The organism is Streptomyces sp. NPDC002619, from assembly GCF_042889305.1.
Classification (GTDB): domain Bacteria; phylum Actinomycetota; class Actinomycetes; order Streptomycetales; family Streptomycetaceae; genus Streptomyces.
This window is the reverse complement of sequence record NZ_JBIAQV010000010.1, coordinates 154,095-211,765: the sequence shown is the minus strand read 5'-3', so window position 1 is coordinate 211,765 and position 57,671 is coordinate 154,095. Positions and strand designations below refer to the sequence as shown.

The following is a 57,671-nucleotide window of genomic DNA, read 5'->3' as shown; positions in this document are numbered from 1 at the left end:
CGAACCACAAACACAACGACGGCGCCTTCAGCTCGCTGTCCGGTTCTTCGCTGCGGGGCTGGATCTGACAGGCATGGGCAACGGCTACCGGGCCGCGAACAGGGACGGCGGCACCACGGCTCTGGTCATCCCGGACTTCTACATCCTGCGCCGCGAGCCAACCGAACTCGACGAGTCGTACCCCAAAGCCCACAAGGGCTGGTACCCCATCGACATGCTCGCTCTCGTCGGAGAGGTCACCTCCACCAACCACGAGACCGACACCGGCCCCAAGCTCCGCGCGTACGCCGCCGCCGGCATCCCCATCCACGTCCTCATCGACCGCCACTCCAAGACGGCCCACTGCTACACGGACCCCGTCCTCCCCGGCGACGACCCCACCGAGGCGTACTACGGCACCGACAAGAAGGTCGACCTGTGCAGCTCCCTCCCCCTCCCGGCCCCCTACCCCACCCTCGACACCACCCCCTTCCTCCACGACTGACAGTGCGCACCCCGCCCTCGAGGTAACGACTCAGTCGCCCCGGGGGCGTTGTCTATTGACGCCCCCTTCACCTTGGGCTTACGTTCCTCCCAACCCAATAGGAAACTTTCCTAACAGTGATCATCGGGTGGACGAAATGCCCATGTCGCTGGAAGGCTGGGCAGCCGGAGAGGCAGGTGGGGGGACGCATGGCAGGATCCGCCAGTACACCGGGCACCCCGCGCGTCCTGCGCGCCATGAACGACCGCGCCGCACTGGACCTCCTCCTGGAGCACGGGCCGCTGTCGCGTACCCGGATCGGGAAGCTCACCGGCCTGTCCAAGCCGACCGCCTCACAGTTGCTCGCCCGGCTGGAAGCTGCGGGGCTGGTGCTGGTCACCGGGACCAGCGAGGGGCGGCCGGGGCCCAACGCCCAGTTGTACGCGGTCAATCCGGCCGCCGCCCACGCCGCCGCCCTCGACGTCACGCCCGGCCGCATCCGCGCCGCCGTCGCCGACATCACCGGCCACACGGTCGGTGAGTTCGAGCTGCCTACGCCCGGGAGACGGCCCGCCCATCCCGTCGTACGACAGGTCGGCGACGCCCTCGACGGTGCCGTGAAGGCTGCCGGGCTGGCCAGGGACGACATCCATCGGCTCGTCATCGGCACGCCCGGCGCCTTCGATCCGAACACCGGGCGATTGCGGTACGCCTCGCACCTGCCCGGCTGGCACTCGCCCTCGCTGCTCGACGAACTCGCCGCCGCGCTGCCGATGCCCGTCGAGTACGAGAACGACGTCAACCTCGTCGCCCTCGCCGAACAGCGCCTCGGTGCGGCCCGCGGCCACGACGACTTCGTGCTGCTGTGGAACCAGGAGGGCCTCGGCGCCGCCCTGGTCCTCGGCGGCCGGCTGCACCGCGGCTGGACCGGCGGAGCCGGTGAGGTCGGCTTCCTGCCGGTGCCGGGCACGCCCCTCGTGCGCCAAGTGACCAAGGCCAACAGCGGCGGCTACCAGGAACTCGCCGGTTCGCAGGCCGTGCCCCGGCTGGCCCGGGAACTCGGCATCGCGGACATCCCGGCGGGGCCGTACACCGACGTCGCCGCCGAACTCGTGGCCCGCGCCGCCGATCACGCCTCCGGTCCGTACCGCGAGCTGCTGCGGACGTACGCGACCCGGCTCGCCACCGGTCTCGCCTCGCTCGTCTCCGTCCTCGATCCCGAGCTCGTCGTCCTCAGCGGCACCGCCCTCACCGCCGGCGGCGAGGTGCTGCGCGCCCTCGTCCAGGCCGAGTTGGAGGAGCTGGCGGCGCCCCGCCCCCGGCTCGTCGTCGGCGACGTACGTGAACACCCGGTGCTGCGCGGCGCGTTGGAGCGCGCGCTGGCCACCACCCGTGACGAGGTCTTCGACACCTCGCGCTGAGCCCCCGCACGGCCTCATCCCCCTTCCCGACACCGCCCGCCCTTGGGAGACCCCGCCATGCCCGAAGTCATACCCTCCGTGGCCCGCAAGACGGCTTTCGCCCTCACCACCCTCACCGCCTCGCTGGCCCTGCTCACCACCGCCTGTACCGGTCAGTCCGACTCCGGCGCGTCCGACGACGCCTCCAAGGAGACGACCATCAACTTCTGGCACGCCTGGAGCGCGCCGAACGAGGTGGCGGCCGTCAAGTCGCTGGTCGCGGGCTTCGAGAAGGCCCACCCCAAGATCCATGTGAACGTGGTCGGCAACATGACCGACGACAAGATCAACCAGGCGCTGCGCACGGGCGGCGAGAAGGCCCCCGACGTCATCTCCTCCTTCACCACCAACAACGTGGGCAAGTTCTGCTCGTCGGGCGCGCTGGTCGACCTCAACCCCTTCTTCAAGAAGGCGGGCATCGACCCGGAGACGACCTTCCCGAAGGCGATGAACGAGTACACCCAGTTCGACGGCGACCGCTGCTCGGTGCCGCTGCTCGGTGACGCGTACGGCCTCTACTACAACAAGACGGCGTTCGAGAAGGCCGGCATCGCCGCCCCGCCCAGGACCTGGTCCGAATTCGAGGCCGACGCCAAGAAGTTGACCGTCCCCGACGGCGACAGCTACAAGCAGCTGGGCTTCATGCCGAACTACCACGGCTGGGAATCCACCACCGAGCACTACTTCGCGCAGTTCTCGCCGACGTACTTCGACTCCAGCGGCAAGTCGAACCTCGCCAAGGACCCCGCCTTCCAGGCCGGTTTCACCCTCCAGAAGAAGCTCGTCGACGAACTCGGCGGCTACCAGAAGCTGGAGAAGTTCCGCGCCACGCTCGGCGACGAGTGGGGCGCCAAGCACCCCTTCCACACCGGTCAGGTCGCCATGCAGCTCGACGGCGAGTGGCGGCTCGGCATGGCGGAGGAGGCCAAGCCGAAGTTCGAGATCGGCGTCGCCCCGCTGCCCGTGCCCGACGACCAGGTGGCGCAGTACGGCAAGGGCTACATCACCGGCACCATCGCCGGCATCGCCGCGACCAGCAAGAAGCAGAACGCGGCCTGGGAGCTGGTGAAGTACATGACCACGGACACGGACGCGGTGGTCGGCTTCTCCAACGCGATCCACAACGTGCCGTCCACGCTGGCCGCGCTCAAGTCGCCCAAGCTGAAGTACGACCCGCGCTTCAAGACGTTCCTGGACATCGCCGCGAACCCGAACTCGACCACCACGCCCGCCTCGGTCAACGGCGGCGTCTACCTGGTGACGATCCAGCAGTTCGGCTACGACTACGAGAGCGGCAAGGCCAAGGACCTCAAGTCCGGCCTGGCGAGCACGGCCAAGCAGATCGACACGGACATCGCACAGGCCCAGTAATGAGCACGATCACCCTCGCGTCGAAGCGCCGCCGGGCGGCGCTTCGTACGGTCGCCTTCATGTCACCGTGGCTGATCGGCTTCGCGGTCTTCTTCGCGTACCCGCTGATCTCGACGGTCTACTTCTCGTTCATGCACTACGACGGCTTCAAGCCGCCGACGTGGAGCGGCGCGAAGAACTGGACGTACGTCTTCGAGCACTACCCACTCTTCTGGCCGGCCCTGCGCAACACCCTCTGGCTGGTCCTGATCATGGTGAGCCTGCGGGTCGTATTCGGGCTCGGCGTCGGGATGCTCATCACGAAGATCAAGACGGGTACGGGTGTCTTCCGCACCCTCTTCTATCTGCCCTACCTCGCCCCACCGGTCGCCGCGACGATGGCCTTCGCCTTCCTCCTCAACCCCGGTACGGGCCCCGTCAACTCGATCCTGGAGAAAGTCGGCATCCCCGCGCCCGGCTGGTTCAACGACCCCACCTGGTCCAAGCCGGCCCTGACCCTGCTGGCCCTGTGGGGCGTCGGCGACCTGATGGTCATCTTCATGGCCGCGCTGCTCGACGTACCCACGGAGCAGTACGAGGCGGCGGAGCTGGACGGCGCCTCGGCCTGGCAGCGCTTCCGGTACGTCACGCTGCCGAACATCTCCCCCATCGTGATGTTCGCGGTCGTCACCGGCGTGATCCAGACCATGCAGTACTACACCCAGCCGCTGATCGCCGGGAAGGTCGCCTCGGGCGTGATCCAGGGCGCGGGCACGCAGTTCGAGCCCGGGTACCCGGACAAGTCCACGCTCACCCTCCCCCAGCTCGTCTACAACCTCGGCTTCCAGCGCTTCGACTACGGCTCCGCGTGTGTCGTCGCCCTCGTCCTCTTCGCCCTGTCGATGGTGTTCACCGCGTTCCTGATGCGGCGCCGGGGCGGTCTCATCCAGGCAGGTGACTGATCATGGCCCAAGTACTGGACAAACCGGTGGAGTTGAGGACTCCCGTATCGCCCGCCGCGCGCACCGCCCGCCGCAGGGCGCTGCTGGAGTGGATCGCGGTCCACGCCCTCGGGGTCGCCGCCGCGCTGTTCTTCGTCCTGCCCTTCGTGTTCGTCTTCCTGACCTCCCTGATGAGCGACTCCCAGGCGCTGAGCCGGGACCTGATCCCGCACACCTGGGAGTGGGGCAACTACCGGAAGGTCTTCGACACCCCCGGCTTCCTCACCTGGTGGAAGAACACGCTGATCTACGCCGGTCTCGGCACCGTCCTGACCGTCGTGTCGTCGATCCCGGTGGCGTACGCGCTCGCCAAGTTCCGCTTCCGGGGCCGGAACCTGTCACTCATGCTGGTGATCTCGATGATGATGCTGCCGCCTCAGGTGATCATCATCCCGATGTATCTGTTCTGGGCGAAACAGCTGGATCTGTCGGGCACGCTGTGGCCGCTGATCATCCCGATGGCGTTCGGCGACGCGTTCTCCATCTTCCTGCTGCGCCAGTTCCTGATGACGATTCCCAACGAGTACCTGGACGCGGCGAAGGTCGACGGCTGTGGTGATCTGCGCACCCTGCTGAAGGTCGTGCTGCCGATGGCCCGGCCCGGCATCGCCGCCGTCGCGCTCTTCCAGTTCTTCTACGCCTGGAACGACTACTTCGGCCCGCAGATCTACGCGTCCGAGAACCCCGGCGCCTGGACCCTGAGTTACGGCCTGGAGTCCTTCAAGGGCGCCCACCACACCGACTGGAACCTCACCATGGCCGCGACCGTACTGGTCATGGCCCCTGTGATCCTCGTGTTCTTCTTCGCCCAGAAGGCGTTCGTCGAGGGCGTCACGCTCACCGGAGTGAAGGGTTGAACCACATATGAAACTCACCGTGGTCGGCGGAGGGTCGACCTACACACCCGAACTCATCGACGGGTTCGCCCGGTTGCGGGACACCCTGCCCGTCGAGGAGCTGGTCCTCGTCGACCCGGCCGCCGAGCGCCTGGAGCTGGTGGGGGGCCTCGCCCGCCGTATCTTCGCCAAACAGGGGCACGACGGCCGGATCGTCACCACCTCCGACCTGGACGCCGGCGTCGAGGGCGCCGACGCGGTGCTGCTCCAGCTGCGCGTCGGCGGGCAGGCGGCCCGGCAGCAGGACGAGACCTGGCCCCTGGAGTGCGGCTGCATCGGCCAGGAGACCACCGGCGCGGGCGGCCTCGCCAAGGCACTGCGGACCGTACCGGTCGTGCTGGACATCGCCGAACGGGTCCGCCGCACCAACCCGGACGCCTGGATCATCGACTTCACCAACCCCGTCGGCATCGTCACCCGCGCCCTGCTCCAGGCCGGGCACCGGGCCGTCGGGCTGTGCAACGTGGCGATCGGCTTCCAGCGGAAGTTCGCCGCCATGCTCGGCACCTCCCCGCACGACATCCACCTTGACCACGTGGGGCTCAACCACCTCACCTGGGAGACGGGCGTGCGCCTGGGCGGCCCCGAGGGCGAGAACGTCCTGCCCGAACTGCTCGCGGAGCACGGCGACACCATCGCCGACGACCTGCATCTGCCCCGGACCCTCCTCGACCGCCTCGGCGTGGTCCCGTCGTACTACCTGCGCTACTTCTACGCGCACGACGAGGTCGTACGAGACCTGCGCACCAGGCCCAGCAGGGCGGCCGAAGTCGCGCAAATGGAGCGGCAATTGCTCGAGATGTACGGCGATCCGGCCCTGGACGGGAAGCCGGCCCTGCTCGCCAAGCGCGGCGGCGCCTTCTACTCGGAGGCGGCGGTGGACCTCGCGGCGTCCCTGCTGCGCGGTGCCGGGAGCCCGTACCAGGTGGTGAACACGTACAACAAGGGCACGCTGCCCTTCCTCCCGGACGACGCGGTGATCGAGGTCCCGGCGGCGGTCGGTCCCAAGGGCGCCGTGCCGCTGCCGGTGGCCGAGCTCGATCCGCTGTTCGCGGGGCTGGTGGCGAACGTGACGGCGTACGAGGACCTGGCCCTGGAGGCGGCGCTGCGCGGCGGCCGGGACCGCGTGTTCAAGGCGCTGCTGGCCCATCCCCTGATCGGCCAGTACGAGTACGCCGAAGCCCTCACCGACCGACTGATCGCGCACAACCGGGAGCACCTGGCGTGGGCCTGAGAGCAAGTGTCCTCGCCATCGACGCGGGCAACAGCAAGACCGACGTCGCGGTGCTGACGGCCGAGGGGCACGTCCTCGCCACGGCCCGCGGGGGCGGCTTCCGGCCGCCCGCGGTGGGTGTGCAGGAGGCGGTGGACGAGCTGGCGTCGGCGGTCACGCGCGCGTACGCCGCCGCCGGCGTCACCTCCGTCGCGCACGTCTCGGCGTGTCTGGCCAACGCCGACCTGCCCGTCGAGGAGGAGCAGCTGGCCGCTGCGCTGCACGCGCGCGCGTGGGGCGAGTCGGTGGAGGTGCGCAACGACACCTTCGCGATCCTGCGCGCCGGTGTGGCCGAACCCCTCGGCGTCGCCGTGGTGTGCGGGGCCGGCATCAACTGCGTCGGCATGCGCCCCGACGGCCGCACCGCCCGCTTCCCGGCCATCGGCCGCATCTCCGGTGACTGGGGCGGCGGCTGGGGCCTGGCCGAGGAGGCGTTGTGGTTCGCGGCGCGGGCGGAGGACGGCCGGGGGGAGGCGACGGAGCTGGTGCGCACCCTCCCGGCCCACTTCGGCCTGGACTCCATGTACGCCCTCATCGAGGCGCTGCACCTGGAACACGTCGAGACGGCCCGCCGCCACGAGTTGACGCCGGTGCTGTTCGCGACGGCCGCGCAGGGCGACGTGGTGGCCCGCGCGCTGGTCGACCGTCTCGCCGAGGAGGTGGTGGCCATGGCAGGCGTCGCCCTGACCCGCCTCGACCTGCTGGACGAGGAGACGCCGGTGCTGCTGGGCGGCGGCGTTCTGACGGCCGGCCATCCCCAACTGGACGACGGCATACGGGGCCTGCTCGCGGCCCGCGCGCCCAAGGCGGTGGCCCGGGTGGTGACGGCGAGCCCGGTGCTGGGCGCGGCGCTGCTGGGCCTTGACCGGATGGGCGCGGGGGCCGACGCGCAGGAGCGGGCGCGGGCCCACTGGGAATCCTGATCAGCCCGCGCGAACAGCGGGGAACCGAACAGATTCCCGCCGCGTATTCATGAGCAGGGGCGGTGAAGAAATCCGGCTCTCCGCCGGAGGCAACTGGTGCGGATGTCGGTGCCGGCGGCGATACTTGGCGGCGACAGGATGACCATGGGGGAGGTCGACGTGACACATCCGCCGAAGAGCAGCGCGGCACCGCCAGGACCGGGGCCGGCCTCCGGCGTGCCCACCATGCCCGCGATCCCGCCGCAGTCCGGGGTCGCCGCCGGGTCCCGGGCACCGGCACCCGCGCCTGCCCGACGCACGGCGCTCGCCGAGGGTGCCGACCGGCTGCGCGCCGCCGCGACCACCGAGCCGGGCCGGCTGCGCCTCATCGGTGCCGTCCTCGCCCTGCTGGTCGTCGCGTTCGGCGCGGTCACCGCCTGGCAGACGACCGACCGCGCGGCCGCCGCCGACGACGTGCTGCACCGCAGCCAGCCGCTCAGCTCGGACGCCGCCGACATCTACCGCTCGCTGGCCGACGCCAACACGGCCGCTTCCAGCGGTTTCCTCGCCGGCGGCCAGGAGACCGCCGCCTCCCGCGACCGGTACGAGAAGGACATCCGTACGGCCGCCGCCAAGCTGGTCACGGCCGCCGCCAACTCGGAGCCGAACTCGCCGTCCGCGGAGGCCATCTCCAAGATCAACACGCTGCTCCCGCGGTACAAGGGCCTGGTCGAGCGGGCCCGCACCTACAACCGGCAGGGTTATCCGGTGGGCGGCGCGTATCTGCGGTACGCGAACAACGTGATGCAGAAGCAGATGCTCCCGGCGGCCGAGGATCTCTACAAGAAGGAGAACCAGCGGCTGCGGGACGACTACGGGGACGCGACGCCGTACCCGTGGGCCGCGATCGCCCTGGGTGTCGTCGCGCTCGCCGCGCTGGCCTGGGCGCAGCGCCGCAACTACCGGCACACCAACCGGGTCCTCAACCACGGTCTGGTCGCGGCCACCGCGACCGCCGCGGTGGTCCTGCTGTGGCTGGTCGTCGGCCACACCGTCGCCCGCGCAGGCCTCAACGGCTCGTACGACCACGGCGTCCGCTCGCTGAACGTGCTGCACGACGCCCGCATCGCCTCCCTCAAGGCCCGGGGCAACGAGAACCTGAGCCTGGTGGCGCGCGGCGCCGACACGGTCAAGGTGGGCGAGGAGACGTACGACGCCTACTACTACGACTTCGACAAGGACATGACCGTCCTCGGTAAGGGCCTGGCCCAGGCGATGAAGCTCGCCGACGACACCGCGGGCAGCAGGCCGGTGGTGGCCGCCGAGGGCAACATGAAGGTGTGGAAGGAGCGCCACGCCTCCGCACGCACCGAGGACGAGAACGGCAACTACCAGACGGCCCTCGACAAGGTCATCGGCGCCAAGGGCGCGACCGGCGAGTGCTTCGACAGCGTGGACGCCAACCTGGCGAGCGCGCTCAGGCACGAACAGAACGAGTTCAGGCAGTCGGCCGGCAACGGCCTGGACGCGATGACCGGGCTGCCCGTCGGCGCCGCCGTCCTCGGCGTCCTCGGCGCGGCGGGCGCGGTGCTCGGCATCGGGCGCCGGCTTTCGGAGTACCGGTGAGAGGGGGCGCGACGACGATGCTCGCACGCGGTGACGAGGGGCGCCCACACGGCGCCGGACACCTGTACCGGCGGCTGCGGGCCTCCCTGCGGGGCTGGGGCGGGGTCGGCGCCATGGCGGCCCTGTGCGCGCTGGCACTGGCGTTCGTCCTGCTGCTGCCGCTGACCCAGGCGCACGAGGAGGAGCCGGGCATCGGCGGCCCCGGCGTCGCCACCGGCAGCCCGGCGCGGGCCGACTCCTGCAAGGACCCGGAGAAGCAGACGCTGTCCCCGTCGGGGGCGGACGGCGCCACCATCGACGCCATCAAGTCCCGTACGGGCGCGAAGCGCAAACTCGTCGTCGGCGTCGACCAGAACAGCTACCGCTGGGGCTACCGCAACCCGAACAACAAGGACGCGGAGCTCGAGGGCTTCGACATCGACCTGGTCCACCGGATCGCCCAGGACATCCTCGGCGACCCGGACGCGGTCCAGTTCAAGGCCATCCCCACCAGCCAGCGCATCCCGGCGATCCAGGAGGGCCGGGTCGACATGGTGGTGCGCACGATGACCATCACCTGCGACCGCATCGGCCAAGTCGCGTTCTCCGCCCCGTACTTCAAGACGGGCCAGCAGGTGCTTGCGCCCAAGTCGTCGCCGATCACCGGGTACGACAAGTCGCTGGCGCACCAGCGGATCTGCACGGCGACCAGTTCGACGGCGTACACCAAGCTCGACGAGGACAAGAAGGCGGGCAGGCTGCCGGCCTCCGCCGACATCTCGCTCACGGTGCCCAACCAGCTTGACTGCCTGGTGCGTTTGCAGCTCGGCGAGGCCGACGCGGTCGTCACCGACGGCGCGCTCGCCGCGAGCCAGGCCGCGCAGGACCCGACGGTCGAACTGAAGGGCGCCGCGTTCACCACCGAGTACTACGGCGTGGCGATGAAACAGGACGCGACCGATCTGGTACGCCGGGTCAATCAGATCCTGGTGGACTACCGCGCGAGCGGCTGGCAGAAGTCGTACGACGACTGGCTGTCGGCGACACTGGGGAAGGACTCGACTCCGTCGAAGCCTCCCGCGCCTCAGTACCTGCGCAAGAGCTGACGGCGTCGAATGAGCGATCTTGGGGCAGAACTTCAACCGACAAGACCCCGACAGGAACACCACAGCAGCGAGAGGTGATCGATGGGCGCCACGGACCCCGCCGGGCCGGTGCTGGACCGGGACGAGGTGGACCGTGCGCTGGCGCGGCTCGGCGCGGAGCACGAGGCGATCGAGAGCTCGCTCCTCGCCCTGCTGGACCACGCGGGCCGCCGGCTTCTCGAAGGCGCCGAGCTGACCGGCACGACCAAGGAGCGCTGGACGGCCGCGGAGGCGTCGATCACGCTGCTGTGGGCGTACTTCGACGCGTACACGGACGCGCTGCGCCACGCCCGCGAGATCCGCGCCCGCCGCCGCTGGTCCAGCCGCGAGGACCTGCTGGAGCTGACCGAACTGCTGCGCGGCGAGGCGGTGACGGTCGCGGGCAGCGCCACGGCGACGGCGAACGCGCCGACGCTGCTGTCCGCCGGGGGCCGGCTCAGCGAGCGGTTCTCACTGGCCGGTCTGGTGGACCGGATGAACGAGCTGTACGCGTCCTCGCTGAGCATGGTCGTCGCCGCCGACGCGGTGTGGTCGGCGCTGCCCGCCCGGATCGATTTACTCGCCGCCGAACTCCAGCGCACCCGCACCCTCGCGCACTCGGTCGGCGTGCGCCCCGGCGAGCACCCGGCCGGCGACGACCTGGAGCGCATCACCCGCACCCTGACGAAGCTGCGCGAGGAGGTCGTCTCCGACCCGCTGGCCTACTGGGTGGCGGCGCAGGGCAGTTCGGCGCCGGGTGGCGGCCGGCCCGACACGACGGTGTACGACCGTGAGGCGCGCGCCCTGGAGGACGTGCGCCGGGAGATCGACGCCGTGCTGGCGGTACGCCAGGACGCGGAGAACCGGCTGATCAAGCTCAGGGACGTGCTCTCGCGCGCGGACCGCACGCTCGCCGAGGCCCGCACGGCACGCGGCGAGGTCCTGGCGAAGATCGCCGCGACGGAGGTGCCGGTCGTCAGCGGACCGCCGACGGTGCTCCAGGAGCAGCTGGCGACGGCCGCCGAGTACCGCAGATCGGCCCAGTGGCACCGGCTGTCCCCGCTCCTGGAATCCCTGGAGGAGAAGGCGGAGGACGAACTGCTGCGCGCCCGCGAGTCGTTGACGGCGGTCACCGCGCCGCTGGCCGTCCGCGCGGAGCTGCGCGGCCGGCTCGACGCGTACAAGGCAAAGGTGGCCCGGCACGGGCTCGCGGAGGACCCGTTCCTCGTCGAGCGGTACGACGCGGCGCGCCGCATGCTGTGGAGCGCGCCCTGTGATCTGCGGGTCGCCGAACAGGCCGTGCTGCGCTACCAGCAGGCGGCGGCCGAACAGCTCGCCGCCCCACGGGTGCCGCATCAGGGCGGGCCTCAGGACCGGAGGGGGAGTGGCCAGCCATGAGTCAGGCAGGACAGCCGTGCCAGCGGCCGGGCTGCGACGGGACCTACGAGGACGTGGGCGGCGGTGAGCTGTACTGCGACACCTGCGGTCTCGCCCCGGTCGTCTCGGCTGGGGGTCCCCCCTCTGGGGGAGGCATGGTGGGCTCGCCGCCCACCGGGATCACGGGCGGCGGCAAGGGCTCGTCGGGCAGCGGGAGTTCGCGCACCAGCAGCCGCAGTTCGCGTACGTCGTCGCAGTCGTCGAAGTCGCGGCGCTCTGTGTCGGGCAGGCTGTCGCGCGCGCTGTCGGGCAGCTCGACCGGCCGCTCGGTGTCGGTGCGCAGCTCAGGATCCACCGCAGGTTCCTCGGGGCGCGGTCGGCTCGGGGCCGGCCTGGTCACGGTCCCGCAGGTGCCCAAGCCCGACCCGCGCGCGATGGTCCTGGACAACCCCGAGGTGCCGGAGCGCAAGCGGTTCTGCTCACGCTCCGACTGCGGGGCGCCGGTGGGGCGTTCACGCGGGGAGCGGACGGGGCGTACGGAGGGCTTCTGTACCAAGTGCGGGCACCCGTACTCGTTCGTGCCGAAGCTGAAGGCCGGGGACGTCGTGCACGGCCAGTACGAGGTCGTGGGCTGCCTGGCGCACGGCGGGCTGGGCTGGATCTACCTCGCGGTGGACCGTGCGGTGTCGGACCGCTGGGTGGTGATGAAGGGCCTGCTGGACACCGGCGACCAGGACGCGATGGCCGCGGCGATCTCGGAGCGGCGCTTCCTCGCGGAGATCGAGCACGCCAACATCGTGCGGATCTACAACTTCGTCGAGCACCTCGACCAGCGCACCGGCTCCCTCGACGGCTACATCGTCATGGAGTACGTCGGCGGCAAGTCGCTGAAGGAGATCGCCAACGCCCGTCGCACGCAGGACGGCAAGCGGGACCCGCTGCCGGTGGAGCAGGCGTGCGCGTACGGCATCGAGGCCCTCGAGGCGCTCGGCCATCTGCACAGCCGCAACCTGCTGTACTGCGACTTCAAGGTCGACAACGCGATCCAGACCGAGGACCAGCTCAAGCTGATCGACATGGGCGCGGTGCGCCGCATGGACGACGACGAGTCGGCCATCTACGGCACGGTCGGCTACCAGGCGCCGGAGGTCGCCGAGGTCGGCCCGTCGGTCGCCTCCGACCTCTACACGGTGGGCCGTACGCTCGCGGTCCTGACGTTCGACTTCCAGGGCTACACGAACGTCTTCGTGGACTCCCTGCCCGACCCGGACAACATCGAGGTCTTCCGGCAGTACGAGTCCTTCTACCGGCTCCTCGTCCGCGCCACCGACCCCGACCCGGCCCGCCGGTTCGCCTCCGCACAGGAGATGGCCGAACAGCTGACGGGCGTCCTGCGCGAGGTCGTGTCCGTCCAGACGGGGCGGCCCCGGCCGGCGCTGTCGACCTTGTTCGGCCCTGAACTGAAGGTCACGGACACGGAGTTGTTCCCGAGGCTGGACGGGGATGTGTCACGGCTGGGGGCGCGGGTGACGCCGGACGGCCGGAAGCCCGCGCCCGCGCTCGAGTCCGCGAACGGCACCCCCGGCATCGTGAAGCCCCTCGCCACCCCCGGCGCCTCCCTCGCCCTGCCCGTCCCGCTCGTCGACCCGGCCGACCCCAACGCCGGGTTCCTGGCCGGTCTGATGACGTCCGCGCCCGGCGAGTTGATCGGGGCGCTCGCCGCGGCGCCGGCGCAGACCGTCGAGACCCGGCTCAGGCAGATCCGCGCCCGGCTGGAGATCGGCGACTCCGAGGCCGCGCTGATGTCGCTGGCCGAGCTGGAGGAGGAACGGCCCGACGACTGGCGGGTGGTGTGGTACCGGGGCGTGGCCGCCCTGGTCACCGGCGACTTCGAGGGCGCCGCGCTGGCCTTCGACGCGATCTACGACGCCTTCCCCGGCGAGGCCGCGCCCAAGCTGGCGCTCGGTCTGTGCGCCGAGGTGCTCGGCCAGCTGGACAACGCCGCCGAGTACTACCGCCTGGTGTGGTCGACCGACCCGAGCTTCGTGAGCGCCGCGTTCGGCCTCGCGCGCGTCCAGCTCGCGGCCGGCGACCGGCGGGGGGCCGTACGGACGCTGGAGTCGGTGCCGGAGTCGTCCATCCACTACACGGCCGCCCGCGTGGCCGCCGTACGGGCACGCCTGAGACAGCGGACGGCGGTCGCCGGGGACGTACCGTTCCTGGACGACCTGACCGCGGCCGCGGGACAGGTCGAGGCCCTGGACGCGTACGGTCTGGACCCGGCGCGGCGCGAGCAGTTGTCGGCGGAGGTCCTCGGCTGCGCGCTCGACTGGATACTCTCCGGGGGCCAGGGCGCACAGCCCGCCGCCGGCGGACGGGTGCTTCTGGGCAGCGGTCTGGACGAGCGGGGACTCCGCTTCGGCCTGGAACGCTCGTACCGCACGCTGGCCCGGCTCGCGCCCGGCGGCGAGGAGAGGATCGACCTGGTGGAGCGGGCCAACCGTTACCGCCCCCGGACGTGGGTGTAGTTGATGTCGCAGATGCCCCAGCAGACCGCACTGTCGAAGTGCCCGAGCTGCGCGGAGCCGCTCGAGTCGGGTGACCGTTTCTGCGGCGCGTGCGGGTACGACCTTTCGGTGGTGCCCGCCCCGCCGCATGACCACCCGACGCTCACCATGAGCGGTTCCGACGCGCCGGGGGAGGGCGTGGACTGGCCCGTCGCCTCCGAGCCGGACAGCTCCGGCACACCTCCGGCGGTGCATCTGCCGACCGACCTGCCGGGCACCGACTCGGCCGGCACCCCGCTGCCGGCGCCGTCGGGTTCCCCGGTGTCCCCGGCTTCGGGCGTACGGTTCGACCGGCCGCCGGAGCCCGACGACTACCCGCTGCAGGCGCCGGACCCACGGGTGCCCGCCGCCGAGGAGGCCAAGATGTGCGTGGCCTGCCGGTCCGGGCGCGTCGACAGCGACGGCTACTGCGAGAACTGCGGACACGCGCAGCCCCGCGAACGCGACCACATGGAGCAGGAGTCGGGCCCGGTCGCCGCGGTCAGCGACCGCGGACTGCGCCACCACCGCAACGAGGACGCCTTCGCCGTCGGCCACACCACGCAGCCCGACGGCTCGCCCGTGGCTCTGGCGGTCGTCTGCGACGGCGTGTCCTCGGCGACCCGCCCGGACGAGGCCTCGCTCGCCGCGTCGCGGGCGGCGAGCGAGGCGCTGCTCGCGGCCCTGCCGCGCGGCACGCATCCGCAGCAGGCCATGCACGAGGCGATCGTCGCCGCCTCGGACGCGGTCAACGCGCTGGCGGAGGAGCCCGCCGAGGCCCGCGAGCACAGCCCGCACCAGAACGCCCCGGCCTGCACGATCGTCGGCGCGGTGGTCACCGCCGGTCTGCTGGTCGTCGGCTGGGTCGGCGACAGCCGCGCCTACTGGGTGCCGATGGACCGCAGCTCGCCCCCGGTCCGGCTCACCGAGGACGACTCGTGGGCCGCGCAGATGGTCGCCGCGGGCCTGATGAGCGAGGCCGAGGCGTACGCCGACGAGCGCGCCCACGCGATCACCGGCTGGCTCGGCGCCGACGCCTACGAACTGGAACCGCACACCGCCTCGTTCAAGCCGGACCGGCCCGGCGTGGTGGTGGTGTGCACGGACGGCCTGTGGAACTACGCGGAGAGCGCGGAGGAGATGGCCGAGGTCCTGCCCCTCGATGCCGCCGCGCGTCCCCTGCACAGCGCCCAGGTCCTGGTCGGCCACGCGCTGGACGGCGGGGGCCACGACAACGTAACAGTGGCCCTCGTGCCGTTCCCGGCCCCGCAGACCGGGGCAGGATCGGGCTGAGGCCGCCCATAACGGCCGCACAAGGACGCAGAGGGACGCACAGCCGCACACGGGCAAGCCCCAGCGGATCGGAGGGGACCGGTCCGCATACAGTCGTCGCCCACACAGCCGTGGGTTCAGAGGGGGACCAGAGCAGTCATGGCCAATTTCTCGAAGTCGAACGTGCCGCAGTTCTCGATGGACGTCTACCAGAACGAGTATCTGCCGGAGGGCGGCCGCGAGGTCAACGCGATCGTCACGGTGACGGCGACCGGCGGCGGCACCGTCGGCACCGCGGTCGCGGCACCGCACATGTACTCGCCCGGCCAGGGCCCGTCCGCCGCCGTGGCGCTCATGGTCGACTGTTCGGGCTCGATGGACTACCCGCCGACCAAGATGCGCAACGCCCGCGACGCCACGGCCGCCGCGATCGACACCCTGCGCGACGGCACGCACTTCGCGGTGATCGGCGGCACGCACCTGGCCAAGGAGGTCTATCCGGGAGGCGGAGGCCTCGCCGTCGCGGACCGCACCACGCGCGAGCAGGCCAAGCAGGCGCTGCGCAAGCTCAGCGCGGGCGGCGGCACCGCCATCGGCACCTGGCTCAGGCTCGCCGACCGTCTGCTGTCCTCCGCCGACGTCGCCATCCGGCACGGCATCCTGCTCACCGACGGCCGCAACGAGCACGAGTCGCCCGAGGATCTGAAGGTGGCGCTCGACTCCTGCGCCGGACGCTTCACCTGTGACGCGCGGGGCGTGGGCACCGACTGGGAAGTGAAAGAAGTCACAGGGATCGCCTCCGCCCTGCTCGGCACCGCCGACATCGTCGCCGATCCTGCGGGCTTGGCCGCCGACTTCACGCAGATGATGGAGACGGCGATGGGCAAGGAGGTCGCGGACGTCGCCCTGCGGGTGTGGACGCCGGTGGGCACGACCATCAAGTTCGTCAAGCAAGTGGCGCCCACGGTCGAGGAGTTGACCGACCGCCGCACTGAGGCGGGCCCGCGGGCCGGGGACTATCCCACCGGTTCCTGGGGCGACGAGTCGCGTGACTACCACGTCTGCGTCGAGGTCCCCGTGGCCGACCTCGGCCAGGAGATGCTGGCCGCCCGGGTCTCGCTGGTCGTGCCCCAACCCGACGGTACGGTGCAGAACCTGGGCGCGCAGGGTCTCGTACGGGCCGTGTGGACCGACGACATGGCCGCATCCACCTCGATCAATCCCCAAGTCGCCCACTACACCGGGCAGGCCGAACTCGCCCAGGCCATCCAGCAGGGCCTCGACCTTCGCAAAGCGGGCGATATGGATGGGGCAACGGCCAAACTGGGCCGGGCCGTTCAGCTCGCCAGCGCCTCCGGCAACGCGGATACTGCGAAACTGCTTGCGAAGGTGGTGGACGTGGTCGACGCCGCGACAGGTACTGTGCGATTGAAGGCGAGGGTCGCGGAGGCCGACGAGATGACCCTCGAGACACGGTCCACAAAGACTGTTCGTGTAAAGAAGTGAACGCAGAGCAACACCGAACGACCACAGAGCAATACCGAACGACTCAGGAAAAACCCTGACAGAGAGGGGGACGCGCCGACATGCCGACCTGCCCGAACGGACACCAGTCGGGTTCCGACGACTGGTGCGAGGTCTGCGGTCACCGCATGGCCGGTGCCGTACCTCCGCCCCCTCCCCCGCCGCCCGCCGGCGGTTACGGCTTCCCCGGCGACCCCGCCGGGCGGCCCGGACGCCCGCACCTCTCCGCCGTACCGAACCAGGAGCCGGAGCTCTGCCCGCAGTGCCGTACGCCCCGTGAGGGCGGTGCGCCGTTCTGCGAGGAGTGCCGGTGGAACTTCCTGACGAACACGGCCACCTCGTACACCCCGGCCGCGCCGCCCCGGTCGGCGCCGAACCCGGCTCCCCGTTTCACCCCGCCGAGCCAGTCCTACGGCGGCGGTGACTCGTACGAGTACCAGGGCTCGAGGCCGTCGCAGATGAACCGCCCCGCGGAGCCGATCCCGCCGTTCGGCAGCGAGCCGTCGGGACCGACGCCGTTCGGCGGCGAACGCCGTCCGGGTCCGGGTGGTCCCGGGGGTCCGTCGGGCTTCGGTGGCGGTCAGGGCCCAGGTCAAGGGCAGAGTCCGGGCGGTCCGTCGGGTCCTTCCGTCTTCGGTGGCGGGCCGGGTCCCGCCGCTCCCCCCACGCCCGGTGGGCCTGCCGTCCCCGGCGCCTTCGGTGGCGACCCCTCCCGGCCGGTTCCGCCGCCGCCCGGGCCGACGCCGCCCGCCGGTCCCGGCGGCACGGCCGGTGGCCCTCCGCAGGCTTTCCAGCAGCCCGCGCCGCCCGCCTTCCCGCAGGAGACCGGACGGCCGCCGACCGGCGGTCCGTCCTTCGGCGGCGGTGACGACGACTGGGTGATCTCCCCGCCGTCGTCCGCGAACCCGGCCGGCCCCGGCGACTACGGCTACCCGCAGCCCGGCGCCACCCAGGCCCCGCCCGGCCCCGGCTACCCGCAGGCGCAGCAGGGTCCGCTGACCTGGACGGCGACCATCGGCCCGGACCGCGACTACTTCATGGCGATGATGCAGCGCTCGGGCCCCGAGGGAGCGGGTCTCAACCTGCCCGCGTACTCGCCCGAGCAGTTGCGCACGCTCTCCGGCAACCAGGTCACCATCGGCCGCCGCCGGCACTCCACCGGTGACACCCCCGACATCGACCTGTCGGTGCCGCCGGAGGACCCGGGCGTCTCCCACCAGCACGCGGTGCTGGTCCAGCAGCCCGACGGCAGCTGGGCGGTCGTCGACCAGAACTCGACGAACGGTACGACGGTCAACGGCTCGGAGGAGCCCATCCAGCCCTTCGTCCCCGTCCCGCTCCAGGACGGCGACCGGGTCCACGTGGGCGCCTGGACGACGATCACGATCCGCCGGGGCTGAGTCCCTCAGCCAGGGAGGGGCCAGGTGTACGGCCCCTCCGGGTCGTCCAGCCACGCCCACTCGCGCTCGCCGTCGACCGTGACGCCGTACCGCTCGCGCCCCGGCGTGCCCTCGCGCTCCCACAGGTCGTACGCCTCGCGTGCATCGAGACCGCCGCGGGTCAGGGCCAGCAGGAACCGGAACAGCTCGTGGTCGCGGGCCCGGCGCGGCACTCCGTCCAGGGGCGCCGGCTCCGGTTCGGTCCGGTACTCGCCGCGCAGCGGGACGAAGTAGGCCGGGGTGTACAGGAAGCGGCCCTCGGCGTGCCCGGCGTCGCGCACGGTCAGCGTGAGCAGGCCGGTGGCCATGGGCGTCAGGATCCGGGCGCCGGGGCGGCACTGGTCGAGCCAGGCGCGCGGCACCGACGGCAGGGTGCAGGTCGCGATGATCCGGTCGAAGGGGGCGCGTACGGGGACGCCGCGCGCTCCGTCGCCGGTGACGACGACCGGGTGGTATCCGGCCGCAGCGAGATGCTGCCGCGCCGACTCGGTGATCTCCGGCTCCAGGTCGACGGTGGTGACGAGGTCGTCGTCGCCGAGCCGGTGGGCGAGCAGGGCCGCGTTGTAGCCGGTGCCCGCGCCGATCTCCAGGACCCGGTCGCCGTCCTCGACCCGCAGTGCGGCGAGCATCATCGCCATGAGCGAGGGCTGGCTGCTGGAGGAGACCAGCTCGCCGTCGCGCACTCGGGTGGCCAGCGGGGCGTCCGCGTAGGCGCCGTACAACCAGCGCTCGCGCGCCCGCGGGTCGGGGCTCTCGCCCCAGCACCGCTCGTAGCCGCCGACGACGCCGATGTAGTAGTACGGCACGAACAGATGCCGGGGCACCGCCGCGAACGCCTCCCGCCACACCGGGTCGTCCGCCCATGCCCCGCTCGCCTCGATCTCGCGCACGAGGCCGGCCCGCGCCGTGGCCGCGAGGCCGGCGAGGTCCTGGTCGTCCCGATCGGGAGCATGCGCGCCCATAGCTCCACTGTGCGGTGTGCGGCGCCCGCGGGCGAGTACCGGTGGCACCCCGGGCGCGTACCGGGCCGGCCGTGATCCCGGCGGTCCTAGGCCTTGAGTCCTCGGCCACCCCTTCTGAGACCATGGACGGGTGAGAGAGATTCGGCGCGGCACGCTTCAGGAGAAGACCTTCTACGAGCAGGTCGGCGGGGAGGAGACCTTCCGTCGGCTCGTGCACCGTTTCTACGAGGGGGTCGCCGAGGATCCGGCCTTGCGGGCGATGTACCCGGAGGAGGACCTGGGCCCGGCCGAAGAGCGGCTCACCCTGTTCCTGATCCAGTACTGGGGCGGGCCGACGACGTACAGCGACAACCGCGGCCACCCCCGGCTGCGCATGCGGCACGCCCCGTTCACCGTCGACAGAGCCGCGCACGACGCCTGGCTGAGGCACATGCGGGTGGCGGTCGACGAGCTCGGCCTCTCCGAGGAGCACGAGCACACGCTGTGGAACTACCTGACGTACGCGGCCGCGTCGATGGTCAACACCCCCGAGTGACCGGCGTGATCGCCGGCTGAGCCCCGGATTCCGGTCGTACGGCGCCGGAATCCGGTCACGATCCGGTCAAGTCCGGAGTACAAGCGCTTACCGGTGACCGGTCCCTCTGACAGCATCGCCCGGAGGTCTATACAACCCGGGGGACTCCTGGGGTCGGGCTGCAACCGGGGGGCCGGGTGACGGTGTTCGTCGTGCTACGCGCGAAGGCGCACCGTCTGCTGCTCGCCGCCGCGCTGCTCACCGTCCTGCTCACCACAGCGGTGCTGGCGACGCTCACCGCCTACTCCGGCGCGATCGGCGACGCGTCCCTGCGCCACTCCCTCGACGACCCCCGCAACGCCGCCGACACCGCGCTGATCGTCAAGGCCGAGGTGCCCGCGGACAGGCGCACTGCCGCGGACGCCGCCGTACGGCAGGCCGCGCGGCGCACCTTCGACGGGCTGCCGGTGACGGTACGGACCCTGGTGCGGTCCGGCCCGTACGCGCTGCCCCGCTCCCTGCAGTCCCCGGCCGAGCGCTCCGGCGACCCCGACCTCACCTATCTCGCGGCGCTGGACCGCACACAGGTGCGCCTGGTCTCCGGGCGCCTGCCGCGCCCCGGCTCCGGGGACGTCGAGGTGGCGCTGCCCCAGGCCGCCGCCCAGCTCCTCGGGCTGTCGGCGGGCGACCGGCTCACCCTGGCCGACCGGCTGGACGGCCCGCCCGTACGAGTCCGCGTCTCCGGCCTGTACCAGCCCGCCGATGCCACCGCGGCCTACTGGCGGCTGGACGACCTGCTCGGGCGTGGCATCAAGAAGTCCGGCTTCACGACGTACGGTCCGCTGCTCGCCGATCCCTCGGTCCTCACCGGCAAGGCGGTGAGCGCCGGGCCGTCCGCATGGCTGGCGTCGGCCGACTTCGGCAGCATGACGACCGGCCGGATCGGCACGTTGCGCGAGACGGCGCGGGAGGGCGCCGAGGCGCTCAGGAAACCGGGCGCGCTGACCGGTGTGACGCTCTCGGCCACCTCCCTGCCCGACGTCCTGGACCGCGTCGAACGCTCCCTGCTCGTCTCCCGGTCCACACTCCTGATCGTCGCCCTGCAGCTCGTGCTGCTCGCCGGGTACGCCCTGCTGCTGGTGGCCCGGCTGCTGAGCGCCGAACGCGCTGGCGAGAGGCGGCTGTTGCGGGCGCGCGGCGGCTCCCGGGCCCGGATCGCCGGCCTCGCCGCCGGGGAGGCGCTGCTGCTGGCGGTGCCCGCGGCCGTGGGCGCGCCGCTGCTCGCCGGTCCGCTCACCGGTCTGCTGGCCGGGCAGGGCACACTGGCCCGCATCGGCCTGCACCTGGACACACCGGCGGGCGGAGGGGCCGGGGTGTGGCTGGTGGCGGCGGGCGTGGCCCTGGGCTGCGCGCTGGCGGTGACGGCGCCGGCGCTGGCGGACGGCGGCGGAGAGAGCAGGTGCGATCAGAACCGGCGGGCCCTCTGGGCACCTCGGCGGCGCGGCGCGCGCACTCCCGGTTCCGGTGGCCTGCCCGCTCCCGTCCGTGCCGGTGCCGATGTCGGTCTGCTGGTCGTGGCCGGGGTGGCGTACTGGCAGTTGAACCGGCAGACCTCGGGTGCCGTCGGCGCGAACCGGTCGGGGACGCTCGGCATCGACCCGCTGCTGGTCGCGGCGCCCGCGCTGGCGCTGCTCGCCGGGACCGTGCTGACGCTGCGGCTGCTGCCGCCGGTGGCGCGGCTCGCGGAGCGCCGGGCGGTGGCCGGGCGCGGACTGCCGGTGGCGCTGGCCGGCTGGCAGTTCAGCCGCCGTCCGATGCGCGGAGCCGGCCCCGTGCTGCTGCTCGTCCTCGCGGTCGCGCTCGGCATGCTGGCGATCGGACAGGGTGCCTCCTGGCACCGCTCGCAGGACGACCAGGCCGACTTCCGGGCCGGCGTGCCGGTGCGGATCCTGTCCGGCGGTGGCGGTGGACTCGGCCGCACCGACACCTACGCGGCCCTCCCGCACGTCGAGGAGGCCGCCCCCGCCGTGCGCACCACACAGCCCCTGTCCGGCGACCGGACCGCGACCGTGCTGGCCCTGGACACGGCGCACGCGGCGGACGCGATGCTGATGCGGAGCGACCTGGCGTCCGAGCCGGTGCGTCCGCTGCTGGCCGGGCTCGCTCACAAGGGTTCCGCCGCCGGGGCCCAGGTGCCCGCGGGCACCGCGCGGCTCGCGCTGACGGCGACCGTGCGCAGCTCCCCCGGTCCGGGCGCGACGCCCGACGTGACGGCGACCCTGGAGGACGGGTACGGGGTGCCCTACCAGGTGCTGTTCGGGCGGCTGCCCGCCGACGGCCGCCCGCACACCCTCACCGCCGACCTGACCGCCGCCGCCGGCCCGGCCACGCTCACCGGGCTCCGGCTCGACCTGCCCCAGCCCGCCGCGAGGGCCGAGCAGCACCGGTTCTCCGTCTCGGAGTTGACCGCCACCGGCACCGGCGGGACGGTACGAAGTCTGGCCCTGCCCCATACCTGGACGGCGGCGGCCTCCATCAGCAACGACACCGACCTCAGCCCGGCCACCAACCCGACCCGGCCGCGGGTGTCGTCGTCCGGTCCGCTGACCGTCGCGTACGGCACGGGCTACGTCCCGGAGGACGGCTTCTGGCTGGCCCCGGTGCTGACAGTCCAGCTGCGGGTGGCCCAGCCCGCGGCGCCCGAGGTCACGGCCGTGGCGACCGACCGCTTCCTGGACTCGGCCGGCGCCCGCCCCGGGCAGCGTGTCCAGGTCACGTTCGGCGGCCGGAGCCTGTCGGCACGGATCGTCCGGTCCGTACACGCCCTGCCCACCACCGCCGACCCGACGGCCTCCGGCGAGAAGGACGGCGGGGCCGTGCTGCTCGACCTCCGCGCAGTGAACCGGGCGCTGGAGCAAGAGGACGGAGAAGGCGTCACGCCCACCGAGTGGTGGCTGCGGGCCGCGCCGGGCGACGCGGCGGCGGTGGCCGCGGCGGCCCGGGCCCTGCCGGACATCGATCCGGGGGACGTCGTGGTGCGGGACGAGATCGCGGCCGAGCTGCGCGACGACCCGTTCGGCGCGGGCCCGGAGGCGGCGTTCGCGGCAGCGGCCGTGGTGGCGGCGGCGCTCGCCGCGGTCGGCTTCGCGGTGAGCGCGGCCGGGTCGCTGCGGGAGCGCGGCGCCGAGTTCGCGGTGCTGCGCGCCCTGGGCGCCCCGCGCCGCCAGCTGGCCCGGACGATCGCCGCCGAGCAGGGCGTCCTGGTGGGTCTGGCCCTGGTGGTGGGTGTCGCCCTGGGCACCGTGTTGACCCGGGCCGTGCTCCCGCTGATCGTCCTGACCGCGGACGCCACCAGACCCGTACCGGATCTGCTCGTCGAACTCCCGCCCGGACAGGTCGCGTTGCTGCTCACGGCCGTGGCAGCGGCGCCGCTGGCCGTCACGGCGGCGCTGGCGCTGCGCCGGGCGGATCCGGCGAGCGCGCTGCGGGACCAGGGAGGTGAGTGACATGAACCCCGTCGTCGCCCCATGGGGGCCCACGTCGCCCCTGGCCGCCGCGGCACTCGCCCTCCCAATGACGCCGACCACCTGCCCGACCGCCACGACGGTCCTGGCGCTCCGCCGGCCGGATCCGACGAACGCACTGCGCGACCAAGGAGGTGAGTGACATGAACCCCGTCGTCGCCCCGTGGGTGCGCACCCGGCTGCGGACCGCGCCCCTGACCGCCGGCGCGCTCGCGCTCCTGGTGGCGCTGACCGCCTGTCTGGCCGCCGCGTTCCCGCGCGCGGTCGACCGGTACGAGGACGCCGGACTGCTGCGCGCGCTCCGCGAGGCCCGCCCCGACCACTTCACCGTGCAGGTCACCGCCCCGCAGCCCGATGTCATGCTGCCCCCGGCCGAGCAGGCGGCGGCCGTGCGCCCCGACACCCTGAGGGACCAGTTCGAGAAGGTCCTCACCACCGTCAGGGCACCGCTGGCGATCGACCGCGCCCAGTCGTCGTACGGCGTCGGCACCGCGAAGAGCACCCCGGTGCCGGACCGTTGGATACCGCGCCCGTCCGGCCTGCCCGCGCACGTGTCCCTGTTTGCGCACAACGGCCTGGCCGAGCACGCGCGGGTGCGCGAGGGACGGCTGCCTCGGGCCACGGGCGCGGTCGACGCGACGGCCACCGAGGCGGAGGCCGCCGTCACCGCGGCCACGGCCAGGAGCCTGCACATCAAGGTGGGTTCGGTCGTCCACGTGCCCGGTGTGGCCCGCGCCCCGCTCGCCGTCCGTGTCACGGCCATCCTCACCCCACGCGACCCCGCCGGCGCCTACTGGTCGACGCTCCCTCTGCTGCGCACACCGACCCTGGTGAGCCTGCCTTCGCTGGGCTCGGACCCCGCCACGTACTGGCTAGGCGCCCTGCTGCTGGCCCCGGACGCCGCCCCGGCGATCCTGGGCACCGGCGGCAGCCATCTGCGCTACTGGCTCCTGGCCCCTGACAACGGCGCCCTGCACGCCCACGACACCGGACGCCTCGAGTCCGTCGTCGCCGCCCTGGAATCCGGTCCCGGGCTGCAACGGACCCGGGACCTCACCGACCCTGACGCAGAGGTGAACACCGGCCTCGACGACGTCCTGACCTCCTACTCCCGGCTGCGCTCGAGCATCGCCCCGCTGGTCTCCGTGGCCGCCTCCGGCACCGGTACGGTCGCCGGCGTCGTCCTCCTGATGACGGGCGGCCTCGCCGCCGACCGTCGCCGCACCGAACTCGCCCTGCTGCGCGCCCGCGGCGCCTCCCTGCGCGGCCTCACGGCCCGGCTGTTCGCCGAGACGGCTGTGGTCGTCGTACCGGCGGGCGCTCTCGGCCTGCTGGCCGCGCTCCTCGCCGTCCCTGAGGGCCGCGCCGCATACGCCTGCGCCGCCGCCCTCGCGGTCACGGCCGCCGCCTGCGCCGCGCTCCCGCTACGCGCCGCGCTCGCCCACCGGTCCGTACGGGTCGCCGCCGCACGCGAGGACGTGGCGAGCGTACGTCCGTCCCGGCGCCGTACGGTCGCGGAGCTGACCCTGCTCGTGCTGGCCGCGGCGGCGGTGGAGGCGCTGCGGCGACGCGGCACGTCCGGGGGCCAACTGGTGTCCGTCGCCCCGGTGTTGGTGGGCGTGATCGCCGCGCTGCTCCTGGTCCGCATCTACCCGTTCCTGCTGCGTCGGCTGGCCCGTCCCGCCGGCCGGCTGCGGGGCGCCGTGGGCCCGCTGTCCCTGGCCCGCGCGGGCCGTACCCAGGTCTCCGCCGTGCTGCCCCTGCTCGCCCTGCTGACCGCGCTGACCACCGCCGCGTTCGGCGGTTCGGTCCTCGCCGGTGTGGACGAGGCCCGCGACCGGGCGTCCCTGCTGACCGTCGGTGCCGACGCCCGCGTCGACGCCGACGGCCCGCTCCCGTCCGGCCTCGCCGAGCGGGTCCGGAGCGCGTCCGGGGTGCGTGCAGTCGCCGCGGTGAGCATCGCGTACCAGGCGAAACCGGAGGACGACCAGGACTCGGTGCCGCTGGTGGGCGTGGCGCCGGACTCCTACGGGGCGCTGGCGGCACGGATGGGCCTCGGCCCCTTCGGGGAGGGGCAGTTGAAGCGGCCCGCGTCCGGCGGCCCGCTGCCCGCGCTGGCCTCGCCGTCCGTGGCCCGGCAGTACGGCACCCGGCGGCCCTTCCTGGTCCGGCTGGAGGACGGCACGTCGGTCACGGTCCGGATCACCGTCGTACGGTCCCTGACCCCGGCCGTGACCAGTGCCGACTTCCTCGTCGTGGACCGCGCCGGGCTCAGCGCCACGGCCGCCCGGCCCACCGCGCTGCTCGTGACGGGCGACCAGGTGGACGGGCGGGCGCTGCGCCGGGCGGTGGGCGGCGCGGGCGCCGTGGACCTGCGGGCGGAGGAGCGGGCACGGTACGCCGACTCGCCGCTCCAGTCGGGTGCCGAGCGCGTGTACGCGGCGGCGGTGGCGGCGGGCGCCGGGTACGCCGTCGTGGCGCTGCTCCTCGCCCTGCTGCGCGCCGGCCCCGAACGCGCCGCGCTCCTCGCCCGGCTGCGCACCATGGGCCTCACCCGCTCCCAGGGCCGCGGCCTCCTCGTCCTGGAGTCCCTCCCACAGGCCCTGCTCGCCGCTGCCGGGGGCGCGCTCACCGGCTCGGCCGCCATCCGGCTCCTGTCCCCCGGCGTCGATCTGACGGCCATCGCGCTGGCCTCGGCCCAAACCCAGGTCGACGAAGCCGAGTTGCACACGGACGTGCTGTCCCTGACCGTTCCGGCGATCGCCGTCGTAGTGGTGGCGGTGGGGGTCGCGGGGGTGCAGGCGTGGTGGACGGGGAGACGGAGTTCGGTGGGCGAGCTGAGGGCGGGGGACACGCGATGAACCAGCAACCGCTCGACCGCAGTTCAGGGCAACGCAGGGCAACCGTCCAGGAGACCCGATGACGACGAACCCCACCCTCACCGACCTCGCCGACCGGGTCACCGAGGCCCGCAACCGCCCCGCCTACGGGCACGACGCCCTGATCACCTGCGACCGTCTGGTCCGGATCTTCTCCACCGACGGGGTGGAGGTGCAGGCGCTCCAGGGGCTCGATCTCCTGGTCCGCGAGGGGGAGTTGATGGCCCTGGTGGGCGCCTCGGGCAGCGGCAAGTCCACGCTCATGAACATCCTCGCCGGGCTTGACACTCCGACCGCGGGGGCCGCCCGCGTCGCGGGCCGGGATCTGCTCACCATGACGGCCGGGGACCGCCTCGCCTACCGCCGCGAGGTCGTCGGCTTCGTCTGGCAGCAGACCTCCCGCAACCTCCTGCCGTATCTGACCGCGGCCCAGAACGTCGCCCTCCCGATGCAGCTGTCCGGCACCCGCGTGCGCCGCCGCGCCCGTGCCGAACGCGCCCTGGAACTCCTGGAGTTGCTGGACGCGGCCGACTTCCGCGACCGCCGCCCGAACGAACTGTCCGGCGGCCAGCAGCAGCGCGTGGCCGTCGCGGTGGCCCTGGCCAACTCCCCCTCGGTGCTGCTCGCCGACGAACCCACCGGCGAACTCGACTCCCACACCGCCGCGCAGGTCTTCGACGCCTTCCGCACCGCGAACGAGCGGCTGGGCACCACCATCGTGATCGTCACCCACGACCAGGCGGTGGCCGACGAGGTCCGTCGCACGGTCGCCATCCGGGACGGCCGCACCTCCACCGAGGTGCTGCGCCGCAGCGAGGTCGACGCAACGACCGGCCACGAGACGGTGGTGGCCCGCGAGTACGCCATGCTCGACCGCGCCGGCCGCCTACAGCTCCCCGCCGAGTACACCGCCACCCTGGGGATGCGCGACCGGGTCGCCCTGGAACTGGAACAGGACCACATCGGCGTGTGGCCCGACGACAGCCAGGAGCGGGAGTAGGTCAGCGCACGCTGACGCCCAGCGAGCCGAGTCCCGCGTGCCGGACGGCGATCGAGCCGTACGGTGTGCGCAGCCGCAGCCACGCGCCCGACGAGAACAGGGTGAGACTCGCGTGGCTTACGGCATTTCCGGCGCTTGCGGCGCTTTCGGGCCTGAGGAAGCCCAGGGACTGGGCCGCGTGCACGGCCCGTACGGGCAGCCGGGTCTCGCCGACCGTCCGCGACCAGATGTCCCGCCCGATGTCGTCGAGTTCCGCGCGCGTGCGCCGTTCCTCGGGCAACTCCCGGGTACGGGACCGGAATTCGGCGACGGCCGCACCGACCAGCGCGCGCAGGGCGTCCGGTGCGGGCAGGCCGGGCTCTTGGCGCCAGCCCCCGCGCGGCGGCAGGAGGCCCGCCCACGGCGGCCCGGTCACCGGCGCCGGGACGGCCGCCGTGGCCGCCTCCTCGTCCACGGACTCCAGCAGCTCACCGGCGGACACGGTCACGTCGAGGGTGACGTCCAGCCCGTTCTCGTACGGCTTCGCGAGCCGCACCGCGCGGACCGCCAGCACCTCGAAGGACGGCGGCCGCCCGAACACGGCGAGCGCGGTCCCCGCCGCCTGGAGGCGCACCGCGGCGGAACGGTCGTAGTGCAGCAGCCGGGACAGGAAGGCGGCGAGATCCGCCGCCTCCCCCTCGTCAGCCAGATGGAGCACCGTCATGCGGCGACGGCCTCCTCCTCGTCCCTGTACTCCGCGAGGAACTCACGTTCCTCCGCGGTGATCCGGCGCGGCCGCTGTGCCTCGAAGTCGAACGGCACGATCACCGTCGAGGCCCGTACATAGATCTGGTCGCCGTCCTTGACCTCGTAGGCGAGGGTGAAGGACGCCGCCCTGATCTCCGTGACCCACAGCTCGATGTCCACGGGCGCGTGCCGGTGGACGAGCTGCCGCTTGTAGTCGATCTCATGGCGCGCCACCACGGACCCCTGCTGGAAATCCTTGTCCGGGCGGAACAGGAAGTCGATACGGGCTTCCTCCAGATAGCGGAGGAAGACCACGTTGTTTACGTGGCCGTACGCGTCCATGTCCGCCCAGCGCAGCGGGCAGCGGTAGATGTGCCGCAAGATCGATCAGCCCCGGGTCAGCTTCTTGTAGGTGGCGCGGTGCGGACGCGCGGCGTCCGGCCCGAGCCGCTCGATCTTGTTCTTCTCGTACGACTCGAAGTTGCCCTCGAACCAGAACCACTTGGACTCGCCCTCGTAGGCGAGGATGTGCGTGGCGACGCGGTCCAGGAACCACCGGTCGTGGGAGACGACCACGGCGCAGCCGGGGAACTCGAGCAGAGCGTTCTCGAGGCTGCCGAGGGTCTCCACGTCGAGGTCGTTGGTGGGCTCGTCGAGGAGCAGCAGGTTGCCGCCCTGCTTCAGGGTGAGCGCGAGGTTGAGCCGGTTGCGCTCACCGCCGGACAGGATACCGGCGGGCTTCTGCTGGTCCGGCCCCTTGAACCCGAAGGCGGAGACATACGCCCGGGACGGCATCTCGACCTGGCCGACGTTGATGTAGTCGAGCCCGTCGGACACGACCTCCCACAGCGTCTTCTTCGGGTCGATGTTCTCGCGGCTCTGGTCGACGTACGAGATCTTGACGGTCTCGCCGACCTTGATGTCGCCGGAGTCCGGGGTCTCGAGACCCTGGATCATCTTGAACAGGGTGGTCTTGCCGGCGCCGTTCGGACCGATGACACCGACGATGCCGTTGCGCGGCAGCGTGAACGAGAGTCCGTCCACGAGGATCTTCTCTCCGAAGCCCTTCTGAAGGTCGTTCACCTCGACCACGATGCTGCCGAGCCGCGGGCCCGGCGGGATCTGGATCTCCTCGAAGTCCAGCTTCCGCATCTTGTCGGCCTCGGCGGCCATCTCCTCGTACCGCGCGAGACGGGCCTTGGACTTGGCCTGCCGTCCCTTGGCGTTGGAGCGGACCCACTCGAGCTCATCCTTGAGCCGCTTCTGCCGCTTGGCGTCCTTCTGGCCCTCGACCTTGAGACGGGTCGCCTTGGTCTCGAGGTACTTGGAATAGTTGCCCTCGTAGCCGTGGAGGCGGCCGCGGTCGACCTCGCAGATCCACCCGGCGACGTTGTCCAGGAAGTACCGGTCGTGGGTGACGGCCACGACGGTGCCGTCGTACTTGGCCAGGTGCTGCTCCAGCCAGTTCACCGACTCGGCGTCGAGGTGGTTGGTGGGCTCGTCGAGGAGCAGCAGGTCGGGCTGCTCGAGGAGCAGCTTGCAGAGGGCGACGCGGCGGCGCTCACCACCGGAGAGGGTGGTGACGGGCCAGTCGCCGGGCGGGCAGCCGAGGGCGTCCATGGCCTGCTCGAGCTGAGCGTCGAGATCCCACGCGTTGGCGTGGTCGAGTTCCTCCTGCAGCTTGCCCATCTCATCGAGCAAGGCGTCGGAGTAATCAGTGGCCATCAGCTCGGCGATCTCGTTGAACCGATCGAGCTTGCCCTTGATCTCGGCGACACCCTCCTGGACGTTCTCCAGGACGGTCTTCGCCTCGTTCAGCGGGGGCTCCTGGAGCAGGATGCCGACGCTGTAACCGGGCGACAGGAACGCGTCACCGTTGGAGGGCTGCTCCAGCCCCGCCATGATCTTCAGCACGGTCGACTTACCGGCACCGTTCGGGCCGACGACACCGATCTTCGCACCCGGGAGGAAGCTCAGGGTGACGTCGTCGAGAATCACCTTGTCGCCGTGCGCCTTGCGCGCCTTGCGCATGGTGTAAATGAACTCAGCCAAGAGAAACCGTCCGGCAGCTTGAAATCTGGCAGTGGGCAGATACACCCCATCTTGCCTGACGTCTAGCCGTGGGTGGTAACCCGTATGATCGGGCCGCTCTGACCTGCGGCTTCACTACTGACCGCTGTAGCTCGGCTGTCACTGTCGGTCGCCGTTGGTCGGCCTCGGGGAACCTCGGACGGCCCAGAGACGGCCCAGCCGGTGTGCGAACTGAGCCCGTGGCGATGTCAGTGTCGGCGGATATATTGCGTCCGCGATCGAGCGCGACCTTCGGGGGAGGGGCTGTGGGGGCCAAGACGGGACTACTCGTATATGCCGACGGCGACGTGCCGGGCCTGCTACGAGAGGTGGGGGCGGCAGACCTGGCGCGGACGTCCGACATGATGCGGGGTCTCTATCCGGGCTGGCTTGTGGAGCAGAGTTCCGGCTCCAATCTCTGGGACGGCGTGTATCCCGCGAACGGCACGGCCTACGCTGCGAGCTGGCCGAACGTGGAGATCGTCTGTGACCGGCGGGTGATGATCGACTTCCCGTCTCAGCCTCCCGAGCACCTCGTCGCGGCAAGCGTCGGCCGACGGCTCGTCCTGCACGCCATGCACAGCGTTGTCGACTGGCTCGCATTCGCCGTGTGGACGGCCGCTTGGTCCGCTCCCTGAGCCTGTCACCGGACAGCGGCATCATCTAGAACATCGGTGATCCGCTCCCCTTCGAGCTGCCCTACTGGGCCGGAGACCACCCAGCCGACGTCATCCCTTGGCCCGGCGAGGAGGAAGAGCCGTACGCGCTGCCCTTTCACCCATTGGCCCTGGGCGAAGACGCGCTGCGTGCGCTCTGCGGCTTCATCCAGGAGGGCCGGCCGGAGCCCGATGACGTCGACGCCGACAACATCGAACTCCACGGATTCCACGTGGGGGACCCACACGGGCCTGATCCTGCAGAGCAGGAAGCGAAACTGCGAAGGGCTGTCGAAGCCATGGGGCCGCCGCGTTTTTACTCGCTGGGACCTGACGGCTCCCTGGTCGAGCGCGACGGCCATTGGCTCACGACCTCTTCGTCCCGAAGGAACTGGCGCGGACATTGGACCTGGGGCTGCTGTTCCACTGACCCGCTGCGATGGTCCGCAGACGTGCGCGGTTGTCCGCCCCTGTGCGTGGGCGTTGACACGCAGTCAGACACTCACCGGCTGCGGCTGTGTGCCTTCCACCCATCTCGGGTCGCTAGCGTGCCCTGGTGTCTGCATTCATACAGCAACTCCCCACTCTGGTAGGGGTAGTCATCGGCTCCCTGGGGTCCTACCTGGCTGTCATGTTCGGTGATCGCACACGGTTCCGCCGTGAGCAGGCTGTTCGACGGGAAGACCGGCGCCTGACTGCCTACTCGGAATATGCACGGTCGCAGAAGGCGATCGTCAGCCTGCTGTTCAGGATCTCGGCTCACCTGGGCAACGACCCTCACCCGTACCCGCTGGCGCCAGAGGAAGCGGCTACACAGCTGGGCGGCGCTTCTGAAACCCGAGACCAGGCTTGGGAAGCCGTGCTGCTGTTCGGCGATGCTGCTGTCGCTGACGCAGCTCATGAGTGGGCCAGAGTCGTTGCCGATATGGAACGTTTCGTCCGAGACCAGGTTGGTGACCCGGACAGTTGGTCGGCCTTGCTCGAAAATCAGCGCGTCGCTCGCGAGAAGTACTACGCGGCAGCCAGGCGAGACGCCGCGTTGCCGCCCGGCCATTCAGGACGCTTCCTGTTCAGCCACAACTGATCACGCGCCGCTGTTACCTTGCGGCTGCCTAGTCGATCAACGCTCTGACCAGCCGCCAGCCTCCGCCGCGCGGCGGAACAACTCCCGAGCCTCGCCATCTTCACCACGTCGGCTAAGCCGGTGCGCCAGACTCACCATGGCTGGCGGAAAGCCGCAGTCCGCCGCGCGCCGGTAGACGGCTTCGGCGCCGTCCTGGTCACCCTCGCCTTCGAGGGCGAGGGCGAGGTTGAACAGCTGAAGGCCGGCCCGGTAAGGCGCCAACCGGGAGAGGTACTGCTGCTCGGCAACTTCCAAACCCTGGCGGCGATAGGCCCTGAGCAGGATGTTCGTTGCGTTTCTGGTACCCAGCGGGGTGGAGAACCAGGCGAGTGGCAAACCGATGAGGATCGCTAGAGCCGCGATCGTCCACGACGCCCACGTCGGCATGCCCATCGCCGAATGGCTCCACCCCGTGATGGCTCCAACGACGATCACCACCGGCACTCCGGTTGCGACCGCGAAGAGGGCCACGAGCGCGCGTCTGCTCCATCCATAAGACACTGCATAAGTTGAGCAGGCTTACATGTCCGCATCAAGCTTCGCGCGCGTTCTCTCGGCGTGCCGAGCGTCGCAACGGGGCTAACATTGCCTGTTTTCGGAACCCTGTACGGACAGGCCAGGGGGATTGCTGCTGACCGCCAAGCTGCGGCCTTCGTAGGCAGCATCTGTTGGATGCGCTCTCCGCGAACATCGTGGGCTCTGTGACGGCCGCTGGAATCCTGGCGATAGCGACCTACGGAGGATCAACATGATCGTGGAATACATCCGCTACCGCATCGCCGAATCCGAACGTCGAGTCGACTTCGAGAAGGCCTACGCGGCTGCGGCCGAGCGGCTGGACCTCGCCCCCCAGTGCCTCGGATACGAGCTCTCCCACGGCATCGAGGAACCCGACCGCTACATCCTGCGGATCGAGTGGACCTCCGTCGAGGACCACGAGCAGGGCTTCCGCGGCGGCCCGTACTTCCCCTCGTTCCTCGCCGCGATCCGCCCCTACATCGGTGACATCGAGGAGATGAAGCACTACACGAGGACGTCCGTGGTATCCACCGCCGGAGGGGCAGCATGACCGAGCGTGCCGAGAGCCTGTACGACGCCATAGGCGGCATCGACGCACTCCGCCGACTGGGCGGCACCTTCTACGACGGCGTCCTGGCGGACCCGCTACTCTCCCCGGTCTTCGCGAACTTCACCCGGACGCACATCGAGCATGTCGCAGTCTGGCTCGCCGAGGTCTTCGGCGGTCCCGCGCGCTTCACCGTCGAACTCGGCGGTCACCAAGCCCTGCTGCGCGCCCACCTCGGCCTGTCGATCACCGAGGAACAGCGAACCCGCTGGATGGAGCTCATGGCCGCCGCTGTCGACAAGGAGCTCCCGGAGGACGAGCGGCTACGCCGCCAAGTTCTGGAGTACTTCGACTGGGGAACCCGGATCGCCCGCGACGTCTCGGCCGGGCCGGTTGGCGAGGACCTCGGCGACCCAGGGCCGACGCCGCGCTGGGGTTGGGACGGGCTGATGTGAGCAACGCCGGGCATTGGAGCGCCCTACCCTTCCGATGCTGACAGGCAAGCGAGGTCGGTGGAGTTTCAATGACCCAGTCAAGCGCCGCCGCGCTCGGATCCTGGAGCGCCAGTTCGGAAGACGCCGTATGCGGATCGCGGCTGACCTGCCAAGTCTCTGACCTGGCCTTGAGCGCGACTATCGCCGCTGTTCCCCGTGAATCCCCGGGAGATCCCGCCGCATTGGGCACGCTGCGGGCACGAGCCTCCGCTTTTCAGGCGAGTTGATGGCTCGGGACAGACCGTGATCCGACCCGATAACGACCCAGATCGACAGCCGCTGACGTCCGGCTGCGTACGGTGGCGTCCGTTGTCGTTGCCGTCAGACTGCCGTCACCAGGACTGCGCTGACCTCCTGGTCCGTAGCTCTATGTGGATCGGTCAACGGCGGCCATAGCGGTCGCGTCGAAGTCTCCAAGGCGTTCCCTGCCGTCGTCACTCAACGCAGGCGGTCAAACACACCCTTCGCCAAGACATCGCGGCAAAATGCGCAAAAATGACTGAAGAGGCTGTTTTGGTATTCGCCAGGGAGCCACAGATGGACGCCTCGGCCGAACTCCTCCGAAGGGCTGACCCGGCGGCTCTGCTGACGCTGGACGGTGTCATCAGCGGTCTCAACGCTGCGATGGCCACGGCGCTGGGCAGGCCGGCGGAGCAGTGCCTGGAACGTGACTTCAGTGATCTGTGTCCCGCAAGCCAGCGGATTTCGGCCGAGAGTCTCGTGGCCCACGCCGCCAGGACGAAGTCGGTCGCGATGCGGGTGCTGGAGTTCCTTGGGCGAGGCGGAGCACCCGTTGCCTGCTTGATCGAGGCGCGGCCGGTCAAGGATCCCGCCGGTGACGGGCAGTTGGTCTGGGTGCACGCACTGGATGCGCGAAACGACCTGGCGAGCCTGCTGATCCCGTTCCGGATGGCCACCGAGGCCGCCGACATCGGCCTGTGGATGTATTCACCCCATGAGCACCGGCTGGAGTGGCTCGGTGGCCTACCCGCCCTAGTCGCGCTCTTCCCGGATCCCACTATTTCGCTTTCCGCAGTGATGTCGGCAGTGCACCCTGACGACCGGGAAGCCTTGCGGCAGCTCCTGCGCCCGCCCCCCGCCCAGTCCTCCTGGGTGGGGTTGCGGTACCTCACCCCGCACGACGGTTGGCACCGACTGGCCGTTCAGACCCGTCGGATCCAGTTGGGGTATGGCGGTCCCGAGCGGATCTTCGGGGTGGTCCGCGACGACACCAAGCGAGTGAAGCACAGGGAGAAAGTGCAGGCCGCGCTGGCTGCCGAGCGACGGCGCGCCAAGGAGATCGCCGAGTTCTCCTCCGCCTTGATCACTGCAGCCACGGAGCAGGAGCTGCAGCAGGTCGTCCTGACTCGGCTCGCCGCGACCTTCGGCGCCACTGGCGTCCTGTTCGCACTCGTCGACGATGGCCGCCTGCGCGTCTCCACCGATGCCGGGATAACCATGTGGGAGGCCGAGGCCCTGCACGGCATCTCGCTGGACCATCCCAGCCCGCTGCCCGAAGCGATCCGCACCGGCCGGCCGCAGTTCATCCCCGACCGGGAGGATTACATCCGCCGCTGGCCGCATGGGGCCATTTTGCCGTGGCTCGCACGGCTCGGCTCCGACTACACCGTCTCCATCACCCCCCTCAGCGAGACCGGCAATCAGCCCCTCGGAGCGTGGGAGATGACCTACGGCAGCGGACATCGGCCGTCCTTGGACGAGATGACCCTCATGGGGACTCTGGCCGACCTGGCAGGCCAGGCACTGAGGCGCATCAGGTTGCAGCAGGCACGAGTCGAGCTGGCCACGGCGCTGCAACAGACCATGCTCCCCACGCTGCCCGAGCACCTCCCGGGCCTGGAGGTCGCCGCCCGCTACCGACCGAGCCGCGACGGGCTGGATATCGGCGGAGACTGGTACGACGCCTTCGTGATGCCCGACGGCGCGGTCGCCCTGGAGATCGGCGACGCCCAAGGGCACGACGTGGACGCCGCCGCAGCCATGGGACAGGTGCGCGCCTCCATGCGCGCGATCGCCGCCCACGAACCGGATCCCGCAACCGTGCTGACGCGCACCAACGAGCTGCTCGTCACGATGGGCGCGGCACGATTCGCCAGCTGCACCATGCTGCATGTCGACCCGAGCGACGGACGGGTCACGGGCGCCAGCGCCGGCCATGTACCGGTGCTGTGCGCACACAGGGACGGCAGCCACGATGTCCGTGAGCTGCCGGGCGGGCCGGTCCTGGGAGTCGTGCCCGACACCGAGTACCGCGAGGAGACCTTCACCCTGGACAAGAACAGTGCGCTGGTCCTGGTCACCGACGGCGTGGTCGAAGGACCGGGCCTGACGTTGGACGCCGGACTGGAGCGAGCAGGAACACTGGCCGCCCAAGCCCTCCACGACGGACTGAACGCCGAGGCGACCGCCGACCGCATCCTCGACGCCACGGTCGCGGTGGACCACCTCGACGACGTGGCCGTGCTGGTCATCCGACGCACATGACGGCGCCCGCGTCCTCACAACCCTCTATACGGACACCCCCAAGCCAGCCGCGGAAGGACCCTCCGGCCCCAGTCACCCAGAGCCCCAGTTTGGAAGATCGCGTACGCGGACGCGGGCTGAACTGGTAAGACGCTGACCTGCGGTTTCTCGTGGCAGCCTCCGTCATTCCCCGCTGTTCCCCGCCACCTCCCGTTCGATTGGGCACACGAGGGGCATGCGTTCCTCTATCCGTCCAGCCTCGCCCAGAAGCGCCGCTGTGCGGGCCAGATCAAGGCGGTGACGATCACACCTGCGGAAAGTCCGAGCGCCCAACACCACCACACCGAGAGCACAGTGCCCAACAACAGGGTGGGGAGCGCGAAGAACAAGGTCGCAAACAGGAACACGGAGAGGGCGAAAGCGGTGATCAGGTGGCGCCTCAGCCACGACACCGCCCCTGCACGCCCGAAGATCATCGTCAGCCACCAACTGTAGACCGCGATTCCTTCGAGCAGCCCCCACGTGGTACCGAACCGCACCCAGGCTATGGCGCCGGGAAGCAACGGCCAGGCCCATAGGAAGACCTGCTTAGGAACGCTCATCGGCTTGCCAGCCGGATCCTTGAAGACGAGCACCACTGCCCCTCCCACCATGACTCGGTCATGAGCGGGACCATCTCACAGCCCGCACCGCCACTCTCCCCAGCTCCCATCCCGTACACCGTCGACCCACACACCGTGGAGCGGGCGTGGTTCATGGCGCCCAGGTGGAGCGCGCCACTGTACGAACGACTGTGAGGATTGATCACGGCACTGCTCGGCTCTGCCAAGGGCGACGGTGTACGGGATGGGAGCACCCCGCGCACGCCACGACGGACCCGCGGGCGGGAACGGCGCCCCCTCCATCCCGGTGCCGGCCGATCCCCGCCGGAGGCATTGTCTTGACCGTGGGTCGATCTATGCGGTGATCGACTCATAGCCTATGGCCCTATCCACGCGTGGGCGCGCGTCGGCGCAGCGCGGGCGGAGCGGGCCGAAGGCAGGAGCGGCGCCCGCAGCGGAGCCGGGAGCGCGCCCGGCGGAGCGGAGCGCAGCCGGGGCTTGATGAAGTAGGGAAAGTCTTACCGCGCCTGTGATCGTCCGGCCTGTCTAGTCTTCTGGCTCGGTGTGGCTTGCCACATCTGCACCGGCGACCAGAAAAGCCCTTACCGATATCCGGGGGCGCCATCCCCTGTATGGCGCCCCCGGCCGGTTGGCGCTACGGCAGCTGCTTCTCGTAGTACTTGTCCTCGTCGGAGTCGTAGACCAGCTTGCCGTCGGCACCGTACCCCTTGATGTGGGGGGCCACGGTGACCTGCTGGTTCAGGATGCCGGAGGCTACGAACCAGCCGTGGTCCAGGGCGGCCTGGCTGGTGGCGCCGCCGTAGGAGACGGTCACTCGGGCCACCTGCGGCTTGACCGTGCCGATGACACTCCATCGGAACGGGAGTTTCCAGTTGCCGCGGTCGAGGAGCGACTGGTGGTAGAGCTTGCCGCCGTTGCTGTCGGCCATCACGGGGCCGGCGCCCGGCAGATCGTCGGAGCCTGCGCTGGTGTTGAGGCCGCTGGCCTCGCCGTCCTTGACGTTGCAGATCAGCCGGGTCTGCTTCGGCTGCTCCTTCACCGCGACGACGTACACGCCATCGCCGGGCGCGTTGGAGTCGCCGGTGCTGTTCATCGCCAGGATGATCCGGTAGTCCCCTGCCGCGCCCAGGTCCGTGTGGAACTTGGCGGCCAGGCCGCGTTTGTGCGACCGGTCAAAGGCGAGGCACTTCTCCAGCCCATCGGCGGCCTGCCCGAAGGTGATCCCGTCGAGGAGCTGGCCGTCCGTGGCCGGCCGCGCGGGCCCCGACGGCGACGCGGACGGCGTGGTCGCTGACGTCCGCTGCGTGGCGCTGACCGACGGTGTCGACGCCGTCGTGTCCCCGCCTGCATCCCCGTCGGCCAGCGCGTACGCCCCCACGGGCATCGCCGCCAGCGTCACCAGGGCCGCCCCGGCCGCTGCCACCCGGCGCCGCCGCTCGATCGTGCCCCGGCGGCGGATCGCCGGATACGGCACCGGCGCGGGCCGGATTGTGTTTGCGTCCTCGGCGAGCAGCTCGCGCAGCTGCTCCTCGAAGTTCCCGCTGGTTCCCGTCCCCTGCTGCTTCTGCTCCTCGTTCACTTGCTGCCTCCCTGTCCGGACGACACTCGGCTGCGGACAGGTTCGTCCACGATCTGCCCGAGCCCCGGATGCGTACGCAACTTCGCCAGCGCCTTGGACGCCTGGCTCTTGACCGTGCCGGGCGAGCAGCCGAGCACCTCGGCGACCTCGGCCTCGGACAGGTCCTCCCAATAACGCATGACGATCACCGCCCGCTGCCTTTGCGGCAGTCCGGCTAGCGCCGCGAGCAGGGCGCTGCGCTCGTCGGCCCACGAGACGGCCTCGTCGCGCCCGGCCACCTCCGGCGGCGCCGCGGTCAGAGCCTCCGCCACCCGCCGCTTGCGGAACCGGTCGCTGTTGCAGTTGACCAGCATCCGCCGGACGTACGCCTCCGGACTGTCGCTGCGCGAGACGCGCCGCCATGAGCGGTACGCCTTGGCCAGCGCCGTCTGAGTCAGGTCCTCGGCGTGGTGCACGTCGCCCGTGAGCAGATACGCGGTCCGTACGAGATAGGACCACCGCGCTCTGACGAATTCTTGGAACTCGGCCTCTTGTTTGGCCTGCATCAAGTACCCTCCCTCGCCCTCCAGACCACAGATTCGGCGGATTCGGTTGCCCGGGATCCGGTACCTCGTCAGTCAGGCGAGCGGGGCCACTGACAACCATCAGCTGGGACCGAAGTGTCAAGCGTCTACCGGGACCGGACACGTGATCGTCCGGCCGGACGAACCTACTCACGTGAGTAGGCACGCGGCTACGCCGGAGTCGACCAGCACCGCCCAGATCGTGCGCTCCGCGACGAAGGGCGTCGCCGCCGCCGTACTGCTGCTCCTCCACCAGCGCAGGGGGCTGACGCTCATGACGGCCCAAAGACCCACGACGGCCCAGAGACGGCCCAAGCCGCCTGACACGGCCCCTCATCGGCAGGAAAACTGCTGGTGAGGGGCCTTTTCGTGCCCTCTCGCGGTAAGTAACACCCCATCTTGCCTGGCGGCCCCCCTGGACGGAAACCAGTCTCGTCGGGGCCGGCGCGAGCCGTGCCCGACGGCAGCCGCCTGCCGTGGTCGAGCGGTCACCGGCTGTCGCCGCTGCGGCGTGTGGGTGCGGTGGGGCAGTCAGTCGGTCGTCGGGGTTTCCTTCTTGCGGAGCAGGACCAGGGCCGCGCCGCCGATCACCACGAAGCCGATGGCCACGCCCGTGATCACCGGGGTGGCGTCGGTGCCGCCCGTGGCGGCGAGGTTCGTGCCGCCGGACGTGCCGCCCACCGTGGCCGGGCTGGGCTCGCTGAGTGTCTGGGTCGACACTCCGCCCTCGTCGCTCTGGGTCTTGCAGTCGAGGACGCCGGTGAAGCGCTGCGCGAAACCGCTCGGCCCGGTGATCGTGAAGTCGTAGGCCTGGTCCTCCTGCAACGGGATCGTCACCGTGCGCGAGGTGGCCGCCGGGATGGTGCGCTCGCCGCCCATCAGCTCGAAGGTGAACGGTCTGTCGCCCGAGTTGGCGACGGTGATGTCCAGCCCGCCCTCGGCGCAGTTCTTGTGCGCCGACAGCGCCGGTATCGCGCCCTTCGCCGCCCAGGTGGCCTGCGCGGCGGCGGAGACCGTGGACTCGCTGGAGCCGGCCAGGATCTGGGTCTGGCTGCGGCTGTCGGAGGCGAAGGCCCGGCCGACCGGCACGGTGGTCGACGCCTGCACGGTCAGCTCCGCCGAACCCTCCGTGGCGTCCTCGGGGACCTTGAAGTACAGCCGGGTGCCGTCCTTCGCCGAGGTGACGGTCTTGCCCGTCTTGTCGGTGATCCGCACGCCGCTGATGGCCGCGTCGGCCGGCGGCGTCACCATGACCGCGCCCGCGTTGGTGTGCACGGTCACCGGTCCGAGCAGCTCACCGGGATGGCCGGAGACCGCGGGCGGGTCCAGGGTCAGCGAGGCCCTGGGCTCCGTCAGGTCGCGGGCGCTCTTCTGCAGATAGTCGGCGAGCTTCTCGGCCTGCGGGTCGGCGGCGTCGACGTCGGCGCCGTCCGAGTAGCGCCAGATGGCTACCTGGGTGCCGGCCGCGGCGTCCTGCTCGGTGAGCCCGGCGACGCCCGCCCGCTGGGCGAGGGCCGCGAGGTCGTTGACCTGCGGGTAGGAGTTCTGCAGGATCCAGCGGATCTTGCCGGCGTCCTTGTTGGCGCCCAGCGAGGTGCCACTCCAGGGCGTCTCCTGGTACCGGGCGTCCTTCTGCGTGGGGTTGTGTATGTCGATGCAGTACGTCTGCAGGGTGCCGCCGCCGTCGACGGACATCTCGAACAGGCCCGCGGCCACCCGCTGTTCGCCGGTGTCCCCGTGCACGACGGCCTCGCCGTACGTCTTGAGACCCCCGATGGTCGCCGTCGCCCCGCCCAGGCCCTGCGGGGCGGTGTCGGCGACGGCCGCCCCGGCCCCGGCCAGCACACCGGCGGCCACGAGTCCGGACACGAGCGTCGCGGCCGCAAGGCGGGCCGCGCCCCGCCCGCGGGTGAGCCGCCCGGACGTCGCCGAGAACCCAGAGAACGCAGCAAGCACAGAATTCCCCTTCGAGCAGGGCCCGTTGACGTGGGGGTGTGAGGTCCCACCAGCAGAATCAGCGGCCCCGAGAGCTACGTTCGGCATCCTAAGGATCAGCCGCACCGCGCTTTCCCGGTCCTGTGGTCGGATGACCGATCCGACTCGGAATCGTTATCGCCGAGACCGGCGATGAGCAGGGCTTATCGACAAATCCACCGGGTCGTTCGGAGCGCATTCGTCGATAAGCCGCAGTTCGGTCAACTACGGTCCGCCAGGGCGGCTGACGTCACGTCACCACCGCTGGCTCCGGCGGCTGTTGGGCCGGAACCTCGCCGGGTTCGCCCGCCGACGTCTCCCAACTGGGCTCCGGGCGCCGCGGCACGTCCGCCGTCTCCGGTTTGGCAGCCCGGCGGAACGCCGACGTTCCTCGCGCGAGGTCGTGGCCGATCGCCACCGCGTCGATGTCCGCCGAGGCCCACTGCTGCTGGCCCTCGCGCACCTCCGAGCGCACCTTCAGCCGGCCCTGCACGACGACCGGATCGCCCACGTTCAGCGAGGCCGCCGTGTTGGTGGCGAGCTGCCGGTTGGCCCACACCGTGAAGAAGTTGGTGTGCCCGTCCGTCCAGGTGTTCTTCTCGCGGTCCCAGTAGCGCGAGGTGACCGCCAGCCGGAACCGGGCCGACGGGCCCGCCGCCAGCTCCCGGTACACCGGCTGCGTCGCCACGTTGCCCACCGCGCAGATCGTCATCTCGTTCATCACGAATCCCTCCCTCGCCCGGGCACCGGCCAGGTCACCGGTCCACGGGCTGATACGCGTACGGGCCCGTCCCGTACGGCTGCGTCCGCTGCGGCAACCGCGTTCGTCGCGATCGCCGCGAAGCCAGACTGCCTCCGCCGGGCCGGGCCCGCTGAGCGCTGTGGACCACCGGCCGTCTGTGGAAAACTCCGCCACCCGCACGGGTGACCCCGGCCCCGTTGGGCTACCCCACTTCCGCCCCCGCTCTGGTGGTCACCCGCACGTACTGCTCCCGCACCTCCTGGTACCGCAACAGCTCCGCGGCCAGCGGATCGAGCACCCTGGCCCGGCCACAGCCCGCCGCCGCCTCCCGCAATCGCCGTTCCGCCTCCAGGCCGTACCGCCGTGCCGGCCCGCGTGCCGCCATCCGGCAGCCCCATTCCACGAGCGGCCCGCCGACGATGCCGGCCACCATCAGCAGCACCGGCACGCCCAGGTTCGGCGCCATGACGCCGACGATCTGCCCCACCAGCCAGAGCCCGCCCACGACCTGAAGGAGCGTCATGCAGGCCTGGACCAGCACGGCCGCCGGCCACCAGCCCGGCCGCGGCGGCCGTCCCGACGGGAGCGCGGCCTGCGTGGCAAGATCGTCCAGCGCCTCGGACAGCCCCTGCGACCCGCGTACCGCCGCCTCACGCACCGCCTGCGCCCAGGGTCCCGGCAACCCGGCCGACGCCCGGTCGGACACCGTACGGACCGCCTGCTCGACGCGCTGACGCGCGGTGGCCTCCTCGTCCACGTGGGCGCGTACCGGGAAGCGTCCCGAGGGGGTGTCGTACCGGTCCTGGTACCAGCGCCACAGCCGCAGCCAGGGCGTGCCGCAGGCCCGGTTGGCGTTGCGCAGCCAGGCGCGTTCGGCGGCCTCGCACGCGGCCGTCGCGCCCACCGCGTCGGCGAGGCGGGCGGAGAACTCGTCCCGCGCCTCCTCGCTGAGCCCGGTGCGCCGCCCGGTGGCGTAGACGGGCCGCAGCTGGGCCGCGGCAGCGTCCACGTCGGCCGAGATACGGCGGGCCGCCGCGCCGCGCTCATCCAGGAACTGGCTGAGCAGCTCGCGCAGTTCGGGGACGCCGTCGCCGGTCAGCGCGGACAGCGACAGGACTCGCGCACCAGATTCGCCGTACTCCCCGAGGGCGATCCCGTCCTCGTCGAGCAGTCTGCGCAGATCGTCGAGAACCTGGTCGGCGGCCTCTCCGGGCAGCCGGTCGACCTGGTTGAGGACCACGAACATGACCTCGGCGTGGCCCGCCAGGGGCCGCAGATAGCGCTCGTGGAGGACGGCATCGGCGTACTTCTCGGGGTCGACGACCCAGATGACCGCGTCGACGAGCTTCAGAACGCGGTCCACCTGCTCGCGGTGCGCCACGGCCGCCGAGTCGTGGTCGGGCAGGTCGATGAGGACGAGCCCGCGCAGTTGCGCCTCCGCCTCGGGGCTCTGCAGCGGGCGTCGACGCAGCCGGCCGGGGATGCCGAGCCGGTCGATGAGGAGCGCCGCGCCGTCGCTCCAGGTGCAGGCGATGGGGGAGGCGGTGGTCGGGCGCCGTACTCCCGTCTCCGAAATGGCCACTCCGGCCAGGGTGTTGAAGAGCTGGGACTTGCCGCTTCCGGTGGCGCCCGCGATGGCGACCACGGTGTGCTGACCGGAGAGCTTGCGCCGGGCCGCGGCCTCGTCGAGGACCCGGCCCGCCTCGGCCAGCGTGCGGCTGTCGAGCCGGGTGCGGGAGAGCCCGACGAGTTCGCGCAGCGCGTCGAGGCGGGAGCGCAGGGGGCCGTCGTACGCCAGGGTGGTTGCCTTCTGTACGGCCGACCTGTGCATTTCCACGGCGGCGATCTGCGCGGCCTCGTCGCCCTCGTTCACCCGACGGGCGATGAGCCCGTCGTCCCACACGTCCGTGGAATCCGTGGGGTCCGCCTCGCCGTCCTCGTCGGGCACACGCGCGTGCCGCTCCGCGTTTCCCCCACTCTCGCGATCGTCATCCCCGGTACGGCTCACTCCAGCGCGCCCCGTCTCGGAGCCCTCCGCCCCGGAGCCGGTGTTCCCGCTGTCCTCGACGCGTCCGGCGCCCCCTCGCTCCTCGGTACGCGCACCGCCCTCCGGGGAGGACCCGTCCCCGGAGTGATCGGCGTGATCCGTGTGGTCCTGGTCAGTGACGGCGGTCACAGGTCACCTCTCCTTCTGCAGTACGGACAGCGCGGCGATGAGTTCGGCCTGTGGTTCGGGCCGGACGTCGAGCGCGTCGAGCGGGGCGAGCCTGCGCTCGCGTTCGGCGTGCATCACGCGGTCCAGGTGTTCGGCGAGCAGCCGCCCGGCACGGTCGCGCAGCCGCAGCGCCCCGTGCGCCCCGATCCGCTCGGCGAGCCCCTCACCGGCGGAACGGGCCCGGCGGCCGCCCAGCAGCGCGGTGGCGACCAGGGCGGCGACCACCTCGGGGTCGGGCGCGACGCTGCGGTCCAGCGCGCGGACCTCGTCCTCGGCGTACTCCTCCAGCTCGCGCCGCCAGCGCCGTACGGCGAGGCCGATCCGGTGCTCGGCGCTCTCGAGGGACGGGTCCCGGTCCACCAGTCCCGGGGCCCCCGCGGCCGGCTCCCGCCGCCAGGCTCCGTCGATGCGTTCGTCGGCGGCGGTGACGGCGCACAGCAGGAGCGCGGCGAGGCTGCCCACGAGCGCGTCTAGCAGTTCGCCCGCGCTGCAGTCCAGGGGGAAGGCCCGCCACCGCTTGAGGGCGTCCCCGGCGAGGACGGCCCCACCGTTCAGCCGTGCCTTCACGCGCGCGTGCTCGCTGTCGTACGCCCCGTCGACGGCGGAGGTCAGCCGCAGCGCGGCCGCGTACTGGGCGGCGGCGGCACTGGCCAGCTCGGGCATCCGTGACTTCAGTGAGTCGAGGACGCCGTACGCCGTGCGCGCCATGACGTGCTGGCGGGCCGCCGGCTCCTGTACCTGATGTACGAGCCAGGTGCGCAGCGGGGCCACCGCGGTGGCGGGCAGCAGGCCGCCGCCCCAGGCCGACTCGGGCAGTTCGGGCACGGTGAACCGGGGTACCGCGCCGAGTCCGGCCTTGGTGAGCAGGGCGCCGTACTGCCGCGAGACCTCGGACACGACCTGGTGCGGCACCCGGTCGAGGACGGTCACCAGGGTGGCGTCGTACTCCTTGGCGGTGCGCAGCAGGTGCCAGGGCACGGCGTCGGCGTAGCGGGCGGCCGTGGTCACCATGATCCAGATGTCGGCCGCGCAGAGCAGTTCGGCGGCGAGGATCCGGTTCTCGGCGACCAGGGAGTCGATGTCGGGCGCGTCGAGCAGGGCGAGCCCGCGCGGGAGGCTCTCGGCAGTCTCGATCCTGAGCACGCGCGCGGGGTCCTCGCCGGGGAGGCGGGTTTCGTCCCCGGGCTCCTGCTGGGGCACCCACACGCGCGTGAGGTCGGGCAGCACTCTCATCCCGCTGAACCAGTGATGGTCCTCCGGATGGCATACCAGCACCGGTGTGCGGGTCGTCGGGCGCAGCACGCCCGCCTCGCTGACCCGCCGCCCGACGAGGGAGTTGACGAGCGTCGACTTGCCCGCTCCCGTGGAACCGCCCACGACGGTGAGCAGCGGTGCTTCGGGTTCTCGCAGCCGGGGCACCAAGTAGTCGTCGAGTTGGGCAAGCAGTTCGTCGCGGTTGGCACGCGCGCGTGGGGCCCCCGCCAGGGGCAGCGGGAAGCGTGCGGCGGCGACACGGTCGCGCAGGGCGGAGAGTGTGTCGAGCAGCTGAGGCCGTACGTCCAAGGTCACCACATGCGAAGAATGCCCAATTTTAGGGGATTTCTGAAGCATATGGAGTTGTCTGCGCGCCGACGGAACAGAACGGATGGAAGGGGCGACTGGGACGCGGGCACAGCGCAGGCATAACGAGTGCACAACACCCGGTGCGACAGACGCCAAAAGCGGTGCACAATTCGTACCTGCCTGCGATTATCAGGACCGCTTCACCGAACCTCCACATCGAGCCACGGAGGCGAAGCAACAGGGTCAAGGATTCGGGAGCCCTATCCTTGTCCCCGGCAACGTCACGGATCGGCCCACACCCGGGCACCACGAACGAGGCCACACACCCGGCCCCCGTAGCTCAGTGGATAGAGCAGGCGCCTTCTAAGCGCTTGGCCGCAGGTTCGAGTCCTGCCGGGGGCACCACTAGGTCTCTGACGCGCAAATACGAACCAGCGTGGGCAAAACCGCAGCTAGCTGACCTCGCCTCCTACGGTGCCACCCCGCGGCGCGGTGTTGATCAAGGGCTACGGGGCGTTCGATGTGCCCATTTACCCGCCCCACGGCGGGCGGCGAAGCCGCCCTGGGTCGCTGACCTGTATGAACGGGTCGGATGGATCATCGAGGACGGCGTGGCTCAGCTACCGGACTCCGTCAGGCGAAGCGCCTGGCACACTGCCACCTTGCCCAGCCCGGACACTGGGAAGCTTCTTCGCCCGGACGGCACGCGGGATGCGGTCCCACGCGCCGTCCTGGAAGGTTCCCCCACGGCGTGCCCGATCGCGCACGGAACGGCGCTCGCCGGCGTCACACGCGCCTAGTCCTTCGGCGTGAAGAGCAGATTCCGCGTCTTGGGCGGCCGGGGTGCGCGCGAGGGTACGAGCGTGCCGTCGAGTTCGGCGACCCAGTGGGAGTCGTAGCCGAGCGGTTCGAACTCGGCGAGGACCGTGTCCAGGGGCGCGTCCACCAGCGCCTCCAGCAGTACGGTCGGCCGGTCGCGCTTCAGCACCTGCCGGGCCCCTTGCAGGACCGACGACTCGTGGCCCTCCACGTCGATCTTGACGAGGTCCAGCTTGGTGTCGGCGAACACCTCGTCGAGCGTCCGGAGTCGGATGCGCTTGAGCTCGGCGTCGGTGGCGACGTGCTCCAGGGTCGACCCCGTCGAAAGGAGGTTCCCGGAGAAGCGGACGCTGATGTCCGCCCAACCCGGCTCGCTGGACACGCCCGCCTGGTAGAGCCTGACGTTCTGGACGTTGTTCGACCGGACGTTCACCGAGAGCCGGGCGTGGATCTGGTCCACCGGCTCGAACGCGTGGACCTTCGCCTTCGGGTTCGCGAGTGCGGCGATCAGGGAGAAGTACCCGACGTGCGCGCCGACATCGGCGATCGTCGTGCTTCTCGCGGCGAGTCTGGCCCAGGTGGCGAGGCTGCCCGGCTCGTAGCCGAACCGCCCGTTCCACAGGGTGTCCAGGGCGACCGCGTCATCGTTCACGCAGAACATGACGAACGGCGGGCAGTACGGGGAGTCGATCTCGGCGAAGCCCCGGTATGGGAACTTCTTGCGGTGGGTACGGATGATGTCGCTTGCGGAGACCGGCCGAACCGATGGCGCCTGGGCGAGCATGCGGGCATTGGCTTCTTCGAGCTGGGGGATGCGCATCAAGCGATGCTAAACCGTGGTCAGAGGTTGTCACAGGCTTTGGAATAAAAAGGCCAGCTCACGGGCGTATGTGAGCTGGCCTTTCGTTGAGCGACCCTTTCGAGTCCCCTTGAATTCACCCCTCATTTGCTCAGCGGCTAACGGCATCCTGCCCTGCCCGCGCCTGCCGGACCGCCCGGTGTACGCAGCGCGTGTGGCTGGGGGTGCTCCTGTTCAGCCGAGCTGGAGTCTTCCGTTCAGAATTGGGAACCGCTCCACGGGTCGCCGTATGCCCAAACATAGGCGACCCACAGCACGAAGATCGTGAAGACCGCATCAGCCGCGCACACGATTCCGGCCACCCACTGCGCGACGCGCACCCACTGCCTGCGGTGCCGATCCGCATACAGAGGCGATGTCCGGCGGAAGGCCCGCGAGAGTACGACTATCGCCCAGACCGTGGCGTAGAGCATGACCACGGGCAGGGTGACCAGCACGATCGGAGTGACTTCGGCCATGGCCGTCCACAGTGGCACCAAGAGCAGGATGAGAAGAGCGACCGCCCCGATGTGCGCCGTTGGCCCAGTCCATGATCGCCGGTCAGCCCCGGCGCCGCGGTTTTCGTGACTGCTCATGCCCCGAGTCTGTGAAGCGAGCGGGCCGACCACCAGAGTACGAATGCTCAACTGCGGCCTGCGGGCTCAGGACGCCGCGGCGCTTTCCGCCCGCTCCAGCAGTTCTCGGGCGTCGCGGACGCACGCATGCTCGGCGCTGAACAGTTCCGTGAGGGTCATGATGGTGCGGCGGGCCTCCTGGGCCGCCTCCTCGCGACGTTCCAGGCCCAGGAGGGCCTCCGCCGCGGGTACCCCGGCCGTGTGCATCTCGGCGGTGTCGAAGTCCGGAGAGGCGGTGTAGGCCTCGCGCGCGCTCGTCGCGCAGTCGAGGGCCCTGTCCTCCCCGGCCCCCAGCAAGTCGGCGCCGATCGTGTCACACAGCCGGTGACGGCAGCTGTGCCGCAGGGCCCCGGCCATCGAGCCGGGGCCCCGTGTCGTTCGCGACGTCAGCGCACGTCGACGAAGTCCCCACCCGCGCTGACCGCAGCCGTGGTGGAGGTGCCCGGGAAGCTGTAGCGCCAGTAGCCGTCCGTGGCTGCCGTCACCGTGGTCTTCAGGTTGCCGGTGCTGTTCGTCGTCACCGTCTTCACGGTCGCGTACGTGGTCGCACCCTTCTTGCGGAACTGGAGCTTCACCTTCTGACCGGTGTATCCGTGATAGCCGCCGAGCGTCTCCCAGTCCGCGCGGGAGAGCTTTCCGGTGATGGTGAGCGTCCTGCCCTTGGTCACCGGCTCGGGGGATGCGTTGGCCGACAGGGTCGCGTCGCGCAGCAGGGAGAGCGACTTGGCGGCGTGCAGATCGACGTGCCCCGTGCCGTCCGCCGACTCGGCCCAGGCCGCCGCCTTCCATGTACCGGCGAAGGCGTTGCGGCCGAGGGTCTGGCGCGGCTCGATGTACGCGAAGTGTGTCTCGCAGGTCGAGGTGGTCGCGTCGACCTTGGTGCAGGTCGCCGGCCAGGGGCTGTAGAGGACGGCGTCGGGGGCGTCGTACGAACCCCGGTAGAGGTACATGTCGCCGTGCGCGACCCCCGACGGATCGGTCGCGGTGAACTTCGCCTTGAACTCCTGGAGCGGCTGGTCCGTCAGCTCCACCGGCTTGCCGCCGTTTACGGAGATGTTCGAGATGCTGGTGGGGCCAACCCTCTCGTCGCCCTGCGGGGCCGGCCCCGCGAAAGCCCGCCCGATGGTGCGCACGAGGCTGCCGCCCTGGTCGTCGGCCGCGGTGACGCGCAGGGAGACGAAGGAGGCGGTGGCGGGGACGTCCAGCGACGCCGAACCGTCGGCCGCGACGGGGAGATCGGCCCAGGTGGCGCCGTCGTCCGTCGAGTACGCCAGGCCCGTGATCCTGGTGTTCGCCTGAGCCGCGTCCGTGGCGCGGGTGGTGGCGCTTGCGTCGATCCGGACCGGCCCGGCGGCCGCACGGCCCATCCCGTCGAGCCCCGAGACCTTCAACTGGGTGTCGATCAGCGGGAGTTCCTTGCCGCTGCCCGCGTAGCCCGACCGGAAGGTCCACTCGTTGTGCACGTCCGTGGACAGCCGGGCGTACGGGACGTGGCGGTGGACGGTCTGGTCGAGGGTGTACGTCTGCGGTGCCGTCGGCACGGTCGACGACGTCAGGGAGTGGGACGCGTCCAGGCCCGACGCCTGGGCGTAGGTGACGCCGTCGGCGCCGGTCAGCCTGTACGCGTACGTCGCCCGGAAGTCGTGGCCGGTGTGGCCCGCGGTGTCTCCGAAGGTGTGCGCCTCGAACAGCGAAGCCTTGCCGTTGTACCACTGCGAACCGAGCGACGGCCCGCGCATCGGCTGCAGCGGGGCCGCGCCCAGGACCTCGCCCGCGCCGGTCCCGGCGGGCAGGGTGCGGTCGGGCAGGATCAGGTTCGAATCGCTGGTGCCGTAATCCAGGAACCGCCCGTACCTGACACCAGGGGTGACGTACTCGGTGACGGAGCCGGCCACCGGCACCGGGCCGCCGATGTAGACGCCCGTCCACTCGCCGAAGTCCGGGACGGTCCCCAGGGACGCGGTCGTACGGGTGCCCGGTGCGTCGACCCGGGTGACGGTTTTCGCCAGCGCCGAGGTACGGACCGTCGCGACCGGCGAGGCGGGCACCGTGGTGGTGAAGCTGTGCGTGAGGTCGTAGCGGTAGAGGCTCGGCACGCTCGCCGAGGCGCCCTTCTTCCCGAGCACGTCGTGGACGCGCAGCGAGACGCCCTTCATCGTGAACGGGTTGACGTACACCTTGCCGGAGCCCCCGCCGGCGAAGCCCGCCATGTCACCGCCCGGGACGCTGATCCACACGGCGGAGTCCTGCCGGGTGGCCGTGGTGTCGTCGGTGCGGATCGCGGTCTCCTTGGCCGCACTCTGGTCGAAGGTGACGGTCATGGCGGCCGAACCGACCGTGAAGGTACGGGTGAGCAGATAGCTCGGCTGTCGCCAGTCCATGTGCAGCGCCACCGAGAAGTAGTCGCCCGGCGGCAGTTTCACGGTCGCCGTGGGGCCGAGGGCATCGCTGTCGACCAGGTACGACACCCAGGTCGAGCGGTTCCAGACGTAGAAGTACTTGCTCTGCACGTCGGCGTGCGTGATGTTCAGCTTCACCGCGTAGGTCGACGTGGCGTTCATCGCCGTCAGACCGCTCCGCGAGCGTGTGCCGTCGGTGCCCGTCGAGGTCAGCGGGAGGCTCGCGGCCGTACGGTCCGTCATGCGCGGCCCTGCCGGCCGCACGGTCACCGTGCCGTTCGTGGCGGCGACGGCGTAGCGCGGCGCCCGAGCTCCTGCGCCCTTGGGCTGTTGCGTGACACGGACGTCACGTCCGCCGACGAGTTCGACGCGCCCGCCGTCCCCCAACCGGGCGCTCGGCGCGTCATGGTGTGCGGGGTCGGTCGCGGTGGAGACCGTTCCGACCGTTCGTCCCGCGGCATGTGCTCCGTCCGATGCCGTCGCGACGCCCGCGGCCTGCGACGAGGCCGCCAACGCCACCGCGCACAAACCCACCCCGAACGATCTTCGGACACGTCTGCGCGAAAATCCGGACATCAGTCCCCCCTTTGTCCCTACCCCTTGAGAATCACTCCCTGGCCATCCGGTCACAGGAGTTGATCAGCTCACTCTAGGGGGCCGCACTTCGGGCCGACATCCTCCGGCAAGCCATTGATGCTACAAAGGATGGATGGCGGGATTTTTCACCCGTTTTAGGCGCCTATATCCGCGGTCACTGATCGGCAAGAGCCCCCGCAGCGTCGCTGGGCAGGTCTTTCTGCTCCAGGCGGTGCTCGTGGTGCTGCTCGTGGCGTTCACCGTCATCGCCCTCCTGCTGCAGGCCGAGTGGGACACCAGCGCCGAGGCCAAGCGCCGCTCCATCGCGGTGGCGCAGACCTTCGCCCACTCCCCCGGCGTCGTGGCCGCGCTCCAGACCCCCGACCCGTCGAAGGTGCTCCAGCCGCTGACCGAGGCGAGCCGCAAGGCCGCCGGGGTCGACTTCATCGTCGTCATGGACACCAAGGGCATCCGCTACACGCACCCCATTCCCAGCCGTATCGGCAAGCGTTTTGTCGGCCGGATCGAGCCGTCGCTGCACGGGCAGGTCTACACCGAGAGCGTCCACGGCCCGCTGGGCCACGAGGTGCAGGCAACCGTCCCCATAAGGGACTCCTCCGGCAAGGTGACGGCCCTCGTCTCCGCCGGGATGAAGGTCAAGAACGTGACCGGACGGGTGGTCAAGCAACTGCCGATCATCCTGGGCACCGGTCTCGCCGTCCTGCTGGTGGCCACGGGCGGGACGGCGCTGGTGGGCCGACGGCTGCGCCGGCAGACCCACAGCCTGGCCCCGGACGAGATGTCCCGCATGTACGAACACCACGACGCGGTGCTGCACGCCGTACGCGAGGGAGTGCTCATCGTCGGCGGCGACAGACGGCTCCTGCTGCTCGCGAACGACGAGGCCAGACGGCTGCTGGACCTCCCCAGGGACGCCGAGGGCCGGCCCGTCGGCGAGCTGCCGGGCCTGGACCCGGAGATCATGGCGCTGCTCGTCTCCGGACGCGAGGCCACCGACGAGGTGATGTTCTCCGGGGAACGCCTGCTCGCGGTCAACCAGCGGCCCACCGACCGCGACGGCGGTCCCCGCGGGACCGTGATGACGCTGCGGGACTCCACCGAGCTGCAGAAGGTCTCCGGCGGAGCCGAACTGGCCCGGGAGCGGCTCAAGCTGCTGTACGACGCCGGGCTGGGCGTCGGCACCACCCTGGATGTCACTCGTACGGCCGACGAGCTGGCGCGGGTGGTCGTGCCGCGGTTCGCCGACTTCGTCACCGTGGACATCGCCGACGCCGTACTGCACGGCGAGGAACCGGGTCCCACGGCGACGGGCCTGCGCCGTATCGCCGTGGAGGGCGTCCGCGACGACGCCCCGCTGTACGAGAAGGGCAGCCTGATCGACTTCGTGTCCTCCGCCCCGCAGGCCCGCGGCTACAGCACCGGCCGCGCGGAGCTGGTCACCGATCTGTCGACCGACATCGGCTGGCACGAGCAGGACCCCGCGCTCACCCGGGCCGTCCTGGACTACGGCATCCACTCGTTGATCGCCGTACCGATCCGGGCCCGCGGCACCGTGCTGGGCATGGCCAACCTGTGGCGCTGCAAGGAGCACGAGGCCTTCGACGAGGAGGAGCTGTCGCTGGCCGAGGAGCTGGTGACCCGGGCGGCGGTCAGCATCGACAACGCCCGCCGGTACACGCGCGAGCACGCCGTGGCGGTCACCCTGCAGCGCAGCCTGTTGCCGCGCGCCCTGCCCGAGCTGAGCGCCCTCGAGGTCGGCTACCGCTATCTGCCCGCCCAGTCGGGGGTGAGCGGGGACTGGTTCGACGTGATCCCGCTGCCCGGCAGCCGGGTGGCGCTGGCCGTCGGCGACGTGGTGGGCCACGGGCTGCACGCCGCCGCCACCATGGGTCGGCTGCGCACCGCGGTGGACAACTTCACCACGCTCGACCTGCCCCCGGACGAACTGCTGAGCCATCTCGACGATCTGGTGGCCCGTATCGACCAGGACGAGTCCCCCACGGGCATCGTGGGCGCCACCTGTCTGTACGCGATCTACGACCCCGTGACGCGGCACTGCGCGATGGCGCGCGCGGGTCATCTCGCGCCCGCGCTGGTCCACCCCGACGGCACCGTCACCTTCCCCGACCTGGCCGCCGGGCCACCGCTCGGCATCGGCGGCATGCCGTTCCAGACGGCGCACCTGGACCTGGCCGCCGGCACCCAGCTCGTCCTGTACACCGACGGCCTCATCGAGGACCGCCGGCGCGATCTGGACGTGGGCATGGACCTGCTGGCCGCGGCGCTCGCCGGCCACCCCGACCGCTCGCCCGAGGAGAGCTGCCAGGCCGTACTGGACGAGCTGCTGCCGGAGCGGCCCAAGGACGACGTGGCGCTGCTCATCGCCCGAACCCGGCCGCTGCCGCCCGACCGGATCGCCGACTGGGACGTGCCCTCCGATCCGGCGGCCGTGGCCAGGCTGCGCGAGGCCGCCTCCGCGAAACTCGACGAGTGGGGCCTGATCGAACCGGCCTTCAGCATGGAACTCGTCCTGAGCGAACTCGTCACCAACGCCATCCGCCACGGCTCCGAGCCGATCCACGTCCGGCTGATCCACGACCGCACCCTGATCTGCGAGGTGGCGGACGGCAGCAGCACCTCGCCGCACCTGCGCTACGCCGCGACGACCGACGAGGGCGGCCGCGGCCTGTTCCTGGTGGCCCGGATGACCGAGCGCTGGGGCACCCGCTACACCCCCCACGGCAAGGTGATCTGGGCCGAACTGGCGCTGACGGAGAGCACCGGGCTGCCCGACTTCACGGAGCTTTTCTAGGCCTTCCTCGAGGACACGTACGCGACGGCCGCAACACCGAAAGAGCTCATTGTTCAATGATCTGAAATACGGCATCTCGACGCGCCGAATTCCGCCGTTCGGTGGATTATGGCCGCACCTGCGTTTGGTCGAGAGCACGGCGTCATGCATTGCTGGCATCTTGAGGACCACAAGTCGGAATTCCGGGAGGTCCCCCCTTGCAAGTCCCGTCCACCAGCCTCGGCACGAGCCTCCCCTCACAACAATCAGCCCTCGACAGAAAAATCGAGAGCGAACCGACGCGCAACAACCGGTTCGACGGTCCATGGTGGGTCTGGGCCATGGCCGTGGTGCTTTTCTTCGTCTACGCGGCGTTGTCACTGCGCATCCATCACCGGATGCTCTCCAACAGCTATGACCTGGGAATCTTCGAACAGGTCGTCCGCTCGTACGCGGACGGGCATCTGCCCGTCTCCGAATTGAAGGGGCCCGACTTCCCCATCCTGGGGGATCACTTCTCTCCCATCCTCGCTCTCGTCGCGCCCTTCTACGCGCTGCACCGTTCAGCGGGAACTCTGCTCGTGGTACAGGCCGCGCTGATCGCCCTGAGCGTGGTCCCGCTGACGCTCTGGGCGCGCCGATCCCTGGGTTCGCCGGCGGGCGCGGTGATCGGTGGCTGCTATGGGCTCTCCTGGGGCATCGCGAGCGCTGTCGGCTTCGACTTCCACGAAGTCGCCTTCGCCGCCCCGCTGCTCGCGTTCTCCCTCACCGCTCTCGGCAACGGTCGACTGACCGCTGCCGCGTACTGGGCGTTGCCGCTGCTGCTCGTGAAGGAGGATCTCGGGCTCACGGTCGCCGTGATTGGACTGGTCATCGCCTGGCGCGGGTCCCGCAAGCTCGGATTCGTGACCGCGGGGCTCGGTCTGGCCGGGACGTTGCTGGCCCTGCTGGTGATCCTGCCTGCCTTCAACCCGAGCGGTTCGTTCGCCTATTGGTTCCTGGCGGACAACCCCGCAGGCAGTTCGGGTGCTTCGGGTGCGGGTGCGGGTGCGGGTGCGGGTGCCGGCACCGGCGTGCTGGACCTGCTGTCCAGGAGCACGGTGGGCCTCGTCGTCCCGCAGACCAAGGTGTCGACTCTCATGCTCACGCTGGCTCCGACCTTGTTCCTGGCCGTGCGGTCGCCACTGCTGTGGGCCGCCCTCCCGACGCTCGTCTGGCGCTTCTTCTCGAACAATTACGTCCACTGGGGCACCGGCTACCACTACTCGCTGGTCCTGATGCCGATCGTCTTCGCCGCCTTCGTCGACGCCCTGGTCCAACGGGGCACGCGGCCCGCCGGGCTGAAGCGGTACCTCGCCGCCACGGCCGCGGTCAGCCTCCTGATCCTGCCGAACTTTCCTTTCTGGCAGCTCCTCAGTCCGGCCACCTGGCGGACGGACCCACGCGTCGCCGTCGCCCACAGCCTGATGAAGAAGATCCCGGACGACGCCACGGTCCAGGCATCCACGTACCTGGTCCCGCAGCTCACCAACCGCACGAGCGTCAGCCTCTACGGCTACCCGGTCAGCCGTCCCTCTCCTCAGTGGATCATGGTGGACACATGGGTGCCACAAGGCTGGCGGTGGCCGCTGACCTACGAATCGGAACGGGCCATGCTGACCCTGGCCCTGTACAAGGGCTACCGCACCGTGGCCGATCGTGACGGCTTCGTCCTGCTGCACCGGCCCGACCGCGAACCGCTCTCCGATGACTTGGACGCCTCCAAGCACAAGGGCTGATTTCGCCGTGGGCACGTTCTGGTCAATGAATCCGCACCGGAAAAGAGTTGGGAGCGTGGTGCTGCCGTGAAGCCCTCCATCTGCCTTTGCATGATTGTCAAGAATGAGGCAGGCGTCATCGAGCGATGCCTTGCGTCCGTCCGTGATCTGGTGGACACCTGGGTGATCTCGGACACGGGATCGACCGACGGAACCCAGCAATTGATTTGCCGTGCCCTCGACGGAATCCCGGGCGAGCTCCACGAGGAACCCTGGGTCAATTTCGGGCACAATCGCACCCTGAACATCCAGCATGCCCGCGGCAGGGCCGACTATCTGCTGCTCCTCGACGCGGACCACGTCGTCAGGCAAGACGGTTCTCTTCACCGGCTGACCGCCGACGCGTACATGCTCCGGCACGAGGGCGCCACCGAATATCGGATCAGGCGCCTGGTGCGCGGTGACCTCCCGTGGCGATACGTGGGCGTCACCCACGAATTCCTCACCGCCAACGGGCACGAGAAACAGGAGAATCTCGATGCACTGGTCATCGAGGACCACGCGGACGGCGGCTCGCGACACGACAAGTTCGAGCGCGACGCGCGCCTGCTCAGCGCCGAAATGGACCGCGACCCCAGCAACACCCGCACGGTCTTCTACCTGGCCCAGACCATGCGCGACATGGGCAACACCGCCGAGGCGATCAGGCTGTACGAACACCGCGCGGCGATGGGCGGCTGGGCGGAGGAGGTCTACTACTCCCTGCTCCAAGTCGGCATCCTGCACGCCGATTCCGGTGACTGGCCGACGGGGATGGATGCTCTGACCCGAGCCTGGGAGGCGCGTCCGCAACGGCTCGAAGCGTGTTACGAGCTGGCCTCGCGGCTACGCGGCATGGGCCACCACCACATGGCTCACGCGATCGTCGTCGCCGGCCTGGGCAAGGAACAGCCGGGCGACATCCTGTTCACCCAGCCATGGGTCTACCGCTGGGGCCTGCTGTCCGAGTTCTCGATCACGGCGTACTGGGTCGGCGACTTCAGGGGCTCGCTCCGGGCGTGCGAGCGCCTGCTCTCCATGCCCGACCTGCCCCCGGCCCACCGCGAACAGACCCTCGTCAACCGCGAGTTCGCCGTGCGCAGGCTCGCCACGATCCCGGTGCCGAGCAACAGCCTCAAGGGCGGCAAGGGCAAGCGGCGCCAGAAGGGCACGCCGTCCCGCTGACACACCGACGGCCGAGGCCCTCGCCGGCCCGTGCGCCGAATCCGGGATCACCAAGGCCGCCCGGCCCGCCGCGAACGGGGGTTGTCGTGCCGGGCCGGCCGCAGTGAAGACCGAACGAAGCAGGCAGGGGGCCTTGGTACGCGGGTTTCCGGGCCCGGGCAGGGACGAGCGCGTGGACGCGGCGCCCGGGCTTCGGCCCGCACATCCGCCACGGTGGCGGAGGGCGGGACCTTCACACCGCGGGATTGGGCGGCCGGCCATCACAGGTACGACCCGAGTCGGCACGCGTGTCGCCGGATTGAGTCGCAACAGGTCGTGGCGCGCCTCCATCCGCGCGCGATCAACAGCGCCGCACCGTCCGTATGCCCTGCGGCGAACACGCCGCATGAGCAGCCGAGCGCTGGGGCGGACCTCCGTCGGATGCGACCCCGGCTCCTTGCGCCGCTGATGCTCGACCCGCGGTCGCACTCCCCTGACCTGCACGAGCGATGTCTCCTGGTGCTCCATCGTCGGACAGGGCCGCGCTTCGATGAATTCCGTAATTTTCGCGGACCGATCACTCCTCATGGGCGAGGCCGACGAAATGCTGAAGAAATCCGCATTCGAGGCGCGCCGCCATGGGGAACGGATGTGTCATATTACATCGGTTATTAGCTGATTAATGCGGGCTTTCTGAGCGATATACGTGCTGCTTTCAGCCTATTACGATCAGTTTGCCTGGATTTGTAAGCGTCATATGCAGTTTTCTGGTCCCACCTCATCTCGCACAGTTTTGTCATGAAAGGCATGGTGGGTTTTGGTGCATGGAGCTGTTAAGGCCGGTGGCGCGCCATCGCTGGTTCTCGGGGCTGTGAGCCTTGGGCTTACCTTGGGCTTGTGCGGCCCGGTTGCGGCGCAAGTGCAGTACGCCCAGGGTCAGGCCGCCAACTCGCACGCAGGTCAGATCGCTCTGCGGGCCGGGGCGAAAGCGAATCACAAGGAGCTTCGGGCGGAGGAGCCCGGGCCCACCGGTCCGACCGGACCCACCGGCCCGCAGGGCGCCGACGGCGCCGAGGGCGCCGACGGCTTCGGCGCCACCGGCCCCACCGGACCCACGGGCCAGAACGGCCTGACCGGACCCACCGGCCCGCAGGGCGCCGACGGCGCCGAGGGCGCCGACGGCTTCGGCGCCACCGGCCCCACCGGACCCACGGGCCAGAACGGTCAGAACGGCCAGAACGGTCTCAACGGTGCCACGGGTGCGACCGGGCCCACCGGCCCGCAGGGTATCGAAGGCGCCGACGGCTTCGGCGCCACCGGCGCCACCGGTGGCCTCGGCCCGACCGGGCCCACCGGCCCGCAGGGTATCGAAGGCGCCGACGGCTTCGGCGCCACCGGCGCCACCGGTGGCCTCGGCCCGACCGGGCCCATCGGCCCGCAGGGACTCAACGGGCTCAACGGCACCAACGGCACCGACGGCGCCACCGGCCCCACCGGCCCGCAGGGACTCAACGGCACCAACGGCATCGACGGCCTTACCGGCCCGACCGGCGCGACCGGCCCGCAGGGGCTCAACGGCACCAACGGCGTCGACGGCGCCACCGGCCCGACCGGCCCGCAAGGTATCGAAGGCGCCGACGGCT

The 57,671-nt window shown here is 70.8% G+C and carries 46 protein-coding genes, 1 tRNA gene and 1 pseudogene (1 of these 48 only partly in view); 31 read left to right on the top strand and 17 right to left on the bottom strand.

Going from position 1 to position 57,671, the window contains the following annotated elements:
- The 15 genes from ACFYXB_RS19055 to ACFYXB_RS18985 all read left to right on the top strand — a co-directional run.
- Window positions 1–68: the 3' end of a hypothetical protein gene (locus ACFYXB_RS19055; protein WP_389583610.1), read on the top strand. Its footprint begins 136 nt before the window's first position; 68 of the gene's 204 nt are visible here — the last part of the coding sequence; the start codon falls outside the window, past its left edge; its stop codon occupies window positions 66–68.
- A 5-nt stretch (window positions 69–73) separates the two neighbouring features.
- Window positions 74–484, top strand: coding sequence for a Uma2 family endonuclease (locus tag ACFYXB_RS19050; protein ID WP_389583607.1), 411 nt, complete (start codon window positions 74–76; stop codon window positions 482–484).
- Between the two features lie 188 nt (window positions 485–672).
- A complete protein-coding gene (locus tag ACFYXB_RS19045; RefSeq protein ID WP_351356590.1) occupies window positions 673–1,884 on the top strand; it encodes an ROK family transcriptional regulator in 1,212 nt (403 codons plus the stop codon).
- A 57-nt stretch (window positions 1,885–1,941) separates the two neighbouring features.
- Window positions 1,942–3,294 (top strand): ABC transporter substrate-binding protein, encoded by a 1,353-nt coding sequence (locus tag ACFYXB_RS19040; protein WP_389583603.1) that lies wholly within the window; start codon window positions 1,942–1,944, stop codon window positions 3,292–3,294.
- Window positions 3,294–4,235 (top strand): sugar ABC transporter permease, encoded by a 942-nt coding sequence (locus ACFYXB_RS19035; RefSeq protein WP_351356584.1) that lies wholly within the window; start codon window positions 3,294–3,296, stop codon window positions 4,233–4,235. Before ACFYXB_RS19040 ends, ACFYXB_RS19035 begins: the two co-directional genes overlap by 1 nt.
- A 2-nt stretch (window positions 4,236–4,237) precedes the next feature.
- Entirely contained in the window at window positions 4,238–5,131 is an 894-nt protein-coding gene (locus ACFYXB_RS19030) for a carbohydrate ABC transporter permease (RefSeq protein WP_389583600.1), read from the top strand.
- A gap of 7 nt (window positions 5,132–5,138) precedes the next feature.
- Window positions 5,139–6,404 (top strand): 6-phospho-beta-glucosidase, encoded by a 1,266-nt coding sequence (locus ACFYXB_RS19025; protein ID WP_389583598.1) that lies wholly within the window; start codon window positions 5,139–5,141, stop codon window positions 6,402–6,404.
- Window positions 6,395–7,366, top strand: a complete 972-nt coding sequence (locus ACFYXB_RS19020) for an N-acetylglucosamine kinase (RefSeq protein WP_389583595.1) — start codon at window positions 6,395–6,397, stop codon at window positions 7,364–7,366. Before ACFYXB_RS19025 ends, ACFYXB_RS19020 begins: the two co-directional genes overlap by 10 nt.
- Before the next feature lie 159 nt (window positions 7,367–7,525).
- The gene (locus ACFYXB_RS19015) at window positions 7,526–8,971 is read left to right on the top strand and encodes a hypothetical protein (RefSeq protein ID WP_389583592.1); all 1,446 of its coding nucleotides are present in this window, start codon (window positions 7,526–7,528) and stop codon (window positions 8,969–8,971) included.
- Window positions 8,972–8,988: 17 nt separating this feature from the next.
- A complete protein-coding gene (locus tag ACFYXB_RS19010; RefSeq protein ID WP_389583589.1) occupies window positions 8,989–10,056 on the top strand; it encodes a glutamate ABC transporter substrate-binding protein in 1,068 nt (355 codons plus the stop codon).
- A gap of 81 nt (window positions 10,057–10,137) precedes the next feature.
- Window positions 10,138–11,472 (top strand): hypothetical protein, encoded by a 1,335-nt coding sequence (locus ACFYXB_RS19005; RefSeq protein WP_389583587.1) that lies wholly within the window; start codon window positions 10,138–10,140, stop codon window positions 11,470–11,472.
- On the top strand, window positions 11,469–13,979 hold the full coding sequence (locus ACFYXB_RS19000; protein ID WP_389583584.1) for a tetratricopeptide repeat protein: 2,511 nt from the start codon (window positions 11,469–11,471) through the stop codon (window positions 13,977–13,979). Before ACFYXB_RS19005 ends, ACFYXB_RS19000 begins: the two co-directional genes overlap by 4 nt.
- A gap of 3 nt (window positions 13,980–13,982) precedes the next feature.
- On the top strand, window positions 13,983–15,290 hold the full coding sequence (locus tag ACFYXB_RS18995) for a PP2C family serine/threonine-protein phosphatase (protein WP_389583581.1): 1,308 nt from the start codon (window positions 13,983–13,985) through the stop codon (window positions 15,288–15,290).
- Between the two features lie 138 nt (window positions 15,291–15,428).
- Entirely contained in the window at window positions 15,429–16,775 is a 1,347-nt protein-coding gene (locus tag ACFYXB_RS18990; RefSeq protein ID WP_389583579.1) for a VWA domain-containing protein, read from the top strand.
- An 80-nt stretch (window positions 16,776–16,855) separates the two neighbouring features.
- On the top strand, window positions 16,856–18,193 hold the full coding sequence (locus ACFYXB_RS18985) for an FHA domain-containing protein (protein ID WP_389583576.1): 1,338 nt from the start codon (window positions 16,856–16,858) through the stop codon (window positions 18,191–18,193).
- 5 nt (window positions 18,194–18,198) lie between these two features.
- Here ACFYXB_RS18985 and ACFYXB_RS18980 read toward each other — a convergent pair whose 3' ends face one another.
- Window positions 18,199–19,194, bottom strand: coding sequence for a methyltransferase domain-containing protein (locus tag ACFYXB_RS18980; protein WP_389583573.1), 996 nt, complete (start codon window positions 19,192–19,194; stop codon window positions 18,199–18,201).
- 130 nt (window positions 19,195–19,324) lie between these two features.
- On the opposite strand from ACFYXB_RS18980, the gene ACFYXB_RS18975 reads away from it, so the two are divergent.
- The 5 genes from ACFYXB_RS18975 (at window position 19,325) to ACFYXB_RS18955 (ending at window position 27,111) form a co-directional block, all read left to right on the top strand.
- Window positions 19,325–19,729 carry a globin gene (locus ACFYXB_RS18975; protein WP_389583570.1) on the top strand — a complete coding sequence of 135 codons (405 nt, stop codon included), beginning with the start codon at window positions 19,325–19,327 and terminating at the stop codon, window positions 19,727–19,729.
- Between the two features lie 176 nt (window positions 19,730–19,905).
- Window positions 19,906–23,214: an FtsX-like permease family protein gene (locus ACFYXB_RS18970; RefSeq protein ID WP_389583567.1), complete on the top strand. Its 3,309-nt coding sequence runs from the start codon at window positions 19,906–19,908 to the stop codon at window positions 23,212–23,214.
- A gap of 1 nt (window position 23,215) precedes the next feature.
- On the top strand, window positions 23,216–23,374 hold the full coding sequence (locus tag ACFYXB_RS18965; RefSeq protein ID WP_389583563.1) for a hypothetical protein: 159 nt from the start codon (window positions 23,216–23,218) through the stop codon (window positions 23,372–23,374).
- 1 nt (window position 23,375) lies between these two features.
- The gene (locus ACFYXB_RS18960; protein WP_389583560.1) at window positions 23,376–26,093 is read left to right on the top strand and encodes an FtsX-like permease family protein; all 2,718 of its coding nucleotides are present in this window, start codon (window positions 23,376–23,378) and stop codon (window positions 26,091–26,093) included.
- Window positions 26,094–26,151: 58 nt separating this feature from the next.
- The gene (locus tag ACFYXB_RS18955) at window positions 26,152–27,111 is read left to right on the top strand and encodes an ABC transporter ATP-binding protein (protein WP_389583558.1); all 960 of its coding nucleotides are present in this window, start codon (window positions 26,152–26,154) and stop codon (window positions 27,109–27,111) included.
- 1 nt (window position 27,112) lies between these two features.
- On the opposite strand, the gene ACFYXB_RS18950 is transcribed toward ACFYXB_RS18955, so the two are convergent.
- The 3 genes from ACFYXB_RS18950 to ettA are packed head-to-tail and all read right to left on the bottom strand — an operon-like array spanning window position 27,113 to window position 29,889.
- Window positions 27,113–27,814, bottom strand: coding sequence for a hypothetical protein (locus tag ACFYXB_RS18950; RefSeq protein ID WP_389583555.1), 702 nt, complete (start codon window positions 27,812–27,814; stop codon window positions 27,113–27,115).
- Entirely contained in the window at window positions 27,811–28,218 is a 408-nt protein-coding gene (locus ACFYXB_RS18945) for an acyl-CoA thioesterase (RefSeq protein WP_388501161.1), read from the bottom strand. Before ACFYXB_RS18945 ends, ACFYXB_RS18950 begins: the two co-directional genes overlap by 4 nt.
- 6 nt (window positions 28,219–28,224) lie before the next feature.
- Complete coding sequence (gene ettA, locus ACFYXB_RS18940; RefSeq protein ID WP_389583552.1) at window positions 28,225–29,889, bottom strand: energy-dependent translational throttle protein EttA; 1,665 nt, start codon at window positions 29,887–29,889, stop codon at window positions 28,225–28,227.
- 284 nt (window positions 29,890–30,173) lie between these two features.
- Between ettA and ACFYXB_RS18935 the strand changes: the two genes are divergently transcribed.
- From ACFYXB_RS18935 to ACFYXB_RS18925, 3 genes are read left to right on the top strand one after another with little or no spacing between them, the layout of a single operon-like run.
- Window positions 30,174–30,545, top strand: coding sequence for a DUF6928 family protein (locus tag ACFYXB_RS18935; RefSeq protein ID WP_389583549.1), 372 nt, complete (start codon window positions 30,174–30,176; stop codon window positions 30,543–30,545).
- Between the two features lie 32 nt (window positions 30,546–30,577).
- Window positions 30,578–31,156, top strand: a complete 579-nt coding sequence (locus ACFYXB_RS18930; RefSeq protein WP_389583681.1) for a DUF6928 family protein — start codon at window positions 30,578–30,580, stop codon at window positions 31,154–31,156.
- Window positions 31,120–31,647 (top strand): hypothetical protein, encoded by a 528-nt coding sequence (locus ACFYXB_RS18925; RefSeq protein ID WP_389583546.1) that lies wholly within the window; start codon window positions 31,120–31,122, stop codon window positions 31,645–31,647. Before ACFYXB_RS18930 ends, ACFYXB_RS18925 begins: the two co-directional genes overlap by 37 nt.
- A 36-nt stretch (window positions 31,648–31,683) precedes the next feature.
- Here the strand turns inward: ACFYXB_RS18925 and ACFYXB_RS18920 are convergent, their stop codons facing one another.
- Complete coding sequence (locus ACFYXB_RS18920) at window positions 31,684–32,157, bottom strand: hypothetical protein (protein WP_389583543.1); 474 nt, start codon at window positions 32,155–32,157, stop codon at window positions 31,684–31,686.
- A 277-nt stretch (window positions 32,158–32,434) separates the two neighbouring features.
- Here ACFYXB_RS18920 and ACFYXB_RS18915 point away from each other — a divergent pair, with 277 nt between their 5' ends.
- The 3 genes from ACFYXB_RS18915 (at window position 32,435) to ACFYXB_RS18905 (ending at window position 35,751) form a co-directional block, all read left to right on the top strand.
- Window positions 32,435–32,755, top strand: a complete 321-nt coding sequence (locus ACFYXB_RS18915) for an antibiotic biosynthesis monooxygenase family protein (protein WP_389583540.1) — start codon at window positions 32,435–32,437, stop codon at window positions 32,753–32,755.
- The gene (locus ACFYXB_RS18910; RefSeq protein WP_389583537.1) at window positions 32,752–33,207 is read left to right on the top strand and encodes a group II truncated hemoglobin; all 456 of its coding nucleotides are present in this window, start codon (window positions 32,752–32,754) and stop codon (window positions 33,205–33,207) included. The genes ACFYXB_RS18915 and ACFYXB_RS18910 overlap by 4 nt, the downstream gene beginning before the upstream one ends.
- Window positions 33,208–33,783: 576 nt before the next feature.
- A complete protein-coding gene (locus ACFYXB_RS18905; RefSeq protein WP_389583535.1) occupies window positions 33,784–35,751 on the top strand; it encodes a SpoIIE family protein phosphatase in 1,968 nt (655 codons plus the stop codon).
- A 224-nt stretch (window positions 35,752–35,975) separates the two neighbouring features.
- On the opposite strand, the gene ACFYXB_RS18900 is transcribed toward ACFYXB_RS18905, so the two are convergent.
- The 8 genes from ACFYXB_RS18900 to ACFYXB_RS18865 all read right to left on the bottom strand — a co-directional run bounded on the left by ACFYXB_RS18900 (window position 35,976) and on the right by ACFYXB_RS18865 (window position 44,998).
- A complete protein-coding gene (locus tag ACFYXB_RS18900; RefSeq protein WP_389583532.1) occupies window positions 35,976–36,368 on the bottom strand; it encodes a hypothetical protein in 393 nt (130 codons plus the stop codon).
- Between the two features lie 619 nt (window positions 36,369–36,987).
- Window positions 36,988–37,932: a hypothetical protein gene (locus tag ACFYXB_RS18895; RefSeq protein WP_389583529.1), complete on the bottom strand. Its 945-nt coding sequence runs from the start codon at window positions 37,930–37,932 to the stop codon at window positions 36,988–36,990.
- A complete protein-coding gene (locus ACFYXB_RS18890) occupies window positions 37,929–38,477 on the bottom strand; it encodes a SigE family RNA polymerase sigma factor (RefSeq protein WP_389583527.1) in 549 nt (182 codons plus the stop codon). Before ACFYXB_RS18890 ends, ACFYXB_RS18895 begins: the two co-directional genes overlap by 4 nt.
- Before the next feature lie 168 nt (window positions 38,478–38,645).
- Entirely contained in the window at window positions 38,646–38,771 is a 126-nt protein-coding gene (locus tag ACFYXB_RS18885) for a hypothetical protein (RefSeq protein WP_389583692.1), read from the bottom strand.
- Between the two features lie 255 nt (window positions 38,772–39,026).
- A complete protein-coding gene (locus tag ACFYXB_RS18880; RefSeq protein ID WP_389583524.1) occupies window positions 39,027–40,451 on the bottom strand; it encodes a Cys-Gln thioester bond-forming surface protein in 1,425 nt (474 codons plus the stop codon).
- A gap of 268 nt (window positions 40,452–40,719) precedes the next feature.
- On the bottom strand, window positions 40,720–41,190 hold the full coding sequence (locus tag ACFYXB_RS18875) for a single-stranded DNA-binding protein (RefSeq protein WP_389583521.1): 471 nt from the start codon (window positions 41,188–41,190) through the stop codon (window positions 40,720–40,722).
- A gap of 223 nt (window positions 41,191–41,413) precedes the next feature.
- Window positions 41,414–43,387: a GTPase gene (locus tag ACFYXB_RS18870; protein WP_389583518.1), complete on the bottom strand. Its 1,974-nt coding sequence runs from the start codon at window positions 43,385–43,387 to the stop codon at window positions 41,414–41,416.
- Window positions 43,388–43,390: 3 nt separating this feature from the next.
- Window positions 43,391–44,998 carry a dynamin family protein gene (locus ACFYXB_RS18865; RefSeq protein ID WP_389583516.1) on the bottom strand — a complete coding sequence of 536 codons (1,608 nt, stop codon included), beginning with the start codon at window positions 44,996–44,998 and terminating at the stop codon, window positions 43,391–43,393.
- 320 nt (window positions 44,999–45,318) lie between these two features.
- Between ACFYXB_RS18865 and ACFYXB_RS18860 the strand changes: the two genes are divergently transcribed.
- Window positions 45,319–45,394, top strand: a tRNA-Arg gene (locus tag ACFYXB_RS18860).
- A gap of 391 nt (window positions 45,395–45,785) precedes the next feature.
- On the opposite strand, the gene ACFYXB_RS18855 is transcribed toward ACFYXB_RS18860, so the two are convergent.
- The 4 genes from ACFYXB_RS18855 to ACFYXB_RS18840 form a co-directional block, all read right to left on the bottom strand.
- The gene (locus ACFYXB_RS18855; protein ID WP_351361725.1) at window positions 45,786–46,628 is read right to left on the bottom strand and encodes an FkbM family methyltransferase; all 843 of its coding nucleotides are present in this window, start codon (window positions 46,626–46,628) and stop codon (window positions 45,786–45,788) included.
- 236 nt (window positions 46,629–46,864) lie between these two features.
- The gene (locus ACFYXB_RS18850) at window positions 46,865–47,125 is read right to left on the bottom strand and encodes a hypothetical protein (protein ID WP_389583512.1); all 261 of its coding nucleotides are present in this window, start codon (window positions 47,123–47,125) and stop codon (window positions 46,865–46,867) included.
- 183 nt (window positions 47,126–47,308) lie between these two features.
- Entirely contained in the window at window positions 47,309–47,638 is a 330-nt protein-coding gene (locus tag ACFYXB_RS18845; protein WP_389583509.1) for a hypothetical protein, read from the bottom strand.
- Window positions 47,639–47,667: 29 nt separating this feature from the next.
- On the bottom strand, window positions 47,668–50,199 hold the full coding sequence (locus ACFYXB_RS18840; RefSeq protein ID WP_389583506.1) for a hypothetical protein: 2,532 nt from the start codon (window positions 50,197–50,199) through the stop codon (window positions 47,668–47,670).
- 190 nt (window positions 50,200–50,389) lie between these two features.
- Between ACFYXB_RS18840 and ACFYXB_RS18835 the strand changes: the two genes are divergently transcribed.
- The 4 genes and pseudogenes from ACFYXB_RS18835 to ACFYXB_RS18820 all read left to right on the top strand — a co-directional run.
- A complete protein-coding gene (locus ACFYXB_RS18835; RefSeq protein ID WP_389583503.1) occupies window positions 50,390–53,089 on the top strand; it encodes a SpoIIE family protein phosphatase in 2,700 nt (899 codons plus the stop codon).
- 320 nt (window positions 53,090–53,409) lie between these two features.
- The gene (locus ACFYXB_RS18830) at window positions 53,410–54,846 is read left to right on the top strand and encodes a DUF2079 domain-containing protein (RefSeq protein WP_389583501.1); all 1,437 of its coding nucleotides are present in this window, start codon (window positions 53,410–53,412) and stop codon (window positions 54,844–54,846) included.
- Window positions 54,847–54,936: 90 nt separating this feature from the next.
- Window positions 54,937–56,049 carry a glycosyltransferase gene (locus ACFYXB_RS18825; protein ID WP_389583500.1) on the top strand — a complete coding sequence of 371 codons (1,113 nt, stop codon included), beginning with the start codon at window positions 54,937–54,939 and terminating at the stop codon, window positions 56,047–56,049.
- Window positions 56,050–56,947: 898 nt separating this feature from the next.
- A pseudogene (locus tag ACFYXB_RS18820) lies at window positions 56,948–57,671 on the top strand (collagen-like protein); the annotation flags it as partial.

Excerpts from the sequence above, each read along its gene's own strand:
- ACFYXB_RS19050 (WP_389583607.1), top strand. The coding sequence starts at position 74 with ATGGGCAACGGCTACCGGGCCGCGAACAGGGACGGCGGCACCACGGCT.
- ACFYXB_RS19045 (WP_351356590.1), top strand. The coding sequence starts at position 673 with ATGGCAGGATCCGCCAGTACACCGGGCACCCCGCGCGTCCTGCGCGCC.
- ACFYXB_RS19040 (WP_389583603.1), top strand. The coding sequence starts at position 1,942 with ATGCCCGAAGTCATACCCTCCGTGGCCCGCAAGACGGCTTTCGCCCTC.
- ACFYXB_RS19035 (WP_351356584.1), top strand. The coding sequence starts at position 3,294 with ATGAGCACGATCACCCTCGCGTCGAAGCGCCGCCGGGCGGCGCTTCGT.
- ACFYXB_RS19030 (WP_389583600.1), top strand. The coding sequence starts at position 4,238 with ATGGCCCAAGTACTGGACAAACCGGTGGAGTTGAGGACTCCCGTATCG.
- ACFYXB_RS19025 (WP_389583598.1), top strand. The coding sequence starts at position 5,139 with ATGAAACTCACCGTGGTCGGCGGAGGGTCGACCTACACACCCGAACTC.
- ACFYXB_RS19010 (WP_389583589.1), top strand. The coding sequence starts at position 8,989 with ATGCTCGCACGCGGTGACGAGGGGCGCCCACACGGCGCCGGACACCTG.
- ACFYXB_RS19005 (WP_389583587.1), top strand. The coding sequence starts at position 10,138 with ATGGGCGCCACGGACCCCGCCGGGCCGGTGCTGGACCGGGACGAGGTG.
- ACFYXB_RS19000 (WP_389583584.1), top strand. The coding sequence starts at position 11,469 with ATGAGTCAGGCAGGACAGCCGTGCCAGCGGCCGGGCTGCGACGGGACC.
- ACFYXB_RS18995 (WP_389583581.1), top strand. The coding sequence starts at position 13,983 with ATGTCGCAGATGCCCCAGCAGACCGCACTGTCGAAGTGCCCGAGCTGC.
- ACFYXB_RS18990 (WP_389583579.1), top strand. The coding sequence starts at position 15,429 with ATGGCCAATTTCTCGAAGTCGAACGTGCCGCAGTTCTCGATGGACGTC.
- ACFYXB_RS18985 (WP_389583576.1), top strand. The coding sequence starts at position 16,856 with ATGCCGACCTGCCCGAACGGACACCAGTCGGGTTCCGACGACTGGTGC.
- ACFYXB_RS18980 (WP_389583573.1), bottom strand. The coding sequence starts at position 19,194 with ATGGGCGCGCATGCTCCCGATCGGGACGACCAGGACCTCGCCGGCCTC.
- ACFYXB_RS18965 (WP_389583563.1), top strand. The coding sequence starts at position 23,216 with ATGAACCCCGTCGTCGCCCCATGGGGGCCCACGTCGCCCCTGGCCGCC.
- ACFYXB_RS18960 (WP_389583560.1), top strand. The coding sequence starts at position 23,376 with ATGAACCCCGTCGTCGCCCCGTGGGTGCGCACCCGGCTGCGGACCGCG.
- ACFYXB_RS18955 (WP_389583558.1), top strand. The coding sequence starts at position 26,152 with ATGACGACGAACCCCACCCTCACCGACCTCGCCGACCGGGTCACCGAG.
- ACFYXB_RS18950 (WP_389583555.1), bottom strand. The coding sequence starts at position 27,814 with ATGACGGTGCTCCATCTGGCTGACGAGGGGGAGGCGGCGGATCTCGCC.
- ACFYXB_RS18915 (WP_389583540.1), top strand. The coding sequence starts at position 32,435 with ATGATCGTGGAATACATCCGCTACCGCATCGCCGAATCCGAACGTCGA.
- ACFYXB_RS18910 (WP_389583537.1), top strand. The coding sequence starts at position 32,752 with ATGACCGAGCGTGCCGAGAGCCTGTACGACGCCATAGGCGGCATCGAC.
- ACFYXB_RS18905 (WP_389583535.1), top strand. The coding sequence starts at position 33,784 with ATGGACGCCTCGGCCGAACTCCTCCGAAGGGCTGACCCGGCGGCTCTG.
- ACFYXB_RS18890 (WP_389583527.1), bottom strand. The coding sequence starts at position 38,477 with ATGCAGGCCAAACAAGAGGCCGAGTTCCAAGAATTCGTCAGAGCGCGG.
- ACFYXB_RS18885 (WP_389583692.1), bottom strand. The coding sequence starts at position 38,771 with ATGAGCGTCAGCCCCCTGCGCTGGTGGAGGAGCAGCAGTACGGCGGCG.
- ACFYXB_RS18875 (WP_389583521.1), bottom strand. The coding sequence starts at position 41,190 with ATGAACGAGATGACGATCTGCGCGGTGGGCAACGTGGCGACGCAGCCG.
- ACFYXB_RS18855 (WP_351361725.1), bottom strand. The coding sequence starts at position 46,628 with ATGCGCATCCCCCAGCTCGAAGAAGCCAATGCCCGCATGCTCGCCCAG.
- ACFYXB_RS18850 (WP_389583512.1), bottom strand. The coding sequence starts at position 47,125 with ATGGCCGAAGTCACTCCGATCGTGCTGGTCACCCTGCCCGTGGTCATG.
- ACFYXB_RS18845 (WP_389583509.1), bottom strand. The coding sequence starts at position 47,638 with ATGGCCGGGGCCCTGCGGCACAGCTGCCGTCACCGGCTGTGTGACACG.
- ACFYXB_RS18835 (WP_389583503.1), top strand. The coding sequence starts at position 50,390 with ATGGCGGGATTTTTCACCCGTTTTAGGCGCCTATATCCGCGGTCACTG.
- ACFYXB_RS18830 (WP_389583501.1), top strand. The coding sequence starts at position 53,410 with ATGGCCGTGGTGCTTTTCTTCGTCTACGCGGCGTTGTCACTGCGCATC.
- ACFYXB_RS18825 (WP_389583500.1), top strand. The coding sequence starts at position 54,937 with ATGATTGTCAAGAATGAGGCAGGCGTCATCGAGCGATGCCTTGCGTCC.